Annotated in this window: 39 protein-coding genes and 2 pseudogenes; 24 read left to right on the top strand and 17 right to left on the bottom strand. The window is 69.7% G+C overall.

The genetic code is table 11. The annotated features are described in order from the left end of the window. Positions 1-152: 152 nt before the first annotated feature. From ACIA8Q_RS27625 to ACIA8Q_RS27615, 3 genes are read right to left on the bottom strand one after another with little or no spacing between them, the layout of a single operon-like run. On the bottom strand, positions 153-557 hold the full coding sequence (locus tag ACIA8Q_RS27625; protein ID WP_387903494.1) for a DUF6009 family protein: 405 nt from the start codon (positions 555-557) through the stop codon (positions 153-155). Beyond that, complete coding sequence (locus tag ACIA8Q_RS27620) at positions 554-2,209, bottom strand: phage/plasmid primase, P4 family (protein ID WP_396317876.1); 1,656 nt, start codon at positions 2,207-2,209, stop codon at positions 554-556. The genes ACIA8Q_RS27625 and ACIA8Q_RS27620 overlap by 4 nt, the downstream gene beginning before the upstream one ends. Further along, entirely contained in the window at positions 2,206-3,309 is a 1,104-nt protein-coding gene (locus ACIA8Q_RS27615; protein ID WP_396317875.1) for a bifunctional DNA primase/polymerase, read from the bottom strand. The genes ACIA8Q_RS27620 and ACIA8Q_RS27615 overlap by 4 nt, the downstream gene beginning before the upstream one ends. A 1,181-nt stretch (positions 3,310-4,490) precedes the next feature. Between ACIA8Q_RS27615 and ACIA8Q_RS27610 the strand changes: the two genes are divergently transcribed. From ACIA8Q_RS27610 to ACIA8Q_RS27600, 3 genes are all read left to right on the top strand, one after another. Continuing rightward, entirely contained in the window at positions 4,491-5,432 is a 942-nt protein-coding gene (locus tag ACIA8Q_RS27610; protein ID WP_396317874.1) for a hypothetical protein, read from the top strand. 157 nt (positions 5,433-5,589) lie between these two features. Then, positions 5,590-7,386 (top strand): DNA/RNA helicase domain-containing protein, encoded by a 1,797-nt coding sequence (locus tag ACIA8Q_RS27605; RefSeq protein WP_396317873.1) that lies wholly within the window; start codon positions 5,590-5,592, stop codon positions 7,384-7,386. A 205-nt stretch (positions 7,387-7,591) separates the two neighbouring features. Beyond that, entirely contained in the window at positions 7,592-8,923 is a 1,332-nt protein-coding gene (locus ACIA8Q_RS27600; protein WP_396317872.1) for a hypothetical protein, read from the top strand. 497 nt (positions 8,924-9,420) lie between these two features. Here ACIA8Q_RS27600 and ACIA8Q_RS27595 read toward each other — a convergent pair. Beyond that, positions 9,421-9,956: pseudogene (locus ACIA8Q_RS27595) on the bottom strand (GNAT family N-acetyltransferase). A 108-nt stretch (positions 9,957-10,064) separates the two neighbouring features. Here ACIA8Q_RS27595 and ACIA8Q_RS27590 point away from each other — a divergent pair. The 5 genes from ACIA8Q_RS27590 to ACIA8Q_RS27570 all read left to right on the top strand — a co-directional run bounded on the left by ACIA8Q_RS27590 (position 10,065) and on the right by ACIA8Q_RS27570 (position 14,602). Next, positions 10,065-11,072 (top strand): NUDIX domain-containing protein, encoded by a 1,008-nt coding sequence (locus ACIA8Q_RS27590; RefSeq protein ID WP_396317871.1) that lies wholly within the window; start codon positions 10,065-10,067, stop codon positions 11,070-11,072. A gap of 119 nt (positions 11,073-11,191) precedes the next feature. Continuing rightward, a complete protein-coding gene (locus ACIA8Q_RS27585) occupies positions 11,192-12,436 on the top strand; it encodes a restriction endonuclease (RefSeq protein WP_387903469.1) in 1,245 nt (414 codons plus the stop codon). A 252-nt stretch (positions 12,437-12,688) separates the two neighbouring features. Continuing rightward, positions 12,689-13,132, top strand: a complete 444-nt coding sequence (locus tag ACIA8Q_RS27580) for a hypothetical protein (protein ID WP_396317870.1) — start codon at positions 12,689-12,691, stop codon at positions 13,130-13,132. Continuing rightward, entirely contained in the window at positions 13,133-14,179 is a 1,047-nt protein-coding gene (locus tag ACIA8Q_RS27575) for a hypothetical protein (RefSeq protein ID WP_396317869.1), read from the top strand. 267 nt (positions 14,180-14,446) lie between these two features. Next, positions 14,447-14,602 (top strand): hypothetical protein, encoded by a 156-nt coding sequence (locus ACIA8Q_RS27570; RefSeq protein WP_396317868.1) that lies wholly within the window; start codon positions 14,447-14,449, stop codon positions 14,600-14,602. A gap of 148 nt (positions 14,603-14,750) precedes the next feature. On the opposite strand, the gene ACIA8Q_RS27565 is transcribed toward ACIA8Q_RS27570, so the two are convergent. After that, positions 14,751-15,296 carry a very short patch repair endonuclease gene (locus tag ACIA8Q_RS27565; RefSeq protein ID WP_396317867.1) on the bottom strand — a complete coding sequence of 182 codons (546 nt, stop codon included), beginning with the start codon at positions 15,294-15,296 and terminating at the stop codon, positions 14,751-14,753. Positions 15,297-15,746: 450 nt separating this feature from the next. Between ACIA8Q_RS27565 and ACIA8Q_RS27560 the strand changes: the two genes are divergently transcribed. From ACIA8Q_RS27560 to ACIA8Q_RS27535, 6 genes are all read left to right on the top strand, one after another. Next, positions 15,747-17,006, top strand: coding sequence for a DNA cytosine methyltransferase (locus tag ACIA8Q_RS27560; RefSeq protein ID WP_387903455.1), 1,260 nt, complete (start codon positions 15,747-15,749; stop codon positions 17,004-17,006). Between the two features lie 134 nt (positions 17,007-17,140). Then, positions 17,141-19,729, top strand: coding sequence for a Z1 domain-containing protein (locus ACIA8Q_RS27555; protein ID WP_396317866.1), 2,589 nt, complete (start codon positions 17,141-17,143; stop codon positions 19,727-19,729). Next, entirely contained in the window at positions 19,726-20,745 is a 1,020-nt protein-coding gene (locus tag ACIA8Q_RS27550; RefSeq protein ID WP_387903450.1) for a PD-(D/E)XK motif protein, read from the top strand. Before ACIA8Q_RS27555 ends, ACIA8Q_RS27550 begins: the two co-directional genes overlap by 4 nt. Beyond that, positions 20,742-22,628: a hypothetical protein gene (locus ACIA8Q_RS27545; protein ID WP_396317865.1), complete on the top strand. Its 1,887-nt coding sequence runs from the start codon at positions 20,742-20,744 to the stop codon at positions 22,626-22,628. Before ACIA8Q_RS27550 ends, ACIA8Q_RS27545 begins: the two co-directional genes overlap by 4 nt. A 41-nt stretch (positions 22,629-22,669) precedes the next feature. Further along, on the top strand, positions 22,670-23,527 hold the full coding sequence (locus ACIA8Q_RS27540) for a hypothetical protein (protein ID WP_396317864.1): 858 nt from the start codon (positions 22,670-22,672) through the stop codon (positions 23,525-23,527). Further along, positions 23,527-24,297, top strand: coding sequence for a DUF6339 family protein (locus tag ACIA8Q_RS27535; RefSeq protein ID WP_387903443.1), 771 nt, complete (start codon positions 23,527-23,529; stop codon positions 24,295-24,297). The genes ACIA8Q_RS27540 and ACIA8Q_RS27535 overlap by 1 nt, the downstream gene beginning before the upstream one ends. A 223-nt stretch (positions 24,298-24,520) precedes the next feature. On the opposite strand, the gene drmB is transcribed toward ACIA8Q_RS27535, so the two are convergent. From drmB to ACIA8Q_RS27510, 5 genes are all read right to left on the bottom strand, one after another. Continuing rightward, positions 24,521-26,329, bottom strand: a complete 1,809-nt coding sequence (gene drmB / locus ACIA8Q_RS27530) for a DrmB family protein (protein ID WP_396317863.1) — start codon at positions 26,327-26,329, stop codon at positions 24,521-24,523. Further along, on the bottom strand, positions 26,310-29,483 hold the full coding sequence (locus ACIA8Q_RS27525; protein ID WP_396317862.1) for a helicase-related protein: 3,174 nt from the start codon (positions 29,481-29,483) through the stop codon (positions 26,310-26,312). Before ACIA8Q_RS27525 ends, drmB begins: the two co-directional genes overlap by 20 nt. Positions 29,484-29,485: 2 nt before the next feature. Beyond that, entirely contained in the window at positions 29,486-31,006 is a 1,521-nt protein-coding gene (locus ACIA8Q_RS27520; RefSeq protein ID WP_387903435.1) for an NERD domain-containing protein, read from the bottom strand. Next, the gene (locus ACIA8Q_RS27515) at positions 31,003-35,721 is read right to left on the bottom strand and encodes a sacsin N-terminal ATP-binding-like domain-containing protein (RefSeq protein ID WP_396317861.1); all 4,719 of its coding nucleotides are present in this window, start codon (positions 35,719-35,721) and stop codon (positions 31,003-31,005) included. Before ACIA8Q_RS27515 ends, ACIA8Q_RS27520 begins: the two co-directional genes overlap by 4 nt. A 1,233-nt stretch (positions 35,722-36,954) precedes the next feature. Beyond that, positions 36,955-37,608: a hypothetical protein gene (locus ACIA8Q_RS27510; protein WP_396317860.1), complete on the bottom strand. Its 654-nt coding sequence runs from the start codon at positions 37,606-37,608 to the stop codon at positions 36,955-36,957. A gap of 1,498 nt (positions 37,609-39,106) precedes the next feature. Between ACIA8Q_RS27510 and ACIA8Q_RS27505 the strand changes: the two genes are divergently transcribed. Together ACIA8Q_RS27505 and ACIA8Q_RS27500 are read left to right on the top strand one after the other, a co-directional pair. Beyond that, positions 39,107-39,505 carry a hypothetical protein gene (locus ACIA8Q_RS27505; RefSeq protein ID WP_396317859.1) on the top strand — a complete coding sequence of 133 codons (399 nt, stop codon included), beginning with the start codon at positions 39,107-39,109 and terminating at the stop codon, positions 39,503-39,505. A 104-nt stretch (positions 39,506-39,609) separates the two neighbouring features. Then, positions 39,610-39,861 (top strand): hypothetical protein, encoded by a 252-nt coding sequence (locus ACIA8Q_RS27500; protein ID WP_396317858.1) that lies wholly within the window; start codon positions 39,610-39,612, stop codon positions 39,859-39,861. Positions 39,862-39,937: 76 nt separating this feature from the next. On the opposite strand, the gene ACIA8Q_RS27495 is transcribed toward ACIA8Q_RS27500, so the two are convergent. Together ACIA8Q_RS27495 and ACIA8Q_RS27490 are read right to left on the bottom strand one after the other, a co-directional pair. Next, the gene (locus ACIA8Q_RS27495) at positions 39,938-41,104 is read right to left on the bottom strand and encodes a protein-L-isoaspartate O-methyltransferase (RefSeq protein WP_396317857.1); all 1,167 of its coding nucleotides are present in this window, start codon (positions 41,102-41,104) and stop codon (positions 39,938-39,940) included. Next, on the bottom strand, positions 41,101-41,223 hold the full coding sequence (locus ACIA8Q_RS27490) for a hypothetical protein (protein ID WP_387903418.1): 123 nt from the start codon (positions 41,221-41,223) through the stop codon (positions 41,101-41,103). Before ACIA8Q_RS27490 ends, ACIA8Q_RS27495 begins: the two co-directional genes overlap by 4 nt. A 331-nt stretch (positions 41,224-41,554) precedes the next feature. On the opposite strand from ACIA8Q_RS27490, the gene ACIA8Q_RS27485 reads away from it, so the two are divergent. Both ACIA8Q_RS27485 and ACIA8Q_RS27480 read left to right on the top strand, forming a co-directional pair. After that, positions 41,555-41,743, top strand: coding sequence for a hypothetical protein (locus ACIA8Q_RS27485; RefSeq protein ID WP_396317856.1), 189 nt, complete (start codon positions 41,555-41,557; stop codon positions 41,741-41,743). A gap of 296 nt (positions 41,744-42,039) precedes the next feature. Then, a complete protein-coding gene (locus tag ACIA8Q_RS27480) occupies positions 42,040-42,828 on the top strand; it encodes a hypothetical protein (protein WP_396317855.1) in 789 nt (262 codons plus the stop codon). Between the two features lie 584 nt (positions 42,829-43,412). Here ACIA8Q_RS27480 and ACIA8Q_RS27475 read toward each other — a convergent pair. Next, positions 43,413-43,892 carry an ATP-binding protein gene (locus tag ACIA8Q_RS27475; RefSeq protein WP_396317854.1) on the bottom strand — a complete coding sequence of 160 codons (480 nt, stop codon included), beginning with the start codon at positions 43,890-43,892 and terminating at the stop codon, positions 43,413-43,415. Positions 43,893-44,092: 200 nt separating this feature from the next. Between ACIA8Q_RS27475 and ACIA8Q_RS27470 the strand changes: the two genes are divergently transcribed. The 4 genes from ACIA8Q_RS27470 to ACIA8Q_RS27455 all read left to right on the top strand — a co-directional run bounded on the left by ACIA8Q_RS27470 (position 44,093) and on the right by ACIA8Q_RS27455 (position 48,237). Next, positions 44,093-44,629 (top strand): NUDIX hydrolase, encoded by a 537-nt coding sequence (locus ACIA8Q_RS27470; RefSeq protein WP_396317853.1) that lies wholly within the window; start codon positions 44,093-44,095, stop codon positions 44,627-44,629. A 65-nt stretch (positions 44,630-44,694) separates the two neighbouring features. Next, positions 44,695-45,561: a sugar phosphate nucleotidyltransferase gene (locus tag ACIA8Q_RS27465; RefSeq protein ID WP_396317852.1), complete on the top strand. Its 867-nt coding sequence runs from the start codon at positions 44,695-44,697 to the stop codon at positions 45,559-45,561. 1,116 nt (positions 45,562-46,677) lie between these two features. Beyond that, positions 46,678-47,355 (top strand): hypothetical protein, encoded by a 678-nt coding sequence (locus ACIA8Q_RS27460; protein ID WP_396317851.1) that lies wholly within the window; start codon positions 46,678-46,680, stop codon positions 47,353-47,355. A 9-nt stretch (positions 47,356-47,364) separates the two neighbouring features. Next, on the top strand, positions 47,365-48,237 hold the full coding sequence (locus ACIA8Q_RS27455; RefSeq protein WP_396317850.1) for a transporter substrate-binding domain-containing protein: 873 nt from the start codon (positions 47,365-47,367) through the stop codon (positions 48,235-48,237). Between the two features lie 410 nt (positions 48,238-48,647). Here the strand turns inward: ACIA8Q_RS27455 and ACIA8Q_RS27450 are convergent, their stop codons facing one another. After that, positions 48,648-48,845, bottom strand: coding sequence for a DUF6296 family protein (locus ACIA8Q_RS27450; RefSeq protein WP_396317879.1), 198 nt, complete (start codon positions 48,843-48,845; stop codon positions 48,648-48,650). Positions 48,846-49,098: 253 nt separating this feature from the next. On the opposite strand from ACIA8Q_RS27450, the gene ACIA8Q_RS27445 reads away from it, so the two are divergent. Further along, complete coding sequence (locus tag ACIA8Q_RS27445; RefSeq protein ID WP_396317849.1) at positions 49,099-49,473, top strand: transposase; 375 nt, start codon at positions 49,099-49,101, stop codon at positions 49,471-49,473. 16 nt (positions 49,474-49,489) lie between these two features. On the opposite strand, the gene ACIA8Q_RS27440 is transcribed toward ACIA8Q_RS27445, so the two are convergent. Continuing rightward, positions 49,490-50,038: a DUF4262 domain-containing protein gene (locus tag ACIA8Q_RS27440; protein WP_396317848.1), complete on the bottom strand. Its 549-nt coding sequence runs from the start codon at positions 50,036-50,038 to the stop codon at positions 49,490-49,492. Positions 50,039-50,223: 185 nt separating this feature from the next. Here ACIA8Q_RS27440 and ACIA8Q_RS27435 point away from each other — a divergent pair, with 185 nt between their 5' ends. Further along, complete coding sequence (locus ACIA8Q_RS27435; RefSeq protein WP_396317847.1) at positions 50,224-50,643, top strand: DUF5959 family protein; 420 nt, start codon at positions 50,224-50,226, stop codon at positions 50,641-50,643. A gap of 72 nt (positions 50,644-50,715) precedes the next feature. On the opposite strand, the pseudogene ACIA8Q_RS27430 reads toward ACIA8Q_RS27435, so the two are convergent. Together ACIA8Q_RS27430 and ACIA8Q_RS27425 are read right to left on the bottom strand one after the other, a co-directional pair. After that, positions 50,716-50,961: pseudogene (locus ACIA8Q_RS27430) on the bottom strand (ATP-binding protein); the annotation flags it as partial. A 115-nt stretch (positions 50,962-51,076) separates the two neighbouring features. Beyond that, positions 51,077-52,207: a reverse transcriptase domain-containing protein gene (locus ACIA8Q_RS27425; RefSeq protein ID WP_396317846.1), complete on the bottom strand. Its 1,131-nt coding sequence runs from the start codon at positions 52,205-52,207 to the stop codon at positions 51,077-51,079. Between the last annotated feature and the right edge of the window lie 196 nt (positions 52,208-52,403).

The following is a 52,403-nucleotide window of genomic DNA, read 5'->3' as shown; positions in this document are numbered from 1 at the left end:
CGGGGGGGTGGGGCCCCCGGGCGTGTCCGGGGGTCCCGCGGGGGGGCCCAGGCCGACCTCCGGGGGGGCCGGGGGGGGGCGCCCCCCCCACCCGGGGGGGGGGGGGGGGCCCGCCCCCGCGCCCCCCCCCCCACCGCCGTTCGCCGACGTGCTCAGGCCTTCGGGAGCGTTATCCCCAGTTCGAGCATCGCCGGGGAGGCCGGGCCGCCCTCGGAGCGCTCGGTCTTGTAGCCCTTGACCCCGGGGGCCACGGTGCGCGGGTCGACGGCCTCCGAGGGGGCGCCGGTGGAGTACAGGCCGTCCGGGTCCTGGTCGCGGTCGTGGGGGAGCAGCCAGAAGACGCGTCGGCGGAAGGTGCCGGAGGCGCGGGAGGACTTGGCGTCCGGGCCGAGGACCGCGTAGCCGACCATGCGGCCGTCGCGGTGGTAGGCGGGGCGGCCGCGGCGGGTGGTGAGCCGGTCCAGCGACTGACGGACGTAGTCGAGGCCGGAGGTGTCCTCCAGCCAGACGAGGTCGGTTTCGTGGGCGAGCTCGGCCGGGTCGATCAGCGCGCTCACGCGTTGTGCTCCTCTGTGTCGTCAGTGATCAGGCCGATGCCCGGGTAGTACTTGCGGCTGTTGGACAGGACCATCTCCTTGGGAGAGGTCATACCCAGTGTCTCGCGGACTCGTGCGGCGAAAGCACGTCCGGATACGGGATTGGCCCCCTCGAATCCGCACCAACGGGTGTAGGCGCCGAAGAGCTGGGCCTGTTCCGCGCGCATGCCCTCGCCGGCGACGCAGGCTTCCTTGAGGAAGCGGCCGACGTGGTCCTCGGTCTCAGCGTAGGCGGTGGTGGCGGTCTGGACGGCCTGCGGGCCGGCGAGGTCCTTCTCGCCGGCGAAGTAGCGGCGGGCGCCGTCGATGAGCCAGGCGAGGATGCCGGGGCCCTCCTCGGCCACGAGGACGTGGGCCAGGTTGTCGATCTTGCGTTCCTCGGGGACGACCCGTTCGAAGGGGATCAGGCGCATGCGCCGCCAGAAGGCGAAGCCGCCGGTGCCGACCTCGGGGCGGTGGTTGCCGAGCAGCCAGAGCTTGTGGGTGGGCTCGAAGGAGAAGAAGTCCTGGCGCATCCGGCGGGCCTTGATCTTGTCGCCGCCGGTGAGCAGCTTGACCCGGGCCTCGTCGAAGCGGTCGCCGGGCTTGAGCTCTGAGCAGACGATGATGCGCCGGCCGTGGAGTTCGGCGAGGTCGGTGGGGTGGCCGTCGAAGGTCTTGGCCATAAGGAAGCCGGGCGGGGCGGCGTCGGCGTAGTCGCCCAGCAGCTGGATCATGACGTCGAGGAGGACGGACTTGCCGTTCTTGCCCTGGCCGTAGAGGAAGGGCATGACCTGGGCGCCGACGTCGCCGCTGATGGAGTAGCCGAGCAGCAGGTGGAGGAAGTCGCGGGTCTGGCGGCCTTCCTTGTCGTCGCCGAAGGTGTCGGTGAGGAAGCGGTCCCAGCGGGGGGTGGGCATCCGGGCGGGGGCGAGGGTGGTGGAACGGGAGTGGTGGTGGACCTTCGGGTCAGGCGGCACGATCGCTCCGGTGCGCAGGTCGACCACGCCGCCGGGGGTGCACAGGGCGTAGGCGTCGGCGTCGAGGAGGGCTGCGTTGAGGACCATGCCGGGGGCGGACTTGGCCTGGGCGAGCATGGCGTTCATGCCGGAGGTGGACAGGGCACGGCGGCGGTGCCGGCGCAGGTCGGCGTTGGTGTAGACGCCGCGGGGGTCGTGGGTGGCGACGCTTTCGGCCATCTCTCCGGCGGCCCACAGGACGGTGTCGTCCTCGTCGAGCTGCCAGCGGTGGGTGGACCAGCGGTACCAGCCGATGCCGGGGACGTGACGGTAGTCGCGGCCGTAGAGGTGGACGAAGAGCTTGGCGTTGCCGCGGTCGGAGAGGGAGTCGGGCAGCAGGCCGTGGGGGCTGGCCTGCGGGCCGGCCTGGGCCTGAGCGGACCGGGCCGCCTGAGCGCTCGGTGCCGCGTGTGTGCTGTGCTCGGTGTGCCCGGTGTGGAACGGCGGCTGCGGGGGTGCCTGGAGTACCTCAGCGGGGGAGTCGAGGAGGCTCTCCTGGACGGCGGCGCCGTGCCAGGGCGCCGGGGAGGGGCCGGGCAACGGCGGGTACTCCAGGATCTGCTGGGCTGCGGCCACGGGGTCGAAGACCGTCCTCTTGCGGGGGCTGTCGGTCATCCGCGGGCCTTCCCGATGTGCAGGGGCTGCCGTGCACCGGCGGCGAGGCCGGAACGGATGACGGCGGAGCTGTGCCGGTCCTGGGCGGGCCGGGCGGTGCGGGCCGCGTCGAGGAGGAGCTGCTCGGCGGCGGTGTGGGTCAGGTGTCCGGCGGAGACGAGGCCTCCGACGGTGTAGGCGGCCCGGTTGAGCTTGCCGGTGAAGCCGGCGCCCTCGGACGTGGTCGCGCAGTCGGTGACGTCCTGCAGGACGGTGTCGAGGACGCGCTCGGCTCCGCGCCTGCCGCCGCCCGCGGCCACGACTGCCTGGCGGGCACGGTCGGGGACGGGGGCCGGGACCGTCGGCTGGGCTTCTTGTCTGTCCTTCAGGTGTCCGGTGCGGCCGAGTTCCTCGGCCAGCCACCGGGGGAGTGGTGCCGGGGTCCAGGCTCCGGGGAGGGCGGTGTACGTGCCGGCGCTGGTGGTGGTGCCGGGCGCGACGATGTAGCCGCCGTGGGCGCGGACGTCGACCTGCCAGGCCAGGGCCCGTCCGGTGGAGGAGCCGGTGGAGCAGGTGAAGCCTCGGTGCTCGTCGTCCCGGTACCAGACGTGCAGGCCGCCGGAGGGGGTGCGCACGCGCAGCGTGGAGGTGTCGTCGGCGGGGGAGGGGGACCGTCGGAGAGCGGCCAGCAGCGCGAGCGTGTGGTAGCCGTTCTCCAGGCCTTCGAGGTCGACGTGTTCGTGGATCGGGATGCCGGGAAGGATCCGGTCCCGGGCGGGGACGGCGGCGGGGTGGCTGTCGACGTCGATGACGACCAGGCCCGCGGGGCCGCAGGCGACGGCAGCGCCGAAGTCGGGGTTGGTCCGCCACCAGGCGGTGATGACGTCCTGGTCGAGGGTGGCGGCATGGAAACCGTGGCACCAGCGACCGTTTCGGGGGCAGGAGCATTCTGCGGGGGAGTGGGGGGACTCCTGGCAGGCCTGGCAGTTGGCGGGCGGTGTCTTGCGGCCGGGTGCCAGCGGGTGGACCGGCCAGGCCTGGGCGGCACACCAGCGGGCGACGGCCAGCGGGTCCGGCTGGCGGCCCGTTCGGTCGCTCCCCACGGCCTGCGGCGCCGTCACGCGGGTCCCTCCCCCTTGGTTCAGTAGCTGCTGCAGCTGCTTCGGTAGCTCGGTAGCTGCCCGACTTCTGGTCGCTCGTTCAGTCGCTGAGGGCAAAAAGCCAGGTCAGGGCACTGGTGGGCGCCGGATCAGCGACTGAAGCGACCGAAGTCCAGAAGATAGCTCACACAGACTATCCGAGCGAGGACGCTCGTATCCGGAGTGGCGGACCTTCCCGGGGGAACTCAGCTACCGAACTCCGGGGGAGCGACCGAGTCGCTTCGGTCGCTGTTCTCGGCCAACGGACGTTTTCGCAGGTCGGAGCCGTTTTTCAAGCCAAACAGCGACCGAAGCGACTGTAGCCCGGGTCTATAACGCGCACACGCACACGGGAATGTCTTCATATACCCGAACTTGAGTCGCTTCAGTCGCTGTAGAGGTAGGTTAACAGCGTCTGACCTGCGGTTTTGTCCAGCGACTGAGGCTCAGCGACCGAAGCTACCGAGTCTCTCGCGCCCGGTCGCTCGGCGTGTCGCGCGTGTCAGGACTGCTCTGAAAGCTCCGGGTTCGGTCGCTTGGGTAGCTTCAGTAGCTCTGCCCCGGACCGGAAGGCGCCCCCAGCCCGCTGGAACCGCGGTTCGTCCTTCGGACTTCCGCTAGGGAAAGCCCCGGGTTCGGTCGCTTCAGTCGCTTCGGTAGCTCCGGGCGCTCGTCCCGCCCGCCGGAGGACTGGTACTGGTCAGGCCCGCGAGGCGACCGGCACGCAGCGCACCAAGACAGGGACGAGTGGGTCGCTTCCGTCGCTGACCCAGCCCAGGAAGGGCCGTACCGCCGCGGAGCCGGCTGTCCGTTCCCCTCGAGGTGGAACCCCAAGCGACGGAAGCGACCCAAGCGACTCAGGTACGGACCTGTCCGACGTCCGTGCCCCGCGTAGGACTCTTAGCGACTGAAGCCCGGACATGCCGGCCCAGTTCCCAACCGTCAGGGAAAACGCTTCCGTACCGTCAGCCCCGTCTGGTAGACGTGACCCACGTGGCGCTATCTCCCGCTCGGCGGGACCCGCGCCGCCGTCAGACCGCAACCACCGAACTCTCCCCTCTGGCGGAGAGTCGAGCCGTGGAGGACCACGACGTGTCCGTCGTCGCCGTGTACGTTCCCGCTCCGTCGAAGCGGAATTTCCAGATCGGCCTGCGCGAGTCCATATGGGGCTGGAAGCGCGACACCGCCGGAAGGCCGACACCCCCCGAGTCCTGGCCGCGCTGAGGCCCGGCGACTACATCCTGTTCGGCCACCGGGGACCGAACGCCCGTGTCCCCGCCGGCGACTGGGCCGGAGCGGTCCTGCGCGAACTGGCCGTCGCCCAGGTCACCGGGACCGTCTACCCCGACCAGCGTGAGATCTGGCCCGACGACACCTACCCCGTCCGGATCCCCCTCGACGTCCTGGACCTCGAGTCCACCGTCGCCGGAGCACAACTCGGTGCCGACGCCATGGAAGCCTTCCGCCTCTCCGCCAACAAGCAGGGCGCCCCGGTCCCCGTCGCCGACCCCGAGGTCATGACCAGGCTGGTCGACTCCATCGAGCACCAGCCGCAGTCCCCGGAGGAAGCGGCCACCGGGCAGCCGGCGCCCCCCATCCCCTGGCACGGCCTCACCCCCGTCCCGGGCCAGGACCGCTACCTCGACCTGGGCGACAACCTGGACCGGGTCGTGGTCACCTTCGCCCGCCGCGAGCAGGCCCGGCTCCGCCGCGAGAAGTTCAACGGCGCCGGCTCCATCCGCTGCGACCTCTGCGGGCGGACGCTGCCCTCTGGACTCGTCCGGGCGGCCCACGTGCGCAAGAGGTCCCGGTGCAACCTCGAACAGCGCTCCCACCTCGCGAACCTGATGGCCGCCTGCCTGCTCGGCTGCGACGCCCTGTTCGAGGACGGCTTCATCCGGGTGTCCCCCGAGGGCATCGTGGAGGTCTCACCCAAGGGCGCCGCCTCCGCCGACCTCCTCACCGCCGCCACGACCCTCGAAGGCCGGCGCTGCACCGCCCACACACCGGAGAGCGCGGAGTACTTCGACTGGCACCGGAGCAACTCCGCCGCGCCGCCGGCTGCCGCGTCCGCCCTGACCGGACCCGCCGCACCCGTGCTCTGAACACCACGGGAGGGCGCCGCCCTGGGGCCCTCCCCTCTGTCGGCACCCTCCGATGACGCTCTGTCAGACATCGGTGATATGCATCGGTCATGTACGTACACCGGGGGGTCATCGGCGAGGTCGCGCGGCGGGCCGCGCAGCAGGAGTTCATCGACGAGTGCACAGAGCGGTTCAAGGCCCTGGCGCGGACCCGAGGCCGGAGGAGGCCAGCAGCTGGCAGCGCAGCTGGCCGGTCCTCCTCGACGCGCTGGTGCGCGCCGGGCTCGGGGGCCTCGACGTCCTGCTGGAGCTCTCCCTCCCGGGAACGGGCGAACGCGTCGACGCCGCGGTCGTCGGCCAGGACGCGGACGGCGCCCTGACCGTCGTGGTGGTGGAGCTGAAGCAGTGGACGCGGGCCCGGCCGTCACCGGGACTTCCCGCGTCGCTCGAGGTCGGAGGGCGGACCGTGCCGCATCCCGCCCGCCAGGTGGGCAGCTACGTCCACTACCTGCGGGACTGGGCCGACGGCGGCAGCGGCGTACGGGCCAAGGGCACGGTGGTTCTGCACAACGCCCCCGCAGGCCTGATCGACCTCCTGCGGGGCGTGGCCTCCGCGGGCGGACCGAGTGCCGAGTTCCCCCTCCTCGGCCGTGACGACCTCGCGAGCAGCGTGCCTGCCGAGGAACTCGCGCGGCGCCTCGGCTGCGCCGGCCTCGGACCCGCACCTCGGGACGCCGTCGACCGCTTCCTCGAAGGCCGCCACCGGCCCTCCGAGCGCGTCCTGGAGCGGCTGGCCGCCAACATTGAGAACCGCCGCCAGTTCTTCCTCATCGGCGAACAGGACCGAGCCCGCCTGGCGATCCTCGATGCCGTCAAACAGGCGGCCGCCCACCGGACCTCCGCCCACGGGCAACCGCGGCCGGGTGCCATGGTCCTCGTCACCGGAGGACCCGGCACCGGCAAGACGGCCATCGCCGCCCGCGTCATGGGCGACCTGTGCCACCTGCCCGGCAGCAACCCCCGCCTGCTCACGCCGTCCGGAACCCTCACCCGCCAGCTCCAACGGCTGCTCAGCGAGGACGCCCGCGGCCTCGTCGCCACGTTCAAGAACAAGAACCCCGGCGGCCTGGACAAGAACAGCGTCGTCCTCCTCGACGAGGCCCACCGCGCCGCCACCTACCCGGACCAGCGCGGCCCCGGCTTCCCCATCGTCCTGCGCAAGCTCCTCGAACAGGTCGCCGTCCTCGTCCTGTTCCTCGACGAGCGCCAGATCGTACGCCCCACCGAAGGCCTCAAGGCCGACGAACTGGAACACCACGCGCACGCCGCCGGGGCGGTCTTCCGGCGTATCGACCTCGACACCCAGTTCCGCTGCAACGGCTCCCAGGCCTACCACCACTGGGTCGACACCCTGTTCTCCGACACCGGCACACCGCGCCCGTGGAGCGGCGGCGGCTACGACCTCGCCCTGGCCGCCGACCCCGACGCGCTCGCCTCCTGGGTCGACGGCCACACCGCGCACGGCCGCAGCGCCCGGATCACCGCGGGCTTCTGCTGGCCCTGGAACGCCACCGACGTCCCCCCGCTCGAGCCGGAGGTCGCCATCCGCTGGCACGGCCCGGACCACGACGAGCGCTCCTGGGCCCGCCCCTGGAACCTGCGCGCCGAACAGCCCGTCCCCGGCTTCCCCGACGTACCGGCCCGCCCCTACTGGGCGACCGACCGCGGCGGTCACGACCAGGTCGGCTGCATCTACACCGCCCAGGGCCTCGAATACGCCTTCGGCGCAGTCATCCTGGGCCCCGACCTCGTCCGCCGCCGCGACCGCTGGCAGGCCCACCCCGAAGCCAGCCACGACGCCCGACAGCTCCGCACCCTCCCACCCGAGCGCCCCGGTCCGCGCGGAAGAACCTCCAGGTGTACGCCTTGGGTCCGCACGGGGGTCATCGGCGGCGTGTGCCCCCGTCAGTCGTAACGGCAGGTCGAACAGAGATTCAGCGCGTCGTCTCGGCGAAGGCGTAGATCGAACTGGCGACCAATTACTCCAGCGTGATGATCTGATCTCAGACAGTAACCGGCGCTATCTCGACAGCCCCGCTCATGTCCTCATCACGCACTGGCCCCTTGCCGCCACGCTGTACCCGCCGCGCGCTCGACGGCGCGCGAGAACGGGAGGGGATATGGCGAGGGGCACCGCCCATCAGGTCGAACTGCTGCGCGCAGAGGTCGGGACGGTCCTACAGACCGGCCTCGAGGGGATCCGCAACAACACCGACAACCTGCGGACCGAACTCACCGCGACGCTGGCGGCCGGCCTGAGCGAACACCGCGACGAGTTCTTCGAGGCGATCGCCCGAGAGCAGCAGGAAGCCAGTCGTGCCCATCAGGACAACCGCAGCCTCCACCGCCAGCTGGCCAACCTGCGGGCCGAGCTCAGCGCCCTGCAGAACAGCATTCATTCCCCTCCGGGAGTCGGCCACGGCGAGTCGCCACGGCCCGCCATCGACTCGCCCGAGGCCGTGAGCCAGCCAGCGGGAGTCTCTCCCGAGGTGGACAGCCAGAACGACGCCATTCACTCTCCCGGCGACGATGCCAACGACGGCTCCGTCGACACCGCCGGGCTTCCCAGCACCGAGCCCACGACGTCCGACCGGGCCGCTGAGCCGACCACCTTCACCGTGAGCGGCGAGGCCGCGCGATCCGACAGCGAGGAGACGACCGTGTCCGAGACCACCCCCGCCGACAACGCGCAGGTTACCCCGAACGCCCTCACCAACGACCAGCTCAGCCAGATCGCCGCCGAGGTGGCCGCGAAACTCGCCACGTCCCAGGGCAGCCTTTCGGAGCCCGTCGCCCCCGAGCTGGAAATGCAGTCCGCAGAAGTACCTGCACTCGAGCCGATCACCGTCGCCGCCTCTCCGGAGGACCAGGCGCGGCTGATCGCAACCGAGGTCGCCGCCCAGCTCGCAGATCTTCTGCGCCCCTCCGTGGCAGCGGCGCAGGACGCGGAGGTCGAATCCAAGCGCACGGAAGCAGTCGCACAGGAGCAGGCCTCCTCAGCCGATGACCTCCCGAGTCGGTACGCCAACGACGTCTCCGACCTGATCCCGGAGCCCTTCGTCTGGGAGAACCACGTCGGCACCCTCCGCAAGGCCGCCGCGGTGAAGACCGTCTCGATCTCCTGCCACCCTGAGACCTGGGACTTCCTGGCGGCTCAGGTCGAAGGCACCGACCACTTCTCGAAGCCGGTCAACGACAGCAACGAGGACACGGTCCTGTCCGGCCGCAGCACCCTCGCCCTTCTCAACGCGCTTCGGGAGACGGTGTGCAGCGGCCTCGGCAAGGACACCGGCATCGAGACCTGGACCCTCGCCGTCACCAGCTACGAGCGCATCGCCGCCGTCATCAACAGCACCCGACCCGCTGACGACCAGGTCGGCAGCGACCGACTGCAGCAGCCGCACATCGTCCTCGACGACCGCAGCGGCACCGGCTCGCCGGCCGTCGGCTGACCTGCCGATCAGCAGCCTGTGGGCGTCCCCGCCGAGGGCGGGAGCCCGACGCGGATTTTCCGCAGAAAATCGGCTCTCTTCCGCAGCTACCGGCAACCACTACGGCAGCGGGCCGCGCGCCCGTACTGCGGTAGGCCATCGTCGCCCTGGTAGGAGGGCTGCATGCGGAGGTCTGCCGAGTCGGGCCCGCCGACCACCCTGGCCGTTCACCGCGGCGGAGCGATGCCATGGCGATGCCGGACGACGGGCCGGACGCGGCCGTCGGGAAACGGCGTGGGGCATCGACTGCCGACAGAGCACGGTGACTGGCCCACCGAGCACCGGTTCCCGCTGCCGCTCTCCCCTCCAGTCGCGTGTAGCACGGGGTGACTCCTGCATTTGCGAACGGCCACGTGGGCGCCATGGGCAAAGGACCCGACACCCTCACGCAGGCTGACGCCAGTCCGATCATGAGGGACAGGCGGGACCTACACTGCTCCCCGGGCCTGCTTGGATGTTCAGACCTCGCACTTCCGGATCATTGCCACGAGCGGCGGTGCGTCCGGGTTCGGCTGGACCTCGTTGACAGCCGCATACCCCCATGGCTCGTACAGCGTCAGCACCTTGCCGTCACCGGCCGCGGGGTTCACCATCAGGGTGATCCGTTCCTCGGGGGCGGTTGCCTGCGAGGCCCTCGTGGATGCGGCGGGCGGCGCCCGTGCCGCGCCACGCTGTGCGGACGCCCAGTTCCTTGAGCGCGAAGACGGGGCCGGCGGTGAGGTCGGGAGCCATCGGCTTGGACATCCGGGTCCACCAGCGGTCGCCGGAACGGATGGTGTTGCCGCAGGCGTAGCCGATCGGCTCGTCCTCGTCGTAGCCGATGGCGGCTTCGAAGCCGGGCTCGGCGCCGTGGCGGTCGAGACGCTCGGCAAACGTGGCGACGGCGTAGTTGGGGAGGTGGAGCAGCGGCGCCCGGACGTCCGCATAGAGGTCGACCAGTGTCCGGTGTGCGAGGGGGCAGCTCGGTGAAGTGGCGCAGGTCCGGCTCCGTCACGCGGGTGTCCTTCGATTGTCGTGGGTGTACTGGTCCCAGAGTTGTGCATGGGGGCTGTTCGGCGCCACGTCCAGCAGGGCGGACCCGAAGCGGTCGAGCACGCCCGTCATGAGGACCTTCACCAAGACCTACGACCACCCGCTGATCCAACAGCGCTCCCTTGCCCACCATCGGTGGCTCACCGGCGTCAACCCGGACGTCCGGACACCACAGATCGTCGAACAGCTTCCCGGGGAGAGCGTCTTCGAGCACCTTGACGGTCGCCACGCCGGCCCGGCCGACCTGGCCGTCCTCGCAGGACCCCTCGGCCGCCAGCACACGTCCGTGTATTTCCACGAGCTGGCGCACGCTCGTCTGGACGGGTCCTTCACCAGCAGAGGCACCACCACCATCGACGGGTTCGTCGACAGCCGACGTGAGCGCCTCCGGCACGTCCTGACCTCCGTACCCGAACCCGCCCTGACCCTCGAAGCGATCGAAGGCTGGCTCGAGAAGGCCGCCGACATGCCGGCCGCGTCCTACCAGGACGCCAATCCGCGCAACCTCCTCGTCGAAGGCGCGACAGTCGCCGTCATCGACTTCGACTTCCTCGCCCTCGCGCCTTTCGGCTACGACGTCGCCGCTATGGCTGGCACACGGCCAGACCGGGCTGGATCACCGACGTCCTGTGGCAGCCCGACGAGGAGCTCGCACCATGACGACCAGCGCCGTCGTGAACAGCCGGAACGCGGTCTGCGTGATCGTCCACGACAAGGCCACCGACCGCATCGCCGCCGTGCCTACGCCTCGGCCAACTGGTCGCCGCGGCTGGCCTGGACCGTTCCGGGCGGTAGGACGGAGCCTGGGGAAGCCCTCGACGAGGCAGCCGCCCGCGAGCTCAAGGAGGAGACCGGCCTGCTGGTCGATCCCGTGAACCTCGAACTCGTCCACGTCGTCCACGTCGAGCAGAGCTACGACGGGCTCGGGCAGTTCGTCCTCTTCGTCTTCGCCACCGACCGATGGACCGGCGAACTGGTCAACACCGAGCCGGACAAACAACTGGCCGTCGAGTGGATTGCTGCGGCAGACCTCCCCGAGCCGGCCTTCCCGACCGCCAGGATCGCGCTCGCCGCGTAGTCGGATTGTCTGACTTAGCTGGCAGGATTACCGACGGGAGAGATCTTGTCGAAGGGGGCGTCGTGGGGCGTACGTTGCACGTGGGTGGGGTTCTTCGGTACGCGGCTGCGAAAGACGCCTTGCCGGCGACCGTCGACGGATTCGACAACTTCTACTTCGTCACCGAGAGCCCGGGCCTGCCGCGCGCCCAGCTGGAGAGGGGCATCAACCCCATAGCCAGGGTCAAGACCGTGGCCGGGATGAGGCGACCGGCCGTCATGATCCGGTCGAGCCCGTGGAAGGCCGGGTCGGAGCAGACCCCCTGGCACGACGTGTTCGACGTGGACAACGGACACGTCCGCTACTTCGGCGACCACAAGCCCGAATCCACGAAACCGGTCGGTGCCACCAACGGCAACGCGGCACTGCTGGAAGCCTTCGACAGCCACCAGGCACCCACGCCCGAGGGCAGGTCCGCCGCTGCACCGTTGCTGCTCTTCCGCTCCGTCCCGCACGACGGGAGGGACAAGGGCCAAGTCCAGTTCTGTGGCGTGGCCCTGATCGAGCGGGCCGAACGCGTCGTCCAGTGGGGCGGCGCGACGAAGAAGACGTTCACCAACTACGTGTTCGACCTCGTGGTCGTCGACCTCACCGACGAGGACGACGAACTGGCGTGGGAGTGGATCACCGCCCGTCGAGACGCTGCCCGATCCGACGCCGAGATCCTCAAGCTGGCACCCGCAGCATGGCGCGAGTGGGTCAAGCACGGTCATTCGGTCCTGCCGAGGATACGCAGGCGTGTGGCCCGCGGTCAGGTGGTCAAGGTCCGTGACCAGCGTCCGGTACCCGGCAGTTCCACCGAGGCTGACCTCCGGGCCCTCTACAAGCGCTTCGACAACGACAAACACGCCTTCGAGATCCTGGCCGCCGTCGTCGCCGCGAAGGTGATGCGCGGCTCCGGGCACAGCTACAAGGAAGGCTGGCTCACCCGCCGATCCGCCGACGGTGGCGCCGACTTCGTCGGACGCCTGGACCTCGGCAGCGGCCTCGCCGGCACCAGGCTGGTCGTGCTCGGACAGGCCAAGTGCATCAAGCCGGACAGCCTGGTGTCGGCCGAGCAGATCGCACGCGTCGTGGCTCGCCTCAAGCGAGGCTGGATCGGCGTGTACGTCACCACCGGCTCCTACTCCGAGCCCGCGCAGCTGGAGATGGCCGAGGACCAGTACCCGGTCGTTCTGATCAACGGGCAGGACCTCATCCGGGAGCTGCGCGAGATCGCCGTCCAGGACCACGGCGGAGACCTCATGGCATGCGTCGGCGCCCTGCTGCACAGTCGGTCACCGGAGGTGCTCAACCGTAGGCCCGAGGAGATCCTCCTCGCCTGAGGCCACTGCGGGAGGACGCAAGGACTTACCCCCGTCACCGGATGTCCGGTGGGCGAGCGGTTGCCGGTCGCGAGCGCACCAGGGCCGATCCGGATGCAGCTGTCATCAGTGACCTGTTCCCGCTCGAGTGCCCGCGCCCAAACGTCAGGGGAGTCGAGGGCAGCGATCTCCTTGCCGACGGGAAGGAACGATCGCCCCACAGTGACTCCGAACTCCCATAGGCTGGCGTCCACTTCAGGATGGGAGGAGATCGTGGAGCCAGAGCTGAGCGAGCTGGCACAAAGGGGCGCGGCCATGGTGGTCGCGCTGATGGCCACCGACACGTGGCAGCAGGTTCGGGGGCGGCTCGCAGCCCTGCTGGGCCGACACCGGTCAGCCGAATCCGTGGCTGAGGAGTTGGACGAGACCCGGGCCGAGGTAGTGGCCGACCCGGCCATGATGTCTCAGGCGGTCGTCGAATGGACGGCAAGACTGCGCCGGCTCTTGTGGAATCGCCCGGAAGCCGCGGCTGAGCTGCTTGCGCTGTTCGAGGAATCCGCCGCGCAAGCTTTGCCGGCCCACCAACCGGGAATCATTGTCAACGGGACCTTCCACGGTTCGGTCGTCCAAACCGGCAGCGTGCACGTGTCAAACGTCGGAAGCGAGGACCGAGCCACGCCACCCGGCCCGGACTTCGGCGAGGACGACGAATGGTGAGTGGAGACCGAATCGTTGGGTGACATAGCCAAAGGCGTCCTCGGCGGCGCCTGGGCCGTCCTCGTCGGCTGGATTCTGCCGACCGCCGTCAACCTGGCCCTGATCGCAATCGTCCTGCTCCCTGCCTATCGAGGGAGACCGGAGCTGCTCGACCTCGGGTTGGTCCGCCGGGCCGCGGAATCGGTACCCCTCCTGGTCGGGGCCGTCCTGGCAGGCATCGTGCTGCAGGCCCTGCAGAATCCGCTGTACCGACTGCTCGAGGGATATCTCTTCTGGCCGAGGTGGGCCTACCATCGCGGGTGCGAAGGTCAGCGACGGCTGAAGCAGTCGTTCCTGGACCGACTCGACCTCGGCCGCATGGAGCGGCGCGAGCGGCAACACGTACTGGAACCGGACGAAGCCTCGCGGCTCGCCGCGCTGCGCGCGAACACGCAGCTGCAGCGTCGGGCGTCCGCCTCGCGTTCGCACACCGCGGTCCAGCACGCCTTGCTTCGCGAACGCCTGCGCCGCTATCCCGTCGACGACGCCCAGGTCGCACCCACACGACTCGGAAACGCCATCCGCCGGCTGGAGGAGTACAGCCACGATCGCTACCGCCTGGACACGCAGGTGCTCTGGAACGAGCTCTGCGGCGTGGTACCGGAGCAGATCCGTCGCCAGGTCGAATCCGGGCGAACCAGCGTCGACTTCTTCGTAGCCCTGCTCTACGGCCACATCGCGGTGGCCGCAACCGCTCTCGGGGGGCTGCTCGGCCCGGATGCGAAGGCTGACCGGCTGGTTCTCGCGGCGATCGTCGTCCTGGGAGCCACCCCACTCTGGTACCGCTGCGCGGTGACCTCCACCGACGAGTGGGCAGCAGCGGTTCGCGCGATGGTGAACGTCGGACGCAAGCCGCTCGCGGCATCCATGGGGCTGGTCCTGCCGGCCACGGTGGAGGAGGAGCGGCGGATGTGGGCCGGTGTCTGCAAGATGTCACGCCTCCCGTACCATCCTCGCGCCGCTGCTCTGGACGACCACCGTGACACGTCGGTCCGAGGGCCTGGCTGAGTCGCGCCATGCCCCCCTGCAGCGTCAGGGAGTCTTACGGCCGGCCACGCCGGGGTGGCCGGCCGTCCGGGACGCCGGTCGGCCGCCGACGAGTGGCAGAGCGGCCAGCGAAACAGATCCGGCCGTCGCCTCCGTAGTCGGCGGGCACCCACCCCGGCTCCGCACACAGCTACAACGAAGGCTGGCTCACCCGCCGCTCCGGCGTACGCCACCACCGGCTCCGACCCCGAGCCGGCGCAGCTGGAGATGGTGGAGGACCAGTAGCCCGTGGTTCTGATCAACGGGCAGGACCTGATCCGGGAGCTGCGTGAGACCGCCGTCCAGGTCCACAGTGGAGCCCTCATGACATGCGTCGACGCCCGGTTGAGCAACCCGTCACCGGAGGCGTTCATCCGCAGGCCCGAGGAGATCCTCCTCGTGTGAAGCCCTGGGGGGGGAGCGAGCTGGTCGCTTCGGTGGGGCGAATCACCCGGCACGACCGGTCTCGCCGGTCGACGGAGACTCGTCACAGTCCCTCCGCGTGGTGCCGACCGGCTTGCAGTCCGGTCGGCACGGGAGGCGGTCCGAGCGATCACCGAGGCCCGACGGCCGGCCGGGGTCGGCGAGGCTCCGTCGTCCCGCGAGCCCGGGCGACCTGCTCGATCACCTCGTGGGCCGCCTCCTCGGCAGACACGTGCTCCCAGAACCGGAGGACCGTCCACCCCTGCTCTTGCAGCAGCCGAACGGTCTCCGCGTCGCGTGCCCTGTTCTTCTCCAGTTTCTCGACCCAGAAGTCCCGGTTCGTCGCGGGCACGCTGCGATGTTCCGGGCAAAAGTGCCAATAGCAGCCGTCCACGAAGACGGCGACCTTGGCTTTCGTGAAGACCACGTCGGCGGTCCGGCGCAGGGTGGGGACAGGCCGGGCGGACACCTTGTACCTGAGCCCGGCGTGATGCAGGAGCGAGCGCAGGCGTAGCTCGGGTTTGGTGTCCCTGCCGGTGTTCGAGCGCATGGACGCACGGGTCGCGGGGGACGAGGCCCACGACCCCGGGGGCAGGGACGTCTCCGTGAGCAGCCCGGCCTCTCTCGCCAGACGCCAGCCCTCGCGCAGGTTGGCGGCTCGCGTGGTGTGATCCACCTCACCTAGGGGCGCGCTTCTCCGGCGCCCGTCGGCGGACCACCGGAGGACGGCCTTCACCCGGCCGGTCCGTACGGACCTGCTCAGCACGACGCTCGCGGGCTTGAGTCGTCCTTCACCCGCGTCCACCAGGCGGCGGTCGCGGCCTCCGGCGGCACGGTCCTGCTCCCTGGAGCGCTGGGCCGTGTCGAGGCCCGGCTTCGGCCTCCATGAACGGTCCGCCGGGTCCGGTTTCAACGGCTCGCCGGGAGTCACGCCAACCATTGTCGACCCCTTACCCCTTCGTATGGTCCGGGGGTCGACGATACGGCCGTCGGGTGCGGCGGTGACAGTTCCGGTCGGTCGGAGGGACGCGGAAGCCGGGGCCGGCGCGACGCCGGGCCGGCGTAGTAGAATCGAGGTTTGGGGTGTGTGTTGTTTCGGTTGGGGCGGGCCGGCTAGAGTGCCTGCATGGCCGACACCCCTTCCACGATCAGCGCATTCGATCCGCCTCACAGCGGTGAGGCCCCGCACTCCGGGGACTTCCGGGTGATCGATCTCTTCGCGGGTTGTGGCGGCTTGACCAAGGGATTCGTCGACGCCAGGCATCAGGGGAAGCCGGTCTACCGCCCCATCGCCGCGGTGGAGCTCGACGAGGCCGCCGCGGCCACCTACCAGGCGAACTTCGGTCCCCACATCCATCAGGGGGACATCGCCGCCTGGGTGAGGCGCGAGGGTGGGATCCCTAAGGCCGACGTGGTCCTCGGCGGTCCTCCGTGCCAGGGGTTCTCCAGGCTCGGAAACCAGGATCCCGACGACGAGCGTAACCAGCTGTGGCGTCACTATCTGGCGGTGGTCGCCGCCGCCGAGCCCAGGTTCTTCGTGATGGAGAACGTCGACGCCTTCAGGCGCTCCCCGGAGTTCGCCCTGCTCGTGGACGAGACCCGTCCCGGAGGGCTCCTCCAGGACTACCTCATCCGGCACGATCTGATCAACGCGGACGATCACGGGGTGCCGCAGCGCAGGAGGCGGACCATCCTCGTCGGGGCGCGGAAGGACCTGGTCGTTCCGGGCTCGGGCAAGCGACTCGACCAGGTGTCCGAGATGGAACTCGTCGCTCTCCTGATCCCCGCGCCGACGGTCAGCCGACCGCGTACCGTCTGGCAGACGATCTCGGATCTCGTCCTGAAGAAGCAGAGCGCGCAGTTGCCCACGCGCGGGTCGACGGTCAACGGCGTTCCCGGGCCCTTCTCCATGGAGGAACTGCACCTTCGGCGAAGCGGTATCACGGCGAAGTCGATGAAGCGCTACGCCTCCATTCCGGAGGGCGGGAACCGCTTCGACATCCCCTACGAGCTGCTGTCCCCGTGCTGGAGGAAGCACAAGAGCGGTTCCGCCGACGTCATGGGCCGGCTGTACCGCGACAAGCCCTCCGTGACGATCCGAACCGAGTTCTTCAAGCCGGAGAAGGGCCGATACCTCCACCCCTGGCTTCACCGCCCGATCACCCACCTCGAGGCGGCCCTCCTGCAGAGCTTCCCCATGGACTTCAAGTGGTGCGGCAACCGGGACCAGATCGCCCGTCAGATCGGCAACGCGGTGCCCGTCGGCCTCGCCCGGGCGATCGCGGAGCATCTCGCGCCGCTGCTGGCGGCACAGACCGGACAACGCCCCGTGCCCGCTCCGAAGCGGCCCCGACGGGCGAAGGAATCGGTCCTCGTCGCCGCGTGACCAGGGGCGTCGTGCTCGTGCGTGACGACGGTGCGTAGAGGAACGACGGCCGGACTGATGTACGGTCGTCACGTCGTGGGGTCCGGCCCGACAGGGGTCTCGTGCCGGGCGGGGTGTGGGGCGGAAGGGGATCCGTGGACGAGTTCGACGAGCAGTACGAGACCTTCCGGAGCTTGATCAGGCTCTATACGCCGGAGCAGGCCCTGGGGAAGCTCAAGCTCTTCGGGGGCGGCGAGGATCTCGTCAAGCGGATCGCCGAACGCCATCAGCGGGAGACCATCGAGATCCGCGACAAGCGTCAGCCCGGCTCCGTCGTGCGGAACAACCGTGAGACCTGGTACGTCGGCCCGCAGGAGGGCGACCGTTGCTGGCCCGCGTTCCACGACCTGCTGGGACGGCAGCCGTCCTGGCACGGCGACGGACTCCGGGACCTCGACGCCGCGTCCACCAAGGTCGTCTCGATGCTCGACCACCCCAAGGAGAAGGAGTTCTCCACCCGCGGGCTCGTCGTGGGCTACGTGCAGTCCGGCAAGACCACCAACTTCACCGCCCTGATCGCCAAGGCCGCGGACGCGGGGTACAAGTTCTTCATCGTGCTCGCCGGCATCCACAACGGTCTGCGCCGGCAGACCCAGCTGCGGCTCGAGCGACAGCTCCTCCAACCGGTGATCGACCAGTGGCACCCCCTCACCGGAGTCGAGGGCGACTTCGAACCGCCCGCCGGCAACCCCGCCGCGTTCTTCACCAACAAGAGCCAGCAACACGTCCTGTGCGTCGTGAAGAAGAACGTCCCTCGGCTCAAGAAGCTCAAGGACTGGCTGGAGAAGGCCCCCGAACACCTGAAGAACTGCCCCACGCTCATCATCGACGACGAGGCGGACCAGGCGAGCATCGCGTCGAAGCGGACCAACCCGCTGATCCGCGAGATCATCGACCTGTTCCCCCGGGGCGGATACGTCGGTTACACCGCCACCCCGTTCGCGAACCTTCTCATCGACCCGACGGCCAAAGACCTCTATCCGCGGGACTTCATCGTCAACCTGCCCAAGCCACGCGGACACTTCGGCACCGAGGTGCTGTTCGGACGGGAGCCGTTGGACGGGGAGGACCCGCAGGACGTGCCCGACGGCTACGACATGATCCGGACCGTGCCGGAGGAGGAGATCGCACTCGTCCGACCGGGCCGCGACGAGATCGACGGATTCAGCCCCGAGATCGACGGCGCCCTCCGCACCGCCGTCCTCTACTTCTGGCTCGCCACCGCGGCCCGACACGTACGCGGACGGGGCGTGCCCCACTCGACGATGCTCGTCCACACCAGCGTCAGCACGGTGGTCCACCGGAGCTTCGAGGAACCCCTGAAGCGCTTCAGGTCCACGACGTCCGACATGATCACGGCCGGGGAACCGGAACTCCTCGACGAACTGCGTCAACTGTGGGACACGGAGACGGCTCGGGTGCCCGGAGAGGACTTCGACGAGCGGAAGACGCCCTTCGAGGACCTCCTCCCGAAGCTCGCCGGAGTCGTCGACGACTGCCGGATCATCCTCGACAACTCCAAGAGCGTCGAACGTCTCGACTACGAGACCGGCCCGATCGTCGCCATCGCCGTCGGCGGCAACACGCTCTCCCGCGGCCTGACCCTCGAAGGCCTCGCCGTCAGCTACTTCGTCCGAGGCGCCTCCACCTACGACACGCTGCTCCAGATGGGGCGGTGGTTCGGGTTCAGGGACGGCTACGCGGACCTTCCCCGTATCTGGATGACCGACGAACTGCGGGACTGGTTCCGCCACATCGCCACCGTGGAATCGGAGATGAGGCGCGACATCGACTCCTACCTGGTGGAGGACAAGACCCCGCTGACCTTCGCCGTCCGGCTGCGCAACCACCCCGCGCTGCGCATCACCGCCGCGAGCAAGATGCGCGACGCGGTCAAGGCGAGCGCCGCCTACGGCGGGCAGCGAGTGCAGACCCGTTACTTCCGCACGGCCGACGCGGAATGGCTGCGGGCCAACCGCAAGGCCGCCGGCGAACTCGTCGAACAGGCTCTCCGCATGGGAGGGGCCCGGCACGAGGACCGCTCCCACCAGGGCCGGCACCTGCTTCGCGACGTTCCCTACGACATGGTCCTCGACTTCCTCGACCGTTACCGCTTCCACGAGAAGTCGATGGACTGCGACGCGGGTCTGCTCCGACGGTATGTGGAGAGGCGGATCAAGGCACCGGGCGGCGGGGCCCTGAAACGGTGGAACGTGGCCGTCATCGGCAACCCGCTCACCGGCGATCCCGACGCCGCCTACGAGTTCGCCCAGGGCGTCGCCGTGGACCGGGTGGTCCGTGCGAAGTTGGAGAGCGGGCACGACGCCGCCGACATCAAGACCCTCATGAGCCGTCGGGACGCCGGTGTCGACCTCGACCTGAGCGGGTTCGAGGAGATCACCGAGAAGAACCTGAAACTGGCACGACGGACCCAGTGCCCCGACACCGCGCTGTTGACCCTCTACCCGATCGACAGGGTCTCGCCCCCCACGAAGGAACGCCGCGTGCCGCTGGACGCCGTGGACCACGTCATCGGGGTCGGCCTCGTCTTCCCCCTGCCCCGTGGTGAGGACAGCGAGGTCGAGTGGTACAGCGCCGACCTCTCGGACGTCGTCCACGACGACGAGTTCGACGGGATGGACGAGGACGAGCTCGCCCTGCTGTTGGAGGACGACGACAGATGAGCGAGCCCGAGCCGGACCCCCGTCTCGTCCTCGACGACCACTGGCGAGGTCTCGACGCGGCCCCGGTCAAGCCGGGACACGTCCTGAGGACGTCCGCCCTTCCGGTCACGACCGCCCACGGTCCTCTCCTGGCGGCGGTCGACGCGGGCGGCATGAGGCACCTGCTGATACCCCTGGCGACGCGACAGCGCCTCTCGGCGGGGATGGCGAGCGGGTCGCTCCGGATCCTCGAACGCCCACTCGAGGACGACGAGAGCTACGGCCGCTTCGCCGACATAGCCTGCACGAGTCGCGAACTCGACGACGTGTTCACCGCCCTCTGCCGTGACGTGCTCCTCGCGCTGGCCGCCGACGGCGAGCGGCCCTACCGCACCGCCCGTGCGGTCGTGGAACGCTGGCGGCGACTGTTCAGCGGTGGCCGACGCGTCCTGACGGACGAACAGGCCGTCGGACTCTTCGGGGAACTCCTCGTCCTGATCGGCCTGTTGGAACTCGACCCGGGGGCCGTCCGCCACTGGACGGGCCCCGAGGGCGAACGACACGACTTCACCGACGGCCGCCTGGCCGTGGAGGTGAAGACCAGCGCCACGGCCTCCGAGCGGAGGCTCTTCCAGGTCCACGGCCTCGACCAACTCGAACCGCCGAAGGACGGTGAGCTGTTCCTCGCCTGGAACCGCCTTCAGCCGGATCCGGGGGGACGTACCCTCGACGAACTCGTGGCCCACGCGAGGGATCTGTGCGACGACGAGGCCGCGTTCCTGACCAAACTCGCGGCCGTCGGCTACCGCGGGTCCGATCACGACCAGGACGGCCGACGGCTGTCCCCGGTCGAGAGCCGCTGGTACCCCGTCGACGACGGATTCCCGAAGCTCACCACGAGCTCCATACCGGGCGCGGAGGTCCCGGCCGGAGTCCTCGACGTCACCTACACGGTGGACCTCGCCGGCGTCCGGACCGACCGTCTCACCAAGGAGGCCGTGAACGACCTCCTCACCCGGATGGGAGAGCCCACGTGACCACGACGCCACGGTGGCTGTCCGAGTCCTACGGACCCGGCGGGGGAGGCGCCGGCGAAGGCATCCTCCGCCACCTCGACGCCACCGAGCTCGACCCGCTCACCCTTCTCGTCCGCGAGTCGGCACAGAACAGCTGGGACGCCCGGAGCGGCCACGGCCCCGTCGACTACCGCGTCGAGCTGCGGACCCTGAGCCCCGCCGAAGCGCCGGTCTGGCGGGACCTGCTCCTCGAGAACGCCCCCACCACCGAGCACCTCCAGCTGCGCGCCTCCCTCGCCCGATCGGTCCTCCGCGTCCTGACGGTGACGGACACCGGCACCAAGGGGCTGGGCGGCCCGACCAGGGCCGACGTCGTCGCCGAGGGCGACCGCGACTTCGTCTCCTTCGTCCGCAAGACCGGCAGCTCCCAGGACCTCGACAGCCGCGGCGGCACCTACGGCTACGGCAAGGTGGTCTTCCATCTCACCTCCAAGCCCCACACGGTCCTCGTCCACACCCGATGCCGTGTGGGCGACCGCCTCGAGACCCGCCTCATCGGGTGGGCCGTCCACACGAGCTACGACACCGACACCGTGGAGGGCCCGAAGACGTTCACCGGGCGGCACTACTGGGGACGCGTCCAGGACGGATACGTCGAACCGCTCGTCGGCGCGGAAGCCGACGACGTCGCCCGGAAACTCGGACTGAAGGCACTGCCCGAAGGCGAGACCGGCACCACCGTCGCGGTGATCGAGCCCGAATTCGGAGACCGCGAGGACGCCGAGGCGATGCGGTGGATCGCCGACGCGATCGTCTGGAACCTCTGGCCCAAGATGCTCCCCGAAGGCGGGGACGCTCCGATGCGATTCTCGATCACCCACAACGGGACGGAGGTCCGGATCCCCCGACCGTCCGAGGTGCCGCACCTGCGTCCGTTCGTCCGGGCCCACGGCGACATGGACGTCCTCATCGAGCACAAGACGATGAAACGCCCGCTCGGGCGCCTCGGGATCCGCAAGTTCATCGCACCGCCCGGCAAACCGCCCGCCGTCGCCCGGGAAGCCGGGATCGGCGACCGGCTGCACCACACCTGCCTCATGCGCCCCGTCGATCTTGTGGTGAAGTACCTCGAAGGGCCGCCGTTCTTCGAGGACCACGGAGGCTACGCCGGAGTCTTCCGCGCCGACGACGCCATGGACCGCGTCTTCGCACTCTCCGAGCCGGCCAGCCACGACGACTGGCTGGTGGACGGACTGCAGGACCTGGACGAGCGCAAGCTCGCCAAACACGCCCTGAAGAAGATCGCGGACGAGATGAAAGCCGCCTCCGGCCCCGCCGCCGTGGCCAACAACGCCGGGGACGGGGTCTCCCTGGCCGGCATGAGCAAGATGATGGCGGGACTGATGGCCGGAGCCCCCGGACACGGCGGCTCCGCGGTCTTCCCGACGACCGACGACACACGCTCCTCGAGCCCGGCCGGCGGCCACCCGGACGCCGGCGCCCCGAATCCCGGGGACGCCGGATCAGGCGCGCCCGCCCGTCCGACGGCACACGGCGGACGGGGCGCCAGGCTGCGATACCTGGACGAGCCCTTCCACGACACCGTGGACGGACGTGCCGTCCTCGTGCAGCGATTCGAGTTGGTCGACACCGGGGAACAGCTGGTCCGAAGCCGACTCGCGGTGGCGCTGAACGACGCCGTCGGGCGCGAGGGCGATCCACCCCGGGGTGCATCCGTGCCGACCGTGCTCGGGTGGCGCACGGAGGACGGGGAACTCCACCGCGCCGACGAACTCCACACCGACGGAGGCGACGGGCGCGTCTGGTCGCTGGTCGTCCGACCGGCACCCGACACCGTGACCGAGATCGTCGTGGCCGCCGAGCGGAAAGGCGGTGACGCGTGAGCCGCCGCGCCTACCCCTACCGACGCCCACACCCGCACACGGTGACCACCGACGGATGGCTCCTCAAACAGGAGGACGGCCGGGGGATCCCCCTTCCCCCCTCGGTGGTCGACTGGGACTACCAGCGCGACCTCGAGCTGGAATGCACCGTCGAGGTGGACCTCGACACGGCCCGTGAGAGCGCGGCGTTGCCCGCGGACGCCGAACTCGCCCTCACCACCGTGTGGAACTCCTCCGGCTCCGGCCTGCGCATGCTCGCCGCCGAGGAACGACTGACCGGCGGCGGGAGGAGGTCGGTACGCCTGGCCTTCACGGTCCCGGGGCGGGACAGCGGAGGAACGCTGTCGATCGACACCCAGATCGTCCTCGCCGGACCCCTCGACAACCCCGATCCCACGGGTCCCCGGCGCGCCGGGTCCATCCTGTGGCGACACCACGCGCAGGTCCGCCTCCAGGGCGACGCCTCGCAGTTCCCGATGGCCGTCGTCGACTTCGCCGAGGCGGGCTACCCGGAGGACGCCCCCTGGTACCTCGACATCGGGCCGAACCTCGAAGCCGCCACCATGGGAGCGGTCCTGCTCCTGGTCAACAGCCGCACCACTCTCGTCCTCGACGCCATGCGCAAGGCCGAGAAGGCGACCCACGCGGAACGACTGATCCAGTCGGCGCTGCGCCAGGACGTCGTACGGCTCATGATCGAACACGCCGTCGGCAACGAGGACCTCGACGACGAGTCCACCTTCGAGCCGGACACCCTCGGCCACATGCTCCTCGGAGCGGTCCGCACCCACCTACCCGACATGACGCTGACCGCGCTCCGACTCACGCGCCGCAGCGACCCGTCCTACTTCTCCGCCCGCGTGCAGAGCGCCGTCGGCCTCTTCGCGAAGGAAACCTGATGGCCTACCTCTTCCCACGTCTGCTCGCAGGAGCGGCCAAGGACCTGAGGGCCTCGTACCTCGGCAAGTCACCCGACGAACTGAGCGCCCACGCCGCTCAGACGCACCTCGCCATGTTCTACGCGGCGACCGGCGGCGTCCGGCTTCCCCCGGAGCGGCTCCTCAGGCTGCGGGGGGCCCTCGTCGACGTGGCCCGCGAGAAGGGATTCCCGGCGCCGCACAACCGGAAGCAGGCCAGCGGGTTCGACATCGCCGTGGCCGAGATCCTCCACCGGGACTCCGGGATCATCCCCGCGGAGGCCGTCGCCGGCGACCTCTGGTCCTTCCTCTCCCTCGTGGTGATGCCCGATGTGGCCGCATGGCGGTACACCGACCTCCACCACGACCGGGTCCTCGGCACGGACGTCACCCGTCACGTCTTCGGCCGACTCTGGTGGCGAGCCCACCTGGTCCACGACGGGGACGCCGAACCCGAGGACCTCTACGCGGCCCTCTCCGTCCTCGGCGAGTCCGCCTTCGACCAGATCTACGCCCGTCGCACCTCCATCGGCGGCAGTCCGCACATCGTGCGCGGCATCCTCAGGGTCTGGCAGAAGATCGACATCCCCCTGGAGACGGTGACGGAACGGGACTTCCTCCGAGACCTCCTGAAGCGGATCCTGCGGCTTCAGGCCTTCATATCCTTCGACTCACTGTCCGTCGAGCACCTCGACGGAGAACTTCAGGTCCTCGCCGACGAGTCACTCCGAAGCTTCTCCACTCGAGGCTGACGGGAGCCCGTGCGCCTCATCCTCGAACAGCGGTGACCGCGCCCTCCCGGGTCGCGCCGGGAGGGCGCGGTCGACCCGATCCCGGCGTACCGGACCTCCTCCGTGCCGTCCTCGGTGACCCGCCTTCGGGCCACCGCCCCACCGCCGGCCCTCCGCCGCCGGGCACCCCCGGCGCCGGCGGAGCGCCTCCGTGCACGCGGGGGTGCTCCTGCGAGCCGCAGGGCTACACGACCGCAGTGCGGCGGATCTCCTCGAGAACGTCCTCGAGGAAGCCGGGCACGTTCCGGCCGCCGAGGACGAGTTGGCGGTCCAGGAGGCGGTTCGCCGCCTCGCAGGACGTCTCGCTGACGAGCGCGCAGCCGTGGCAGGCCGACAGGTTGAGGGATGAGGAGCCGCGGTGGTCGCTCTCGATGCACACGGGGTCGTTGGAGCAGACGTCCGCGTCGTTGAGGGCGGCCAGGAGCAGGGGGAGGAGCTTGTCCGGTGCGCCGAGCCTGACGAGTCCGCCGAGAGTGCCCTGGGCGTCGCCGGCCGCCGTGTAGATCAGGATCCCCGCGGTGCGATCGGGTCGGTCGGAGTGGGCGTAGACGCGCTCCTGGAGGGCCGCGGAGGCGTACCCGCTGGCGAACGCGAGGCGTCGGATGAGCAGGTGGGCGATCGTGTGCAGGGCGATGAAGCGCGGCTCGGGCGGGTCGAGGCGATGCGCCCACGGACTCGATGTGCGTCGTCGTGCGAGTATCCCGGCCCTGGCGCGGACCTCGGGGAGCTCCTCCCAGGCACGGACCCGGTCCTCGTCGAACCGGAGGAAGATCCCTTCGCCGAACATCTCGACGGCGGGGTAGACCGGCCGTCGATTGTGGTCGGTTCCGAGGTGCGCGGGGACGAGGTCGGCCTCTGCGCTGTGGCGGCGGAAGCCGCGCAGGGCGCTGACCTCGCGGACGCGGCGTACCTGTCCGACGCCGCCGAGTCGATCGGTCAGTGCGGTGGGCCAGGTCGTGGCGGCGGGGACCTTCCAGCCGTCGACGACGAAGTCGCCGCCGCCGTGGTCCCTGCCGTTCTGGAGCTTGTTGAGGAACGCGGCCCACTCACCGTCCTTCAGGTCGAGGAGCGGGGTGTCGGCGGGGTCGTCGCCCGCGGCCGCGACGGCGAGGACGTCCTTGGGCGTGATCCCGAGCTCGTCCGCGATCATCTCGGCCAGCATGTCCGCCTTCGGGCCGCCGTTGTCGGCGACGACCCTGGCGAACAGGTCGTGGTTACGGACGTCGTCCGCGGTCCGCGCGGACTGCGGACGTTCCTCGGGGATGTCGAGCGCCGAGAGCCGGTCGGCGATGTAGTTGCCGGTGGCGCCGCGTTGGACGGCCACGAGTCTGTGGTCGCAGGTGTGGTCGGGCTGGGGGTCCTGCCAGGGTTGGGTGCCCTTGCAGCGGATGTTGTCACGGTGGAGCGAGTCCTTGCCCACGAGCTCGGAGAGCGGGCGGGAGCGTTTGCAGCCGTCGCACTGGACGCGCAGCGAGGCCAGACCCTCACCGTGCCGCGTCGAGCGCACGAACTTCAGTTCCTTGTAAGCGCGGCAGAACCTCACCGCGTCGGTGACGTCCGCGTCGTGGCCTCTGTGCGCCCACCTGAACCACGGGACGTCCTGGATGTGGCTCCCCTTCTGACAGACGGCCACGTAGCGCATGGGCACGAGCGCCCCGCCGCACTTGCAGGTGTTGTCCCAGCGGCCCTTGTACGTGCCGGTGGCCTTCGAGAGCGTCGAACACTGCTCGCAGAATCGCCAGGCCGGGAAGCGCCAGTAGAGCAGGTGCGCGGTCTCCCTGGCGGCCCGTCCGGAGTGGGACGGGGCCTGCCGCAGCACTCCGGTCCCCAGCCGTGTCAGCAGCCGCTCGCAGAGGATCTCCGGAGCGGACTTGCGATCCCACCACGAGGTGTCGGGCGCGATCAGCGATTCCCCGAGTACGTCGACGACGGCGCCCACCCCGAAGGGCGTGATCGTCTCCGAGAGGCGTAGGTCATGCAGGATTCGTTCCACTGCCGGCTCCTTCCAGCGGCTCGCGTACCTGGACGGCGACGGAGGGTTCGACGGACCGCATCGAGTCGCCGACGATCCACCCCTCCCTGCGCTGGCCGAAGCGCTTGAGCAGCGCGGCGTCCTCCGCCTTCCGGTAGTCGTACATCAAGGGGGCCTTGTCCTCGCGGGCGAGCCTGGCGCGGCGGTCCCACTCGCGCAGGAGCAGGCGGATCTGCTCCTCGGTCTCCTCGGCCTCGACGTGCTCCGAGCGGCTCACCACGGTGACGAAGGCCGCCACGATCCGTTCGACCCCGTCGCGCATCCGGACGTCGTCCAGGTCGAGTTCGGCGGCGGCGTCGTTCGCCGCCAGGGCCGGTACCGAGTGGCGCAGCAGGGCCACCAGGGCGCCCGCCAACGACCGGTCGCGCGAGGCGGTCGACCACGGGGTGACGCTCGTCGGTTCCACGGTGCGGTAGAGCGCCTCGTGGTAGCCGCGGAAGGACTCGAAGTGCGAGCGGTCGCGGGCCCGGTTCGATCGGAACAGCGTGGTCACGATGCCGTTGTTCGTCCCACGGCCGACCCGGCTGGTGGCCTGGATGTACTCGGACGTCGTCTTCGGTTGTCCGACCATCAGCATCAGGGCCAGGCGCGGGATGTCGATGCCGACCGACAGCATGTTCGAGGAGAGGACGACGTCGACGGCGTCGTCGGTGTGGTCGGCGCTCAAGCCGAGTTCGCGCAGGTGGTTGGGCAGTTCCTCCGGCCCCCGCCTGCTGGTGAGTTCCAGGACCCGCCCGGCCCGGACCCGGCGCAGCGGCAGCCCCAGTCGTTCCGAGCGCGGTTCCAGGCGTCCGTTCACGTCGTCGACCACCAGCGTCCCCGTGCGGCCCAGTTCGCGGAGGCTGTTGTGGTACATCACGGTCGTCCAGTACGAGTCGCGGGTGGCGCCCGGGTCGGGGGCCGTGGCGAGTGCCTGCGGGATCTCGAGCAGCGGGGCGGCCGCGGAGATGACGGCGGACACCTGCGAGAGGGACTGCGGCATCAGGCCGACGTACAGGCGGCCCTCGCCGCTTTCGACGGGGCGGGAGAAGAAGGTGCGGTCGCCGTCCAGTCCCGCTGGCGGGTAGAGGGCGACGTCCCGCCCGTACAGTCCGCGCACCTGTTCCGCGGAGGCCCGGATCGTGGCGGTCGAGGCGATGATCTTGGGCGTCGCCCCGTTCCGGCTCAGGAGCAGCTGGATCACGGCGTCGAAGACGGCGACCGTCGTACCGAGCGGTCCCGACAGGAGGTGCAGCTCGTCCTGGATGATCATGGACGGTTGGCGGAACGCGGTACCGAGGCCGAGGAGGCTGCCCGCCTTGGTGTTGAACTGGAGACGGGCGAACTTGTCGACGGTCGCCAGCAGGATCGTCGGCGGTTGCGCGTAGAGGACGTCGTCGACGACCGCCACGGGCAGGCTCTCCCGGAAGCGGCAGTCCCCGTCCGTGCAGTGGATCACGACGTCGTTGCCGACGAGACGGAAGCCGTACCGGTTCCGGTCGTGGGACCTGGACTCCGGTACGAGCCGGGCGCCGCACCACGGGCAGCCCTCGACCTGGAATTCGTTCGTCTCCTCGGGGCGCGCGGCCTTGTGGAGCCGTTCGAGGGCCTTCTTGGCGTCCGCTTTCGTAGCGGGCGTGACCTCGTTACCGACCCACAGGCCGATGGAGAACGGCGTCATGCCCTTCGCCCGCGGGTCGTCGTGTCGCAGGATCTCCATCGCGCACACGAGCGAGGCCGCCCGCTGGAACTGCTGTGAGGTCAGCAGCCGCAGTGTGTAACGGGTGATGACCGCGGTGCCCGCGCCCTTCGGACCGTGGACGAGCCGTCGGTGGAAGATCTCGACGGCGGCGAGTCCGAGATAGGCCTCCGTTTTCCCGCCGCCGGTGGGGAACCAGATCAGGTCGACGAGTTCCCGGTCGTCGTGTCTCTCGTCGACCGTGGAGGCCAGGGCCACCAGGAGGAAACCGAGTTGGAAGGGACGCCATCGCGGCTCCCCCGCCTCCTCGCCGCGTCGGATCCGCGTCTGGCGTATCTGCAACCGCATCGCCGTCATGCCCAGCGCGAACGCGGTGCGCAGTCCGTCCCGCTCCGGGGCGCGCAGCAGGTCGACACCGGCCTCCATGCGTTCGACGGCGGTTCGCGCCCGCCCGGTGATCGATCGTGCGACCGGCGCGTCGGCCCCGAACCCCTGGACGCGCCGCTCCTGCCGTGAGACCCAGCCGGCGAAGGCCGCGACGAAGGCGTCCAGCATCGGCAGGACCTCCTCGGGCCGGGTGTCGATCCGTGAGAGGTCGGCGAGCACGAGGGCTCCGGCGGCTTCGGAATCGGGGTCGAATCCGACGGTCTCGACGGCCGGGACGACGAACGACGGCACGGGGTCGAGGAGGACGCGCGTGCACTCGCCGTCCTCCACCTCCCAATCGGCGGCCATGCCGTGCCCCACCGCGTAGACCTTCTTGTCCCGATAGCGAAGGCGCAGTTCCGCCGACTCGTCGTCCAGGTCGAAGGACTTCGTCGCGTCGTACTCCAGGATCCGGCCGCCGGGCTGCGGCCTCACGGCGAGCGCGACCTGGAAGAGCGTCCGGGCGATGTCCTTGCGGTCGTTGGCGGTCGACTCGGACCGTACCCGTGCGTGCACCGTCACGAGATGGGCGTCGCCGTACCGGCGCCATCGGGAACCGAGCTCGAACGCCACACCGCCCGTCTCCAACACGTGCGGGGGTAGTTCGCGCGCGAGTTCCCGGTCGTCGAACGTGAAGGGACGACGCCGCCAGCGCGGTGGACCGTCGTCGGTGACGGGTTCGTAGGTCCCGCCCGAGAAGTCGCACAGGACGCCGGGCCGGTCGGTGACGAAGGAGACTGCGACGGACGAGGGTCGCCAGTCCTCGGCGAGCGGTACGGCGGCGCCGTACTCCTCGTTCTCCCCGGAGATCACGTCCGCCACGGTCCCGTCCTCGACACCGCTCTCGGGGTCGTCCTCGCAGTCCTGCGAGCCGGGTGCCGGCGACGGGAAGAGCATGCCGACGGCGTACTGCCGGTCGGGGAGGTTGAACACCTCCTCCTCGTCGCCGCCTTCCGGCCCCGCATACGCCGCCCGCAGGTGGTCCAGTGCGAGCTTCTGTGCCCTGGTCATGGTCATCGCGTCACCGACCGCTGTCGCAGCAGCTGCTGGAGGCGCCGTCTGTCGTCCTTGGACGCGGTGATGTGCAGCGAGACCCGGGCTCGGGTCACCGCGACGTAGAGCGCCGCGGTCCCGGCCGCATCGTAGGTCTCGGGCAGGTCGCAGACCACGACGTGCTCCGCCTCCAGGCCCTTGGCGTACCGGGGGCTCGTCACCAGGAAGCCGTCGTCCGTCACGTGGGGGGCGGCGTCCGAGGCCACATCGATGATCCAGACGTCGTCGGGGCGCGCTCCGTCGGCCACCAGGTCCCGGGCCACCGGCTCGGCCTGTCGGACGTCCGCGGACCCGTCGCAGGTGTGCCACCGGACCCGTTCCCCGTGGACGATGCCGGGGTCTCCCACGTCGGCGCCGAGGTACTCCTGCACCATGTGCACCATCGCCTGGGTGTTGCGGACGTTGAGGTTCAGGTCCACCGGCGTGGCCTCGGGGGCGATGAGGACGAACACGTCCGGGTCGAATCCCCCGTCGACGTGCGCCTGGTTGTTCGTGTCGAGGAACATGCGCCACCGGCCCGCGGCCCGCCCACCCGCGACGACCGCGTCGAGCGTGTCCATCGCCTCGGCGGTCATCAGATCCTGGGCCTCGTCGACGAACACGGCGTCGTAGGTCCTACCCGAGGCGAGCCGGTGGAACGGGACCACGTCGATGTCGCGGTCGACGACATGGGGGGCGAAGAACCGCAGGAGCTCGGGGGAGCGGAACGTGATCAGGGTGGACCGTCCCTGGTCCGCCTCCTGCTTGGCCGCCTCGACCAGAACCAGCGACTTGCCGGTGCCCGCACCGCCGAACACCATCACGCGCGGGTTACGGGCCAGGGACGCGAGCACCCTCGACTGGCCCTCCGTGGCACGGTTCTGCTCCTCGATGACCGCTCCGCGCTGGGCGTCGATCACGGGCATGCGCGCGAACTCGCCGAACAGACGTGCCCGCAGGTCGTCCATACGTGCGAGCCGGCGGCCGGTCGGCGGCGCGGTCGCCTTCTCGGCGAGCGTGTCGAAGGCGGCGGTGAGTCCCGCGACGCTCATGTCGTCCCGCGCCAGCCAATGGCTCGGCAGCCAGCCGAGTCCGCTCGGAGGGGAGTCGATGTCGGGCGTGATGACGACGGCCTCGCGGGCGAACCAGCCCACGCCCTCCTCGCGGAGGATGTTCTCCAACGCGTACATGGCCGACTCCGCCTGCGCCCTCGGGGGTTCGGAGAGCCGGTGCCAGTCGTCACGACGGTCGACGCTGAACCACTTGCCCTGGTGTTTGCGGACCCCGCCGCCTTTCACCTCGACGACGATCACGAGCCTCTTCCACAGGATGACGAAGTCCGCCTCACCCTCCTGCTTGTAGGCGTGGGAGCGCAGCTTGACGGAGTGGAAGGCGACGGCGTCGGGGTCGCCGTCGATCCGGTGCAGCAGACGGGCGGTCCGACGCTCGGCGTCGCTCCTGGCGTTGCGCTCGATGTCCTTCAGGTCGGGAACGAGGATCACGCGTGCTGCTCCTGCCAGAGGTCCTCGTACTCGCGGTACCCGAGCAGCTTGCTGACGTCTCCGAAGTTGTCGGCCATATCCACGATCAGGCACTCCTCCTTTCCACCGTTCTTCGGGCCGCGCAGGCCGCGGCCGGCCATCTGGATGTAGGCGTTGGGGCTGAACGTCGGGCGGGCGATGTAGAGCGCACGCACGCCCGGAGCGTCGAAGCCCTGGATCAGCAGGTCGCAGTTGGCCAGGACCCGGATCTTGTTGTCCTTGAACCGCCCGATGATGTCGCGCCGTTCCTGCCTGCCGGTCTGTCCACTGACCGAGGCCGCTTCGACGCCGCGATAGCGCAGCGTCGCCGCGAGGACCTGGGCGGACAGGACACTCGGGGCGAAGACGAGCACCGGCCAGCTCGGGTCCCGGCTGATGATGTCCTCGACGAGGGTCTTCATGCGGACGTGGTCCTGACCGATGCGGTCCAGGACCGTCGGGCTGATCCGTCGCTGGCGTGTGGCCTCCTCGATCTCCTGCGGCTCCAGGACGACCTCGATCCCGTCCAGCACCTTGTGTTGAACCCGTGCGAGCACCCCTCGTGACACCAGCTCGTCGTACACGTTCTCCTCGAACGGGCTGAGTTTGAGGTTGCCGAACCGGCTCGCGAGCGCGGCGGTCGCCGTCTCGGAGGTGCCTCTGAACGGGGTCGCGGAGAGACCGACCAGGGGACGCCCCCAACCACGACCCGCCACGCCGAGCCAGTTGAGAATCCGGGTGTACCGTTCGGAGTCCCCGGCGCGGTGCCCCTCGTCGACGATGACCGCGTGTGCCCTGCTCAACCACTCGTACTCGGCCGTGTCGCGGACGACGTCGAGCTTGGCGTCCGTCGCCACGATGACGCCGAACTCGGTGTCCGGCTCGTGGACGACGTTGTTCTCCCAAAGACGTCCGATCGTCAGCGGGCGCTCGTCACCGAGCCCACGCCACACCGTGCTCCACGTCTGGACGGCCTGTTCACACAGCTCCACCGACTGCGCGATCCACAACACCGGGCCGTGAAGACGTCCCGAGACGAAGAGCCTCAGCACGGTCTCCGCGGCGACGCGCGTCTTCCCCGCACCGGTCGGCAGTTCCACCATCGCCTTACGGTGCCGGCCGTCCTCTCCGCGCGAGACGAGGATGTCCGCCAGGCGTCGACTGATGTCGTTCTGGAAGTCGTGAAGGGGGTTGAGCCTCACGGCGCCCGGGACGACGAACTCGGCGGGCTGATGTGCCGTCCGACGGCCGGCGAAGTCGGCCGAGAAGCCCATCCTCCGTAGCCATGAGACGGTCAAGGGACCACCGGCCCAGGCCGTCGGAACGTCGGGGAAGCCCATGTCCCGGAACGTGGGCGCGAGGAGCTTGACCGAGTCCGAGCCGTAGACCTTCAGGAAGAGCTCGGCGACGGAGGAGTCGTCGTCGACCAGGCCCTGTGCCTCGAGTGCCTGCCACAGTCCCTTGGGCAGGGCGTCGCGCAGGTCGTCCGGGCCCACGTAGAGGTCGAGGCGTTCCTCATCGCTCCCGGCCGCCAAGGCCTCCTGCCGAAGCAGTTCGAGGCGGTGGTCGAGGCCCTTCCGGAGCACCTCCTCGAGCTCGGCGTTCGTCAGCCCGAGCGCGAAGGCGTCGTTGACGACCCGCAGGAGCCGCCGCTCATCGGCGTCGCCGCGGATGACCAGGGCCGGCCCGTCGAGGTGCCACTCGAGCGACTGGTCCTCCACGCCGTCCTTCGTGGTCACCCGCTTGACCACCTGGACGGCGTGGGCGACGGTCGCGTCGACCAACCGGTCGGTCACGAGAGTGGTACGGAGCCCGGTGAAGACGTCGAGGACCGGCTCGCCGTGCTGCGCGCCCTCGACGATCACCGAGAACGCGAAACTGTCCTCGAACCGCCCGCAACCCACCACCTCCACCAGCTCGTCCACCTGCTCCGGCGTCACCCGCAGACAGGGACGCTGACGCGCGGTGAGGTACTCCTCCTGCTCGTCCGTCACCGCGAGGTACACCGAGGAGGGCGAGCGCCGCTCGATCACACGTCCCACCCTGGCCGGGATACCGGGCGGGCGGGACCCGGGACAGGCCACGCGGCACGCCGTCCGGATGAAGTCGACGAGCACGGCGTCCGGGATCCGGGGATCGAACGCCGGCGCCTCAAGTGCCTCCACGAACACATGGGCGGGTACCGCGTCCAGCTCGTCGGGGAGCTCCAGGACGTCGGCCACCCTCGGTGACCCCTTGAACAGGGGCAACAGGCTCCCGTATCGCACGAGGGACGGCGCCACCACGTCGCCCGGCGCGCGGAACCCCCGGTTCGACTGCAGCAGCCCGGCATGCTCCACCGCCCAGCGCAGCGGGGACCGGACGGCGTGCACCGTGCCCGTGTCGAGGTCCTCGCAGGTCCAGTCGGAGTCACCCGCCTGAAGCAGGCCGACGGTCCAGCTCGCACGAAGCTGGTCCGACGCCTGGGCCTCACGCAGGAGGAACAACGTCGAGAACGGACCCGGCCCCTCCCCGGGCAGGAAGTCCACGTTCCCGATCGGCCGTTCCCCGGGGCCCCGCTGCGCGTTCAGCGTCTCCAGAACCCACTCCCGGTATCGCTCGAGGCACGGCTCGTCCTCCAGCGCGTAGCCCTTCACCGGATCGCGCACCACCCCCAACCCGTGGGCGACCGACGGCATGCACCGGGTACGGTCCAACGACCTGCCCGCGTTCTCGTCGCCCAACGGCGCGTCCAGGTCGAATACCAGGTGAGGCCAACCCCACCCACCGTCGACGGTGGGCACCTTGACCGTGCCCGGCCGACCCGCCAACGTCTTCGACGCGGTCGGCACGGGCACGTCGAGGACCGCGGTCCAAAGCCCCACCAGCTCCTCGTCGCCCGAGTCGTACGTCAGGGAGGCCAGGCGCGCGTTGAGGATCGCGACCGGATCCAGATCCCGGAACCCCGCCTTCCTGAGGTCCGCCTCCACACCGGGCAGCGCCAGGAATCCGGGCGAGACGAAGACCGCCCCGTCGATCTCGACGCCCTCCTCCTGCCGGAGGAAGACCGTGCTTCGGTCGTCGAGCGCGCACATGCCGTCGGTGGTGGGGATCACCTTGGCCCTGTCCAGCCCAGGGAAGTCCTTGTTCCCGGCCCTTCCGAGGACGAACCTGAACGCCCTCGCGGCGGACACGTCGTCCGTCCCCTCGGCCCACTCACGTAGCCAGGAGAGCAGCCCCCGCTTGGGCAGTGCCTCCAAGGCGCGCTTCATACTCCTGTCGTCGCCGTCCAGAAGATCGGCGGACACCGACGCGGCGAACATCTGCCGTAGACGCATGGAGCGCTGCGGGGACGAGTGGCACCGCCAGTGCGGTACGTCCCGGCCGGTGTGCGGCGACTCGGTCCAGCCGCGGTGGTCGTCCGGGTCGACCGGGAACATCGGGTCGAGCGGACGGAGCTCGCCGGCCCGACGCAGGACCCCGCCGGCGTCGGGCACGAGGGCGAGTCCGGCCGCCATCCTCGGTACGTGGGCACACAGGAGCTCGTCACCGAAGGACTGCTGCTCCCGTCCACGCGCCGGCATGAAATCGAAGTGCGCCGCCTGGTCCTCGGCCGTCGCCACCCGCGACAGCATGCCGACGAACATCTCCGACAGGGTCCGGAGGATCTCCCGGTTGTAGTCGTTCCTGAGGAGAGTCGTCCGGTCGTCGTTCACGCTCCACGGCGCGTTGAAGAGCGCTGACGCCGACGTCCGGTCCTGCAGCGGGAAGTAGGACCAGAAACGCCCGACGCGCTGGCGCGCGTGACGCCTGGGCACGGCGACGGTGACCTTGACCTGATTCCGGGAGACGGCCTCGCCGACCTGCCTGCGGGCCTCCGGGGACGGCGTGTGCATCCGGTCCTCGACGATCCACTCGTCGCCGTCGCCGTCGGGGTCCTCGATCCTGAAGACACCGCCGCCAAGATCCCGTGACGTGTGCGTCGTCTCGAACGGGTCGGGGCCGAGCACCCTGAGACGTACCTCCCGCACCGCCCCCGCGAAGAGGAGGAACTCCGAGGAGAACTCCTCGATCTCCCGGCGGATCCTGTCGAGGCCGGACGCATCGGAGAGCTTCACGACCGTGGACGCCCAGGAGGCGAGTTCCGCGAGTACGCCGTCCGTGGCGAACGCGGTGTCCGGGTCCAGGACCGTCGCGGTACGCAGGACCGGATAGCGCTTGACGGCCGACGTGATCCTCCGAAGCTCTTCCCGGGCCACAGGTGAGTTGAACTCGAACGAAACCGACCGACTGAACACCTGCGGGGCGCTCGAGACCGCGAGAACCGACTTGAACCCCAGCCCGAAGCGTCCGATCTCGTCGCCTCGCTTGCCGCTGAGATGCGCATGGGTGATGGCGGTGAGCCCGTGCCTCGAGAACGGCCGCCCGTCGTTGGCACAGTAAAGAGTCCGGCGTTCCGCGTCGAGGACGATCTCGACGCGACCGCTGAAACCGCCCTGATCCCCGTCCACACCCGACATCGCGTCGGCGGCGTTCTGCACCAGCTCGAGGAGCGTGCGATTGGCGTATCCCCCGACCCGGATCGACTCCTCGTGGTTCGCATGCTCGGTCACGAGGTGCGGATTCGCCCGGTAGGAGGCGACGGCCCGGTCGAACTGGGTCTGCACCTCCTGCACAAGAGACGTGTCCGGCGCCCACGACTGTCGTGCCGTCGTCACAGGTGAGTACTCCTTGCGTCTGGGCCTTCCGCGCTGCGGCCGATCGTGCGTCCGTTCGAAGCGGCCTGAGACGATCTGGAGCTAAGCGACGTCGGGTCCGATACCGTTCTTAGGGGCGAGCCCTCGGATACGACCGCTCCCCGGTGCAGGTACGCGTCGGAGCGCCAGGAGACGACACCGAGGGTCATCGACCGGATTGAGCGCCGATCCCGCAGTTCGAACCCCCCAGATGTCACCGCTTGCAGGCGGGAAACACACGTCGCCCGCACATCCCCACGACATAGGACTCTAGACCCAACGAACCTGACGGGGTGACGGATACGTCGTATGAGGCCGAACTGAGATATTCCCGACCAGGACGAACACCGCGTCACTCCGCGGCGACCGACGACCTGACTCGGTACGTCGCGCCAGGCGACGCCCTCGCGTAGGACGTAAGACGATGCCGGCCGGCGCGACCAGCTCGGGTACCCAGGCCGCCGGGATCGCGGTGCCGTCACGCAGGCCGTGCCGGCAGCGGCGGGGCTGTCCGATCCCACAGCTCGTCGGGGACAAGGTGCGCGGTCACGATCCGGAAGGATGCCGGAGAACCCGGTTGAGTCCTTCGAGTCTCCTCGAATGACCAACACCGGGACCGAAGCCGCCGAACATGGATGGGACGCACCCTGAGATGTGGATTCGAATCGTCGCCACGGCTGACCCCCGCGGGCGTGGGGAGGACAAGCTGCGGCCGGGCGGAGGGGGGACGGCCTGCGTAGGCGTCGTCGGCGGACACCCGGGGGAGTTCGGCGGGGTTCCCGGCCGGAAGCTGCGGGTGAGGCTGTAGTGGTCCTGGGCGGCGACGCCGGCCAGGAAGTCACCGGCGGATCGGCCGCGCAGGAGCAGGAGCAGGAACGCGATCGGGTCGGTGTCGAGCGTGCGGACCGTCTGGAGGACCGCGGAGGCCGCGTGCTTGCACGGCCTGCCGCGCGGTGCCGAAGCAGCTCACCCCCGGCTCCAGGTCCCTCGGGCCAGGCAGCAGCGGGACACCATCGCGCTGAGCCCCGGTGAGGAGCCGCTCGGCGATCTGAACATCGGGAGCACGCGCCACAAGCGCAAGCGTCCGGTCAGCCTGGGCGTCCTCGTCGAGACCGAACCGGGCCTTCTCATCCGGCGCCGCCCGTAGCCGCCCGCGCTCCAGGCCACCCGTCCGTCACGGCTGCCGCACCTGCCACCCGGCTCACGACGCGATCGCTAGTGGCCCGTCATGCGGAGCCACTGCATCGTTGTGACGAGCTCTTCTCCGAAGTCCTCGCAGAGCGCGAGCAACTCGCGACCCGTGGACGAGTCGAGCAGCCCTGCGGAATCGGGGAGAACCCCGAGAGCACCGTGATAGGCGGTCTCGACAGCGAAGTGGCGCGACGAGAAATAGCCATCGCCGGGCGCCCGGTCCGCCAGGCCGGCGAGGTACTGGCGGTGGGCTTCCTCCGAGGGGTGGGAGTGGAAGGAACCCTCGACGAGACCGTCGAGGTAGTTCGCCAGGCCGGCAAAGGCTTCGACCACTCTCTCGACTTCGTTCACACCAGGTTTGTCCAGCAGTTCGCCGAAGGTCAACAGGTTGCTGATGGTCTCCAGCTGGAAGAGCTGGACGGTGTCCGGGTTGACTTCAGACGTGAAGAGCGGGGCCGTGCACAGCTCGGCGACTGCGCGCCGGTATGCGTGATCCGACTGTTCACCAGCGGGTGATGCGGCCAACCGGAACAGCGACCCCAGTACAGACTGGTCGACGCCCCACTCCGCATCCAATTCGAATGCGAGTATCGGCGCGCGCCACCGCCACAGGGCCAGGACGGCGGCCTGAAGCCGGTGGACGGGCTTCAGATCCGCCAATCGCTCGATCCGCACCACGTTCTTGAGTCGGCCCTTCTGATCTACCGTCCCCGCCCGCCCCTGTACCTCGGGACACTGTAGAAGCCGCCGAAAGACCACGTGACCGCCGGGGCGGTGCCTGACTCAAGCCAACTATGGGAATCGGGCATACCAGGTCAGATTGTCCTCTCAGTGCGCGGCCCACGAAGTCCTGCTGACCCGCGTGATGCACCCGGATACCCGGGGCCGCCGTGGCCGGGTCGGGTCTCCCCGGGCTGGGACCGCCGCGGACGTCTGCGGCGAGGCACCAGCCACCCGTGCAAGCCATGTCCTTTCGGGACGCGCCACGCCCGCCGCGGGCGGCGCCCGCCGAACGCATCGCGCCCGCCTGGCCCGGATCGGCGGCCAGTGCCCGGCGATACCGGGCGTCCAGCTCCTTCTGGCTGAGCTTGGACCGCGCCTTGGCCCGGGAGGGCCGCTTGCCCGTCAGCTCCTGCGCGGCCGCCATGAACGGGTTATTGCCCGCCGCACCGCCCACAGCGCCGGGGCCCCGTTGCCTGGCACCCTTCGCCCGAGCTGTGACCGCGGGATCGGTCCGAGTGCCGAAGAGCCGCCTGCGGGCCTCCGGCGCCCGCTGTGGGTGAGGCTCGGCCAGAACCTCCCCGCGCGGGGCCAGCCCCGAACACGGCCGTCCGGCCGCAGCCCCGCACGCCGGACATCGCACTGTCAGGACCTGCTCTGTGCTCAGCTGCCGTCCGAGCCGCAGCGCGGGGATCGCCCCACCACGGTCGTGCAGCTTCGCCTGCCGGGCAGCCGCACCACGCCCCCGCCTCCACCCCGCACTTGGGACAGTCGGCCACCAACGCATGCTGCAGCGACAGAAGCTGATCCCCGCACCAGACCCGGAGCCACTGGCACTCCCCGCACTGTCCGCCCGGCACCCCACGGCGGCCGCGCAGCGCCAGCGCGGACGCCCACACCGCGGCCGATGCTGGGGTCGACTGCCGTACTGCGATCGAACAACCGAAGAACCGCCGCTCCGTTCGGAGGGATCTCCACGGTGAAGGCGATGTCGCTCACTCCGGCCCCGGCGAGCGTGTCCCGCACCCGTTCGATCGCGTCGTGCTCCTCCTGGTTGTCCGACAGCAGCATGGCCTGGCCGGGCGGCGGGAAACCCCAATTCACGGGCACGCTGTACGAGCCGGGGCCGATGTGTCCCGACACCTGGCCGCCCGGAACGGCGAGCGCCCGCGCGTGCGCGGTCCGCAGCAGCGGCTCCCGGGTCTCGAAGTCGTACAGCGAGGACAAGCGGGCCTCCGACCGGTGCGGTGATCGCAATGCCGCCGATTATGCCCGCCACCTGCGACAACCCCACCGACAGGTGCGCACGGGACAGAGGCGGCCCAGAAGGCCGTACCCCGCCGGCTCAGCCGCCGCCGTCCCCACCGCGGGCGGTGGCCCGCCCTCGCTGCGCCCGGGGACTGCCCTGGTCAGGGCCTCACACAGTGGTGTCAGCCCCTTGCCGGATGATCTGGCCATGCTGATTGCAACCAACGAGCGCGGCGACGTGCTGAAACGCCCGTCCAAGCTGGCTGTCGGGAGGATGCTGGCCAACCTGCGGCGGGGAAGCGCCCACCTGGTCCTGGAGCGGGTGGACGAGGACCAGCCCGGACGTTGGTACATCCAGGTCCGGCTCCGCGAGAACAACACCTTCCAGCTCGAATACAGGGACGGCGTGGCTGAGCAGCACTATCAGACACTGACGATCTCTCAGGAGAAGGTCCTCGGGGCTCTGCTCGGTTGGGTCGGCGCGAAGCCGGGCTGGCGGGGCGGCTTCATGTGGAACAACATCGGTGAGCAGTTCGGCCCCAGCGATTGTGAATCCCCGGAGCCGTCCGGCAGCACGAAGCCGCCGACTGACCCCGAACCGTTCTGACCAGGGCGGTCAAGGGTCCGACGGCGCAGGACGGCGATGGGCCTCACCCGGTTGCCCGGCGCGCCGGGGCCCGAGCCGGAATCGGACATCCGCACGATGTGGGGGTGAGCGAGAGCAACGACGGGGTCCCGCCGGCAGAGCTGGAGCGGCTGCTGGCCGACGCGGTGGCCACCCAGCGACTGTGGTTCGAGGCCGAGACCGGGTGGACGCAGGACCCGGCCAACCGGGAGCGCTACGAGGCGTTCATCGCGGCCGGCCTGCAGCTCCACAACCACCCGTATTGGGCCGCAGCCGGCACCAGCCGCTTCGAGCTGGAGAAGGCGGTGCGGACGGCCGCGCAGGCGACCGGCGCGTAGCCGAGCCGTGCACCGGCCCCCGGCCCGGGCGTCCCGCGCGAACTCGCGGCCCGGACCGGACGGGGGAGAGCGGTCGTCACGACCGGGCCGGTGCCGGTTGCCGGATCGGCCAGCGCGGTCCGTCCGGCTCGTGGAGCCACGCCCACTGCCCGTGCGAGGTGACGGTGATGCCGAAGTCGTACAGGTCCGGCCGGCCGAGCTCCCGCCACCGCGCCCACGCCGCCAGCACCTCGTCGCCGATCCGCCGGGGCCCGCCCTGGAACAGCGTCGCGCTGCCGTCCCCGCGCGCGGCGAACGAGGCCCATGACGAGACGCCGTCGTGCACCCAGGCGTTGACTCCGTCCTGGTCCCGGCCGGTGAGCAGCACCGCGTCGGGCACGGCGACCCGGATCGCGAACCTGAGGTGCCAGTCGGAGTCGAGCGGGGCCAGGTCGCGGTCGACGACGGTGCGGGTGTCGGGGTCGTTGTCGCCGCGCACCGCGGCGTAGGCGGCGGGGGCGGTGCCTGCTTGGGGTGGGGCGTGGCGGTCGCTCATGAACTGGGCCAATCCCTGGACCCAGCCGGTGGCGGTGCCGTCGGGGGCGACGGTGAGGGCGACGTGCCCGAGCCGGCCCCAGGGGTAGACGATCCGCCCGCCCGGTCGCACCGCCTCGACCCAGCTGTGTGGGAGGGCGTCGACGGCGTAGGTGGCGTGGATCCGGTCGACGGGCCGGCCGCCGGGCGGGCCGCTGGTGGTGGCGTCGGCGACCAGGACGTCGGCGTCGACACCGGCCGCGGCCAGGCGCCCGCGGGCGAAGGCCGCGAGCGCCTCGTCGACCTCGGTGGAGACCACCGCACCCGGGCCGGCGCGGTGGGCGGCCAGCCCGGTGGTCCAGCCCTGCCCGGTGCCGATGTCCCACACCCGCTGGCCCGGTTCCAGGCGCAGGCTGTCCAGCATGTCCGCCACCACCGCCGGCGCGGACAGCGACGACGACGGCCGACCTCCGCTCAGCTGGGTGATGGCCGCGGCGTGAATGCCGCCGTAGACCTCCTCGGCCCACCCGCGCGGGTCACCGGCGCGATCGAGCGGCGCGTAGGCCTGGCCGTCCCATCGCCACAGCCGGTCCGGCGCGAACAGGTCCCGTGGCACGGCGGCCACCGCTTCGCGCAGCCACGGCGAGTCCTCCGGCCACGCTCCGGCGCGTTCCATCGCCGCGTCCAGCCGGGCCCGGTACGCGGTCAGATCGCCTTCGCTGTCGTTCACTTCTTGTGCTTGCCGCCGGACGGCGGCGGCTTCTGGACCTGCCCGTCGGCGTTGTCCGGCGGCGGGCTCCCGCCCTCCAACGGGGGCGGCGGCTTCTCGTGATCGCCTCGCAGCGCCATCGTGCTCTCCTTCGTCGTGACGGGACACGGTCGGCCGACCATCCTGGTCCAGGACGCCGGCGGGCGGTAGACGGCGTGAAGGAGCGTGAGCAGCGCGCGCCGGGGCCAGGGCGCGCCCGCCGTACGGCCCAGCCGTCTCGGTACGATCGCAGACCGGGAACGTGCTGGTTGGAGGGGATGAGGGTGGGGATGCCGCGGATAGGCTCGGTAGTGGTGGTGCATGCTTGGAGTTGGCCGAGGTCGGCGCCACAAGCTGGCGGGACACCGCCAACTGGTGTTTCACGTTGGCGGCGGACTACACCGCTCACCTCACCCGGGCCGAGGAGAGGCCGTGACTCCCGGCCTCAACAATCCGCTGGAGATGGGAGCCCACCCGGTCGGTCACGGCTACACCTTCATCGTGCAGCTGAGCCCCAACGGTCACGACAACGCGTGCTACCTGCAGATGGAGATCAACCCGATCGACGCGCGCGAACTCCGTGACCTGTTCGATGCACTGCAAGCATCGCTGGTGCACTGACCAACTGCTCGCAGCCGTGAAGTGCTGGAGCGCGGCCAAGGCGCGCCCGCCGCGCAGGGCGTCAGCCGCCGACTGACGGCCGCTCAGCCCGAGAGGGATCCGGGAGTTCACCCACCGGAACCCGGCCCGCCTGGCAGCGTCCCGTCGTGGGGTGGCCCGCGGCTACCGGTCATCCACGCCGGACCTCGTGCCCACGCCTCCGGCCAGCGATCAAGGCTCTCCAACGGCGGTGCTCACCGCAGTCCCGTTGACCGGTGGGCGCGGGTGTCGGACGCGCGGCCAGAGACGACGCGACGATGACCGACCACGAACCCACCAAGCAGCAGATCCGCGCCCGGCAGCACGCGATCGGCGAGACCTACACACAGGCCCGCCGCCTCCTGACCACCGCCACGACCACGACGACCTTGACCGTGCAGAGCGTCGGATACCGACTCTCCACCAGCCCGCCGACCGACCCCGACCCCGCCGTCATGGCGGCACCGGAAGCGGTCCTCGCCGCGGTCGTCGCCAACAGCGCCCAGACCCTCACCCGCCACAGCAACGGCGAGACCTACCCCGCCCACGCGGACGTCGCGGTACTGCGCCCGCAGGCCCCGGCCCGACAAGGCGCCACCGGCTGGTACCCGGTCCACGCTCTTGTCGTCGTCCGCGCCCGCCGTCCCTGGGCCGAACCGAACGAGGACGAGTACGAGCACGTCACCACGGACACTTACCAGGCCGCCCACGACACGGTGCTGCGCATGTGGCCGGGCCTGCCGGACCAGTGGCGCCCCGCCGCGATGAACCTCACCACCCTCGCCGCCCCGATGGGCTGGACCGACGACGACATCCGGCGCCCTGACCCGGGACCCACTGGGCCGCTCCACCGCCGTCGGTGCCGACCCGTCACTGCTCCCGGTCCCCGGCGAGGGCTGACGGGGACTGCACCGCCGGGCGCCGGGAAGCCTTCCCGCTACGTCCACGCCGACATGGCGACCAAAGAGAAGGCCCTGGCCCTGACTGCACCAGTCACCGCCCGCCCAGGCCGCTGCCAACCCAGCGACAAGGTCCTCGCCTTCCTCGACCGCCTGTGTGGTCGGTGATCAGCGCGGTTGGGAGTTGAAGGGCGACCGGCGCGAAGACGGTCAGTCCTCCCATGGCCACAGATTGAAGCGCCACCATGGACCGCGCGGAGAGACGGTGTGTCGCAGGGCAGGGTGATCGAGAATTCTGCTGTCGAGGCGCCCGACGATCCGGGCGAGCTCGCGTGCGGACTTCGGAGGCAAAGCATGTATGGCCACGTCCAGAAGGTCCCGCCACTCGCTTGGCTCCGGTGGGCAGCAGGAGGGTTCACCACAGCCGGTGCGAACGACAGGTGAACGCCGTCGCGGGGTACGCGCCAGCACACTCCAGACAACCAGGGCTTTGCCCAAGTCACCGGGCTCGAAGCGAGTTCGCTCCAAACGGATGATCTCGGCCTGTGCCGAGCCTGAAACCTGACCGATCTTCGAATATCGCCCACGCTCAACCGGAAACCTCCGGCTCTCTGAGCGCAGGTCCGAAGGGCGCCTACGCGGCATGGTCCTTTCGCTGCAATGTCATGGCGCCAGTGTGTCAGAAGCCGGGCAATCATTCAGCTGCGGGCCAACCGTCCGCCCACCCGCGACTATGCCGAGTCGAGCAGCCATCACGCCGGTACACCCGAGCGATGCCGACACCCCTCGGCATAGTCGCGGTCTCGGCATAGGTCAACGATGATCAAATCGGTTCGGGTGATCCGACTGATGGCCTTCGAGACGGATTCGTCGACGCGGTGACGGCGGATCAGGACCCCGAGGTCCTCGATTGTGAACCAGGCAACCGTCATCCCGGCGTCGACGGCAGACTGGCCGAGTGCCTCGCTGAAGTGCGACCTTCCCGTGCCGGAGGGGCCGACGACGCAGAGGTTCCTGCGCCGCCCGACCCATTCCAGGGTCGGCAGCGCGGACTGCGTGGGGACCGGGATCGAGGACGCTTCCTCGTGCCAGATGTGGAAGGTCTCGCCGGTCGGGAACGCCGCGCGCTCCCGTCCGGTTACCGCCTCGATGCGGGCCCGCACCTGCTCGGCGACCTGGCGCTGCGTCAGGCGCAGCGCGAGCCGCGCGGTCTTGAACAGCGTGTTCGTCACGGTGTTCCCACCCCGCCCAACTCCGGTGCAGGGCGAGGATCCAGCGTATCGGCCGGGTCGTGGACTGCCCACCGAAATGCCCTCCCTCCATCACCCGATCAGGTGGTCTCCCGGAGATGCCCCACCCACCATCAGGCGCCCGGCCGCCGGGGACCGTCGGGACCACAAATCCGTACCGGTCCGGCCCGTACGGTCCGTGCATGACCGACACCATGCCGTGGCGCGAGGTCCAGCGCACGACCGTCTTCGAGAAGTTCGGCCGTGCCGTCGACCAGGTCCACTTCGAGATGCCGGACGGAAGCAAGGAGGAGTTCTACCTCAAGCGCGAGCGCCCGGCCGGCGCCGTGCTCGCCCTCACCCCCGACCGGCACGTCATTGTGGCCCGCCAGTACCGGCCGGGCCCGGACCGTGTCCTGCACGAGCTGCCCGGGGGTTTCATCGATCCCGGCGAACAGGCCGCGGCCGCCATCGCCCGGGAACTGCTGGAGGAGACCGGCTACCAGGGCACGATCCTCGAGGTCGGCTCCTATTGGCTCGACGCCTACTCCACCGCCCGCCGCACCGCGTTCCTCGCCACCGACTGCGTGCGCGTCGCCGAGCCCCAGCCGGAACGCACCGAGCACATCGACGTCGTCACCATCCCTCTGGCCGAGTTCCGTGACCGCTTGCTCCGCCAGGGCGCGATGACGGACACCGCCGCGGCCTACCTCGCCCTCGACCACCTCCGGCTCCTGTAGCCGGGGCCCACGGCACGGGGGCCGGGCCACCGACACAATGCCCACCCGCCGCCGGGAGGACCCCCGTGACCGAACGGAGCACCACCCACACCACCAGCGCCGCCCACTACTACACCAGCACCCTGCTCACCCTGCCCGAACGCACCGTCGCCCTGGTCCTGGTCGGCGGCCGGGGAACCCGGCTGCGCGCCGCCGCCGACCCCGAGCTGCAGTCCACACCGAAGGTGCTCGTGCCGATCACCACCGACACCGGCCCCACCCCCATGCTCGGCCACGCCCTCACCCAGCTCACCGCCGTCGGCGTGCGCCGCATCGCGGTACTCACCTCCACCGACCCCGCCACCGGCGCCCAGGACGTCGAGGCCTACGCCCTCACCCACCGCGCCCGGCAGGTGGAGCTGACCGTCCACCGCGAATACCACCCGCTCGGCACCGCCGGGGCGGCCAACGCCGCCCTGGCCCTCCTGCCGACACCCCGGTCGCCGTCGTCCTGCCCGCCGACACCCTGGTCCCGTTCTCGCTGCTGCCCGCCGCCGTCGCCGAGCACCGCGCCCGCCCGGCCGCCGTCACCTGGACCCTGGACCGTCACCACCGTCCCCGGCCTGGGCGCGCAGAACACCGGCAGGATCTTCCTCGAGTCCCACCGGGAGCACGTCGTCCACGCGCTGGAAGCCATCGACGCCATCCTGCCGGCCGGCACCCGCCAAGGCTGGCGGCAGGCGACCAGCGCCGGCGCCGTCATCTTCACCCCCGCCCCGTTCCGGGCCCTGTTCGAGGAGTACGCCCAGCGCCGGGCCCGCCCCGGCGAGGCGGACCTGTACCGGCAGTTCATGCCCTGGGCGATCAGCCAGGGCCACCTTGTCGGCGCGTACGACATCCGCGCTCCCGCACCCGACCGTCTCGCCGAACACGGCCGCACCACTGTCGCCTGAGAGGAGTCCACCACCGCCCAGGCCGTGCTGACCGAGCCACAGGCCCGCCACTACCGCGACCAGCGCTACCTGCGCCTGCCCTACCCCGGCCTGCCCCACGACCTCCTCGACGACGTCGCCGCCCACGTGCGGGCTCGCGCCGCCCGGCTCCCCGCCTGCGGATCCAACCCGGTTACGACCTTCAGCGAACCGCCCGCCGGCAAGCTGCCGATCTGGCCTGGCAGAAGGCCTACCGCCGCTGGCGCCCACAGGTCTTCTTTCCCCCAATCGACATCTGTCGAGGCCCTGTGGCCGGCCTGCTCGATGATTTTGATCTCCGGTCTCAATAGAAGTGGACAAGTCACGATCCCCCACTCTGTCGGCCTGAGTGACCCCCAGCCTGGAGGTGGCGCTCTGGGCTGGGGCGAACGCTTGGATCCCATCGGCCGCGCCGACCCAGTTCGGAGCTCGCACTCGCCGCCAAGCCAGCAGACAACTGTGTAACAGCTGGTCTCGGGAGGTTTGGGGTATCCCGGATTGAGCCAACTGACGTACTAGCTAGATCCGGCCACGGGGGTAACGCCGGTAAAAGATCTACTAGTTAACAAAGGGGGGTGGGTGCATGACAAATCGTTGGGCTTGGTGGGCGGCGGCCACGATGTGTGGGGCGGCCGGGATCGGGCTGGTCGCTGTGGCGGTCCTGGTGGACCTCGATACGGCGGAGAAGTTCGCGAGCATCGGCGGTGGAGTGATCGCGTTGTTTGGCTTCGCGGTCATGATCCGAGGGTTGTTGGAGAGCCCAGTCAGCGGAGCGCCGAGCGGTGGAGGCGGGCAGGCAGTACCGAGTTCCTCCGCCGGCGGGGGGAGTACCCGAAAGGTAGAGGTCACCTCGAAAAACGGCGGGATGGCCTCTGGGGGCAATATCGATGCCAATCCCGGCGGAGCCTTTCGGCGGCACAGGGGCTGGTCCGATCGGGAGCGGCCGCAGAACGAAGAGATCGATGTGAGCGCCGACGGAGAAGGGGCGATCAGCGCCGCGGACGGAATCTATGGCATTGGCCGCCGGACGCCTGAGCCGCCGTCCGATCACGAACGTAGCACGGGGACCCCTCCGGAAGGGGCGACGCGGTGAAACGGGTGAGCGTCTGGGCCAGCAATGGAGCGACCGCCACGGGTGGTCACTACCTCCGTATCAGCCTCACGGGCCACGGTCGCTGGGTCTGGATCCTGGTCGCCCTCGGGAGCCTCGTGGCGGCGATCGTTCGCCATCCGGAGGGCAATGGTTGGCAACAGGCATACTACCTGGTCCCCGCCACCGTGGCGCTCGCCACGGGACTGACCGTCGCTCTGGTCGCGTCGCCCGTGGCCTCGACCGAAAGCATCGGCAGCACGATCAAGAAGCCTCCCGCGATCTTCGCCGGGGCGACCGCGTTGTTGGTCGCCGTGAGCTGGTGGGGGTTCTCCTGGGTACGGGACCACGGCGACCTCTCCATTACCGAGCAGTTCCGCCAGGTCGCTTCCCAACCAATCGGCAGGGGAGACCGAAAGGAAGTATCCGTACTTATTCCTGCCCAGCGGCATGTTCTGGCAGTGGATTTCCACTTCGCGGAGCACTATTCGAGTCAGTGGTGTGTGCCTGGAGCGAAGATCGGAGTCGCGGCTTCCGGTGGGGCCGTCGAGAAATTGGAGGCGCAGTCGGCAAGAATCCGACTGGATCCTGGCGCGAAATCGCTGGGCCTGACGCTCACGATCGACACCGATGAAGGTTGCAAGATTGACATCGATGTCAGCAATGCCGTCCTGCGGAACAGTTGACGAGGGCCAATGAAATTTCCGTATCGCGGCCGCGCGGTTGCATTTTTCTCGGTCACGTCGATTATGGCGGCAAGCGCCTGCGCCGGTGACAACGGACCCAAGCCGCCGATCTTCAAGCAGGACCGTCTGGTCGTTGGCGTAAAGAACGACCAGCCGGGCACCAGTGTGGTGGATCACTACGGCCACAGCGGCTTCGACATCCAGGTTGTCTACCACCTCGCCAAAGCAGAAGGCGTCGAACCCAAGAAGATCGCTTTCAATGACATCTCCTCCGATGACCGTGAGCGGGCCCTCAAGGACAATCGCGTCGATCTCGTGGTAGCGACCTTCTCAATCAATGACGAGAGGCTGGCCGGCATAAACTTTGCCGGCCCATACCTCGTCACCATGCAGGGATTTCTGCGACGAAAGGGGGATGTCCCGCTCAAGTCCTCCGACGACTTGAACGGAAAGCCCGTCTGCGCCTGGACCGGCACGACCTCGGAAGACGTGCTGAGCAAGCAGTACCCGCAGATCCACCAGATCTCGGGGAAGGACGCCCAGGACTGCATCAACAAGCTCAAATCGGGCGAAGTCGCCGCAGTCTCCACTGATCAGCTTATCCTCTACGGGTTCGCCCACGTGGATCCGAGCGTCGAGGTTTCCACGGTCACCATCGGGTCGCCCAACAATTACGGTGTCGGGATCTCCAAGGATCACCCGGAGGACTGCAAGGAACTGGCGGCCAAGATCGTTGACTACGTCACCAGCAGCGACTGGCAGAACGATCTCATGACGGCGTTCCCAGAGCTGAAGGACGGAGACCACTGGAAGGACTTCCAGCCGAAGCCGCAGCAGATCGGCTGCCATGACAAGCCGTCCGCAGTAGTCCCTGCTCGGTAGGTGGCGGAGTCCGGCGCCCAGCAACCGCGCGCCGGACTCCGCTCGGGCTCTCGGTGACTGGTGCCAGCACGGGGCGGTACCCGCTGAAGCAGCTTAGAAAGTCCTGCCGACTTCCCTAGCCTGCAGGACCTGCGTGAGTCGCCGACTTCCGCGGGCCCGCTCCCCGCGCCGCGCACCACCATCCGATCGACGGAGCCTGGAAGCGCCTTCCGTGCAGCCGGTGATGGGTGGGGAACTGCCGACGTCGAGGAGGCCGTAGGCCGGCACGCCGTCGAGGAAGATCCGTTCGGCATGGACGACCGGGTCGAGGACCCCGCGGAATTCGGCAGCGGGGACAGCAGCGACACGGGCCTCATCGTCGGAGCGGGTGCCCACGGCGGATGGCCTGGCAGCCGAGACTCGCGGGACGATCAGGGCAGCAGGACGGCATTCCGACAGGTGTGCCGTCCCGTCCTCGACGCCGGGCCCAGCAGCCGGGCGACCCCGTCCCGTACCGCTACCCGGGGCGTGCCCGCCACGTCCGCGTAGACAGGGTTCCCGTCGAGCGTCACCTCGCCGGTCGCGTGGACAACGACGACCGCAGCGCCAGCCCGCCATCCGGTCCGGATCGGCCGCGTGGTCGGCCTCGGAGGGCACCATCGGGACGATCAGTGCCGTCAGCCGTGCCGCCTCGCCCTCGTCCCAGTCGAAGACGTTCCGATGGGGGTCTGCGGCGGGCCACGGCAGGTCCCGAGCGAGTTGAATGGTCGTGGTGTGCCTCCGGAGTCGCACGTGACGGAACAACCGCCCGATCATGCCCACCAGGCGGGAACCTGTCACCCCCATTCATTGGCCCTGCCGGGACCCCCTTCGGTGCGTCAGGTGACCGGCTGGCTCACCCGCCACCCCGCCGCCCTGAACGAACAAGACCGTGCCGAGCTCAAGGAGGTCCTGACCCGCTGCCCCGAGCTGGACGCAGCGGCCAGCCACGTCCGCGACTTCGGCGGGATCCTCACAAGCCGCCCCGGCGCCCGGCTGTCGGACCGGATCAAGGCAGTCGACGCCAGCCGGCTGCCAGGCCTGACCGGCTTCGCCGTCCACCTGCTCAGAGACCTCGACGCCGTCACGGCCGGCCTCACCCTGGAGTGGAGTTCTGGCAGCGCCGAAGGCGCCGTGAACCGAATCAAAACGATCAAGAGGCAGCTCTACGGGCGAGCCGGATTCAAGCTGCTTTGCAAGATGATCCTGTTCCAGTAGATCCCCGCGGTCGAGGTCAGAGCTCGGCCGTCCAGACTCCGACCGGGTGCTCGCCCGGCGACAGCCACAGCTGGGGTTGCGAGTCCCGATGTCCCGGTTCGACGCCTTCCTCCCAGTGGAAGCGCCCGCTCGCGTCGGGCCAGGCCACCTGCAGGACCGGGAAGGGCGGACGCCGGTAGAACCCGATGGCTCGTCCGAAGAAGGTCCTGTACCAGCGAAGATCCGCCCGCCTGAGCCTCACCGGCAGACCGCGGGCGATGCCGTGATGCTCCTGGCCGTCAGCCAGGGCCGTGCTCGACGCGGCCTTCTCGCCGAGCGTGTTGAGCATGCGGTGCATGAGGTGCACATCGAGCCCGAACATCGCGAGCTCAGGCGTGCCGTGCGTGTGGGCCAGGCCGATCGTGTAGGCGAATCCTGGGCCGATCTCATCCTCAGGCACCATTGCGACGTGCCAGCCGTGCTCCTGCACATTGCCGATGATCGTCCGCTCGACCTGGTCGGCTTCGTCTCGGTCACCGTTGTCATGGCACAGGACGCAGCGGCACTGGAATGGATCATCGGTCATGCCTGCAGAGTACGAGGCGAGTGTTCGAGCCAGGGCAGCGGGCTCACACTCGCACGTCACTCTCCGCGACCACTCCCCAAGATCTGTGCCAGAACCGCGAACTGACAGCACCGACGGCGGTGTCAGTGTGTGTCGGTGCTCTCCGGAATGATGCCCTTGTCCGAGGTCGATGGAGAGGGGCTGTCATGGAAGACGAGCTGGGCGATCTGATCCACCTGGCCGATCCGCCGGGGACGAGCGGTCACGCTGTGTCTCTCCGTGTGCTGGAGCGGCCAGCCCCGGGCAGCGACTTCCTCGACTGCGAGTTCGTCGTGTCGACCGGGACCATCAACGGCAGCTTTCCCGTCGGCATCACGTCCGATGACCTGGATCAGTGGGAGGAAGCCCTGGACAGGCTGGCCGGCAATCGGTTCGTCTCGTGGCTGAACTCCGGCCGGACGGTCCAGCTCGGGATCAAGCCGTTGGCGTCTGGAGCGATCGGAGTGTCGCTTCAGGACGCTTCGTCCTCGCAGGTGACGGTCAGCCTGCCTCTCTCGCCGTCGGCCAGCTGGATCGAGGACCAGCGTGTGCGCCTCGATCATGTGCGGCGGGCGTTTGTGGGCTGACTGTCCCGGGGCGGTGTTCGAAGGACATTGCCAGGTGGCGGCGCTCTCCGAACACCTGGCCCCAGGCAGTCGTTAGCCGACGGCTTGCTGTTCCGCGCGGGCTCGGGTGGTGGCGAGGCGGTAGGAGTCGGTGCCAGTCTCGATGATGTTGCCGCCGAAGGTGAGGCGGTCGACGATGTCCGCGCAGAGGCGGGGGTCGGTGAAGGTCTTGGTCCAGCCGAACGATTCGTCGGAGGCGATGGCGACGCTGTTCTTCTCCTCGCGCTCGGTCAGAACCTCGAACAGCAGTTCAGCCCCTCGGCGGTCGAGTTCCATGTGTTGGGTCGGGGACGGGACGCCGTGCACCCTCTCGGGTGTCGGTTTTCCCGTCCCCGCCCGCCGAACCGGACGTGCCCGTTGGCCGGGCATCCGGCTCTCCACGTGATCCGGTGGATCAGGCGAGGTATTCGCTGACCTGGCCGACGAAGGCTGCATCGTCGTGGCTGGTCCGGCGGAAGCGAGCCCCGTCCGGATCGACCTCGTCGATGTTGTAGGGCGTGCTGATCTGGGCTCCGCGGAAGCGGTAACGCTCAACACGCATCTTCGCCGGGTTGTAGAGGACGAGACCGCCCTCCCTGATGCGGTCCGCTCCGAAGAAGCGTCGCCGCAACTGCTTCCAGGTCATCCGGGGGTGCTTGTAGCGAATCCACCGGAGCATCCGCCACCACGCGTACCAACCGAGGTAAGCGAACGTCCGTTTGGAGACGCCGTAGCGGAAGTAGGCCGCCCAGCCCCGAAGGACCGGGTTGACCGTCCGCAGCACCTCCTCCAACGAGAGCGAGGTCGTGCTTCGCCCCGTCAGTTTCTTGATCTTGTGCATCACCGACGCCAAAGCCTGCTTGGACGGGATGGTGAGCACGACGCGCCGGCCGTCGCCGAAGGGCCTCCGCTGGATGTGGAAGCCGAGGAAGACGAAGCCGTCGTCGATGTGGGTGATGTGGGTCTTCTCGTCGGAGAGGGTCATCCTCAGCCTGCGGGCCAGCAGTTCACCGATCTCCGCCTTGAGTGCCTCGGCCTCCGACCTCGTGCCGTGCACGAGCACGATGAAGTCGTCGGCGTAACGCACCAGCCGGAAGTTCGGCCGCCCCGTCCGGCGTCGATACTGCCGACGCCAGGAAGGAGTCATCTCCTCGTCCCAGATCCGCGAGAAGTGCCGGTCCAGGACGGAGAGATAGATGTTGGCCAGCAGAGGAGAGGCGACTCCTCCTTGCGGAGTGCCCGTGAGGGTCTCCGCGAGTCCACCATGCAACTCGACAACTCCGGCCCGCAGAAACGCGCTGACCAGCCGCAGGACCTTGCGGTCCCTGACGCGCTCGGCCACCAGGTCCATCAGGACGTGATGGTCGACGTTGTCGAAGCAAGCCTTGATGTCGCCCTCGATGACCCACTCGTAGGTCGACGGCTTGCGGGTGAAGTGGTGGATCTCGGCGATGGCATCCTGAGCCCGACGACCAGGCCGATACCCGTACGAAGACGGGTAGAAGTCGGCCTCGAAGATCGGCTCCAGGACCAGCTTGAGGGCCATCTGCGCGACCCGGTCGCGCAGGGTCGGAATACCAGATAACGGACCTTGCCGTTCTTCTTGGGGATCATCGCCTGCTTGACCGGCAGCGCGGTGAACGACCCGTCCCGAAGAGAGGACCGCAGGTCCTCCAGGAACGGGATCACCCCCTGGCGTTCCTCGACGTAGTAGCGGGTCACCGCGTCCACGCCCGCTGTCC

This window comes from Kitasatospora sp. NPDC051705 (genome assembly GCF_044453265.1).
GTDB lineage: Bacteria > Actinomycetota > Actinomycetes > Streptomycetales > Streptomycetaceae > Kitasatospora.
The sequence above is the reverse complement of the archived record's forward strand: the minus strand, read 5'-3'. Positions and strand labels throughout refer to the sequence as shown.

Coding starts and splice junctions, on each gene's coding strand:
- ACIA8Q_RS27455 (WP_396317850.1), top strand. CDS start 47,365: ATGAAATTTCCGTATCGCGGCCGCGCGGTTGCATTTTTCTCGGTCACG.
- ACIA8Q_RS27480 (WP_396317855.1), top strand. CDS start 42,040: ATGACCGACCACGAACCCACCAAGCAGCAGATCCGCGCCCGGCAGCAC.
- ACIA8Q_RS27550 (WP_387903450.1), top strand. CDS start 19,726: ATGAGCGAGCCCGAGCCGGACCCCCGTCTCGTCCTCGACGACCACTGG.
- ACIA8Q_RS27535 (WP_387903443.1), top strand. CDS start 23,527: ATGGCCTACCTCTTCCCACGTCTGCTCGCAGGAGCGGCCAAGGACCTG.
- ACIA8Q_RS27425 (WP_396317846.1), bottom strand. CDS start 52,207: ATGGCCCTCAAGCTGGTCCTGGAGCCGATCTTCGAGGCCGACTTCTAC.
- ACIA8Q_RS27590 (WP_396317871.1), top strand. CDS start 10,065: ATGAGGACCTTCACCAAGACCTACGACCACCCGCTGATCCAACAGCGC.
- ACIA8Q_RS27620 (WP_396317876.1), bottom strand. CDS start 2,209: ATGACCGACAGCCCCCGCAAGAGGACGGTCTTCGACCCCGTGGCCGCA.
- ACIA8Q_RS27435 (WP_396317847.1), top strand. CDS start 50,224: ATGGAAGACGAGCTGGGCGATCTGATCCACCTGGCCGATCCGCCGGGG.
- ACIA8Q_RS27525 (WP_396317862.1), bottom strand. CDS start 29,483: ATGACCAGGGCACAGAAGCTCGCACTGGACCACCTGCGGGCGGCGTAT.
- ACIA8Q_RS27440 (WP_396317848.1), bottom strand. CDS start 50,038: ATGACCGATGATCCATTCCAGTGCCGCTGCGTCCTGTGCCATGACAAC.
- ACIA8Q_RS27505 (WP_396317859.1), top strand. CDS start 39,107: ATGCTGATTGCAACCAACGAGCGCGGCGACGTGCTGAAACGCCCGTCC.
- ACIA8Q_RS27600 (WP_396317872.1), top strand. CDS start 7,592: ATGGCGAGGGGCACCGCCCATCAGGTCGAACTGCTGCGCGCAGAGGTC.
- ACIA8Q_RS27560 (WP_387903455.1), top strand. CDS start 15,747: ATGGCCGACACCCCTTCCACGATCAGCGCATTCGATCCGCCTCACAGC.
- ACIA8Q_RS27610 (WP_396317874.1), top strand. CDS start 4,491: ATGGGGCTGGAAGCGCGACACCGCCGGAAGGCCGACACCCCCCGAGTC.
- ACIA8Q_RS27470 (WP_396317853.1), top strand. CDS start 44,093: ATGACCGACACCATGCCGTGGCGCGAGGTCCAGCGCACGACCGTCTTC.
- ACIA8Q_RS27490 (WP_387903418.1), bottom strand. CDS start 41,223: ATGGCGCTGCGAGGCGATCACGAGAAGCCGCCGCCCCCGTTGGAGGGC.